We start from the raw sequence: 55,683 nt of genomic DNA on the forward strand, positions 1-55,683 counted from the left end.
ATTGCCTGGGCCTGTGCGCCTGCGCGCCGGCCGCCCTGGTGGACGGGCAACTGATGGGCCGGCTCGACCGCGACGCCATCGACGAGATCGCCGATTGCATCGCCAGCGGCAAGAGCATGGGAGACGCCTGATGAAATCCCCCCGCATCTTCGTCCCCAACGACGCCACCGCCATCGCCTGCGGCGCCGACCGCGTCGCCCGCAAGCTGGAGGCCGGGCTGCTGGCCCGCGGCATCACCGCCGACATCACCCGCAACGGCTCGCGCGGCCTGTTCTGGCTGGAGCCGCTGATCGAGGTGGAGACCGACAAGGGCCGCGTGGGCTACGGCCCGGTGAAGCCCTCCGACGTGGAAGACCTGCTGCGCAGCGGCTTCCTCCATGGTGCCGACCATCCCCTGTGCAGGGGCGTGGTGGACCAGATCCCCTATCTCAAGAAGCAGACGCGCCTCACCTTCGCCCGCATCGGCATCATCGATCCCCTCTCGCTCACCGACTACAAGGCCCATGGCGGCTACCGCGGCCTTGAGCGCGCCATCACCCTCGGCCCGTCGGCGACGGTGGAGGAGGTGGTGGAAAGCGGCCTGCGCGGGCGCGGCGGCGCGGGCTTTCCCACCGGCATCAAGTGGCGCACGGTCGCCGCTGCGCCGGCCGACCAGCGCTACATCGTCTGCAATGCGGACGAGGGCGACAGCGGCACCTTCGCCGACCGCCTGATCATGGAGGCGGACCCCTTCTGCCTCATCGAGGGCATGACCATTGCCGGCCTCGCGGTGGGCGCCACCCGGGGCTATGTCTACTGCCGCTCGGAATATCCCCTCGCCTTCGTGGTGATGGAGAAGGCCATCGAGAAGGCCCGCATGGCGGGCCTGCTGGGCGACGACATCCTCGGCTCCGGCCTCGCCTTCGACATGGAAATGCGCATGGGCGCCGGCGCCTATGTGTGCGGCGAGGAAACCGCCCTGCTGGAGAGCCTGGAGGGCAAGCGCGGCCTGGTGCGCGCCAAGCCCCCGCTGCCGGCGCACAAGGGCCTGTTCGGCAAGCCCACCGTCATCAACAACCTGGTGTCGCTCGCCACCGTGCCGATCATCCTGGACAAGGGCGGCAAGTATTACCGGGACTTCGGCATGGGCCGCTCGCGCGGCACCATGCCCATCCAGATCGCCGGCAACGTGCGCTACGGCGGCCTGTTCGAGACCGCCTTCGGCATCCCCCTGGGGGAGCTGGTCAACGACATCGGCGGCGGCACGGCATCCGGCCGGCCGGTGAAGGCGGTGCAGGCGGGCGGACCGCTGGGCGCCTACCTGCCGGTGCACCAGTTCGACACCCCGTTCGACTATGAGGCCTTCGCGGCCAAGGACGCCCTCATCGGCCACGGCGGCCTCGTGGTGTTCGACGACACCGCCGACATGGCGGACATGGCCAAGTTCGCCATGGAATTCTGCGCCCACGAGAGCTGCGGCAAGTGCACGCCCTGCCGCATCGGCTCCACCCGCGGCGTGGAGACGCTGGAAAAGGTGATCGCCGGCGAGCGGCGCGGCGAGAATCTCGCCCTGCTGGAAGACCTCTGCCACACCATGAAGCTCGGCTCCCTGTGCGCGCTGGGCGGCTTCACGCCCTATCCCGTGGTCAGCGCGCTCACCCATTTCCCGGAAGACTTCGGCGCCGCGCCGAAGCTGCCGCAGGCGGCGGAGTGACAAGAATGCCCGGCGCCTCGCCTTTTGCCCCGTCGCCCTCCGGCTTGACCGGAGGGCCCATCGGCCTTTCCGCCAGGACCTGCGGCACCGTGGATGCTCCGGTCAAGCCGGAGCATGACGGTTCACTGAGTTCCGCGCGCTGCGCACAACAATCCTGAGGAACGCCCCATGTCCCTCGTCCATGAAATCGACTACGGCACGCCGGCTTCCAAATCCGAGAAGCTCGTCACCCTCACCATCGACGGCATGAAGGTGAGCGTGCCCGAAGGCACCTCCATCATGCGCGCCGCCATGGAGATCGGGAACCAGATCCCCAAGCTCTGCGCCACCGACATGCTGGAGAGCTTCGGCTCCTGCCGCCTGTGCCTGGTGGAGATCGAGGGCCGCAACGGCACCCCGGCATCCTGCACCACGCCGGTGATGGACGGCATCGTGGTGAAGACCCAGACCGACCGGCTGAAGAAGATCCGCAAGGGGGTGATGGAGCTCTACATCTCCGACCACCCTTTGGACTGCCTCACCTGCTCGGCCAACGGCGACTGCGAGCTGCAGGACATGGCCGGCGTCGTCGGCCTGCGCGAGGTGCGCTACGGCTATGAGGGCGAGAACCACATCGAGATGGGGAAGGACACGTCCAACCCCTATTTCACCTATGAAAAGTCCAAGTGCATCGTCTGCAATCGCTGCGTGCGCGCCTGCGAGGAAGTGCAGGGCACGTTTGCGCTCACCATCTCCGGCCGCGGTTTCGACAGCCGCGTGTCGCCGGGCATGGACGAGCCGTTCCTCACCTCGGAATGCGTCTCGTGCGGCGCCTGCGTGCAGGCCTGCCCCACCGCGACCCTGAACGAGAAGGCCATGTTCGACATCGGCACCCCCGAGCATTCGGTGGTGACCACCTGCGCCTATTGCGGCGTAGGCTGCACCTTCAAGGCCGAGATGCGCGGCGACGAGCTGGTGCGTATGGTGCCCTACAAGGACGGCAAGGCGAACCGCGGCCACAGCTGCGTGAAAGGCCGCTTCGCCTATGGCTACGCCACCCACAAGGACCGCATCCTCAAGCCCATGATCCGCGCCTCCATCCACGAGCCGTGGAAGGAAGTGAGCTATGAGGAGGCGATCCAGTACGCCGCCTCCGAGTTCAAGCGCATCCAGGAGAAGTACGGCCGCCGCTCGGTCGGCGGCATCACCTCCTCGCGCTGCACCAACGAGGAGACCTACCTCGTCCAGAAGCTGATCCGCGGCGCCTTCGGCAACAACAATGTGGACACCTGCGCCCGCGTCTGCCACTCGCCCACCGGCTATGGCCTGTCGCAGACCTACGGCACGTCCGCCGGCACCCAGGATTTCGATTCCGTCGAGGAATCCGACGTGATCCTCGTCATCGGCGCCAACCCCACGGACGGCCACCCGGTGTTCGGCTCGCGCATGAAGAAGCGCCTGCGCCAGGGTGCCCGGCTGATCGTGGTGGACCCCCGCCGCACCGACATCGTGCGCTCGCCCCATATCGAGGCCGACTTCCACCTGCCGCTGCGCCCCGGCACCAATGTGGCCATCGTCACCGCGCTGGCGCATGTGATCGTCACCGAGGGCCTGGTGAACGAAGCCTTCGTGCGCGAGCGCTGCGACTGGGACGAGTTCCAGGACTGGGCGGCCTTCGTCGCCGACGAGCGCCATTCCCCGGAAGCGGTGGCCAAGTATACCGGCGTCGATCCGGCCCAGGTGCGCGGCGCCGCCCGGCTCTATGCCACCGGCGGCAATGCGGCCATCTATTACGGCCTCGGCGTCACCGAGCATTCGCAGGGCTCCACCACGGTGATGGCCATCGCCAACCTCGCCATGGCCACCGGCAATGTGGGCCGCAACGGCGTGGGCGTGAACCCGCTGCGCGGCCAGAACAACGTGCAGGGCTCCTGCGACATGGGCTCGTTCCCGCACGAGCTGCCGGGTTACCGCCACATCTCCGACGACGCCACGAGAGCCGCCTTCGAGGCCATGTGGGGCGTGTCGCTGGACGACGAGCCGGGCCTGCGCATCCCCAACATGTTCGATGCGGCGGTGGATGGCACCTTCAAGGGCATGTACGTGCAGGGCGAGGACATCCTGCAGTCCGATCCCGACACCAGGCATGTCTCGGCCGGCCTTGCGGCGCTGGAATGCCTCGTGGTGCAGGACCTGTTCCTGAACGAGACCGCCAACTACGCCCATGTCTTCCTGCCGGGCTGCTCCTTCCTGGAGAAGGACGGCACCTTCACCAACGCTGAGCGCCGCATCCAGCGCGTGCGCAAGGTGATGGCGCCCAAGAACGGCTATGCGGACTGGGAGGTCACCCAGCTTCTGGCGCAGGCCCTGGGCTTCCCCATGGACTATGCCCACCCCTCGCAGATCATGGACGAGATCGCCGCCCTCACCCCCACCTTCACGGGCGTGAGCTATGCCAAGCTCGAAGAGATGGGCTCGGTGCAGTGGCCCTGCAACGAGAAGGCGCCGGAAGGTACCCCCATCATGCACATCGGCGGCTTCGTGCGCGGCAAGGGCAAGTTCGTCCTCACCGAATACGTGCCCACCGACGAGCGCACCGGTCCGCGCTTCCCGCTGCTGCTCACCACCGGGCGCATCCTTTCCCAGTACAATGTGGGGGCGCAGACCCGGCGCACCGCCAATGTGGCCTGGCATCCCGAGGACGTGCTGGAGATCCACGCCCACGACGCCGAGAACCGCGGCATCCGCGACGGCGACTTCGTGAAGCTGGAGAGCCGCGCCGGCTCCACCTCGCTGAAGGCGGTGATTTCCGATCGCGTCTCGCCCGGCGTGGTCTACACCACCTTCCACCACCCGGTGACGCAGGCCAACGTGGTGACCACCGATTATTCCGACTGGGCCACCAACTGCCCGGAATACAAGGTGACGGCGGTGCAGATCTCCCCCTCCAACGGCCCCACCCGCTGGCAGGAGGATTACGAGGACCTCTCCAAGAAGAGCCGCCGCATCGCCGAGGCGGCGGAGTAAGGGAAGGTCCCTGCCCCTCCCGCTTGCGGGGGAGAGAGTTGCGCCGGTGTCCGGGTGAACCCGGTACCACCCCAAAGCCCTCTCCCGCTTGCGGGGGAGGGGTTGGGAGGGGGCAGACCTTGCGGCTCCCCCGTAAGCGGGAGAGAGGGTTCACGGCGCTATCACTTGCGACGCTTGCGATCCCGCATGATCCTGAGACACGAGGCCAAGGTTCCGAAACGTATGCCCGACACGCCCGACCACCCCGCTTCCTGCGCCCTGCCGCAGGATCTGCCCGCGCCCCCGCCGGCGCGGCGGGTGGAGCGCGTGCAGCTGCGCGACGGCGACGTCTGCGCCGGCAGCCGGGCGGTGCCGGAGGAGGTGCCCGTCGCCCTCACCTTCAACGGCACCACCCATGCCGTGATGATGGCGAGCCCTACCGACATCGCCGATTTCGCCCTCGGCTTCTCGCTCACCGAGGGCATCGTGGCGTCCGCGGCCGAGATCCTGAGCCTCGACGTGATCGTGGTGGAGGAAGGCATCGAGGCGCGCATGTGGATCGCCGAGGAGAAGATGACCCACCTCTCCGCACGGCGCCGGGCACTGGCGGGGCCCACCGGCTGCGGCCTGTGCGGGGTGGAGAGCCTGGCCGAGGCGGTGAAGCCGGCGGCGCTGGTGGCGGCCGGCACCCGCTTTTCGGCCGCCACCGTGCTGGAGGCCATGGCCGCCCTCGGCCCGCTCCAGGGCCTCAACCACGAGACCCGCGCGGTGCATGCCGCCGCCTATTTCGAGCCCGGCCGCGGCATCCTCGCCGTGATGGAGGACGTGGGCCGCCACAATGCCCTCGACAAGCTGGTGGGCCGCGCGGCCGATGCCGGCTTCGAAACCGGGCGCGGCATTCTCCTGCTCACCAGCCGGGTGTCCATCGAGATGGTGCAGAAGGCCAGCGTGCTCGGCACGGGGGTCATCGCCGCCGTCTCGGCCCCCACCTCCCTCGCCATCCGCACGGCGCAGGCGGCGGGCCTCACCCTGTGCGCCGTCGTGCGCGCGGACGGATTCGAGATCTTCACCCACCCCGGGCGGATCGACCTTCACTCATCGGAACGGCACACCCATGTCGCATAGCACCGCTGAAAAGCTCGTCTACATGGCGAACCAGATCGCCACCGCCTTCTCCCAGGAGACGCACGAGGCCGCCGTGGCGGACACGCGGACCCACATCAAGAAGTTCTGGGACCCGCGCATGCGCACCATGATCGCCGAGCATCTGGCCCATGGCGGCGAGGGCCTCTCGCCCATCGCCCGGGAAGCCCTGGAAGGGCTCCAGGCGCCCAAGGCGGCCTGACACGGCGGCCTGAGCCGGCGCAGCGCGCCGCCCCGGGCCGTGCTCTATCCTTAAGTTCGAGGGCGATTCACCGATCAGATTGATTCCGTTTGATCGGATCGCCCGTTAGATCACGTCCCGCGGGGCGAGGGCGCATTCCATCCGCCCTTCCTCGATCTGCAGCACCGGGTGGTGGATGCCGAAGCGCGCCTTCAGCTCGGCGCAGGTGTGCGACAGGAAATCGTCGTCCAGCATCGCCCCCGGCCGCACCAGATGGGCGGAGAGCGCCACCGAGGTGGTGGAGAGCCCCCAGATGTGCAGGTCGTGCACCTCCCGCACCCCCGGCTGCGCCGCCAGGAAGGCCTCCACCGCGTCGGGATCGACTCCGGCGGGCACCATGTCCATGGCCAGGTTCACGCTGTCGCGCAGCAGCCCCCAGGTGCCGGCGATGATGGCGACGGCAATCGCCAACGACACCGCCGGATCGAGCCACAGCCAGCCGGTGAGCGCGATCACCCCGGCCGCCACCACCACGCCGAGGGAGACCGCGCCGTCCGCCACCATGTGGATGAAGGCGCCGCGCACGTTGAGGTCGCCCTTGCGCCCGGCCATGAACATCATGGCCGTGCCCATGTTCACCGCGATGCCGGCCAGCGCCACCGCCATGACGATGCCGGTCTGGACCGGCTCGGGGTGGGACAGGCGCGTGAACGCCTCCATGATGATGCCGCCGGTGCCCACCAGCAGGAGCACCGCATTGGCCAGCGCCGCGAGGATGGAGGAACGGCCGTAGCCGAAGGTGCGCTGGCGCGTGGGCGCGCGCCGCGACAGCCAGGCGGCGCCCCAGGCCAGAAGCAGGCCCAGCACGTCGGACAGGTTGTGGCCGGCATCGGCCAGCAGCGCGAGGGAGCCGGCCATGAGGCCGAAGATCACCTCGACGATGACGAAGCCGAAATTCAGCCCCGCGCCGATGGCGAAGGCGCGAAGGGAATCGGGAACGGCGTGCGAATGGCCGGAATGGGAATGGCCGGCGTGGGAATGACCCGCATGGCTGTCGGCGGCCGGCGCCCCGTGGCCATGCCCGGCATGATCATGCCCGGCATGCTCGTGGCCCGAATGCTCATGCCCGACCGGGACAGGATGCGGGGCGGGCGCGGCGCCGCCGGGAGGCGTTCCGGCCGACGCCGGGTCTGAACTGGGCTGCGACATTCATCCCTCCCGCTCCACAGCACGGCATCTTCCATACCCGGCGGCGAATGTCACCGCGGTGTCGGCGCGCATACGCCGTCGTCAGGCCAGGAAGGCGTGCACCGCCTGCGCGAAGGCCGCCGGCTGCTCGATGGCGGAAAGGTGCCCGCCCGGCAGGCGCACCAGCCGGGCGCCCGGAATGGCGGCGGCGATGGCCTCGCCCCAGGCCGGCGGGGTGGACCGGTCGCCTTCGGAAACCATCACTAGAGTGGGCGTGGCGATGCGCGGCAGGTCGGCGCGGAAATCCATGTCGCGCATGGCGCAGCTGGTGCCCATGTAGCCCGATGCCGGGGTTGCGGCCACCATGGCCCGCACCTGCGCCACCCGGGCCGGCGCCGCGGCGCGATATTCGGCGGTGAACCAGCTGTCGATCACCAAATCGGCGATGGGCTCGGTGCCGGTGCGGCGCACGGCCCTGATGCGCGCGTCCCAGAAGCGGTGGGGTCCCGCATGGGCCGTGGTGTTGGCCAGCACCAGCCGCCGCAGCCGCTGCGGCGCGTTCAGCGCCAGCCATTGGCCCACCATGCCGCCCAGCGACAGGCCGCAGACATCGGCCGCCGCAAGGCCCAGCCGGTCCATGAGGGCCAGCAGGTCGCGGCCCAGATCGCCCATGGCATACACCTGGTCCGGCGCGGCGCTCTCCCCGTGGCCCCGCGCGTCGTAGCGGATGACGCGCCGACCCTGCGCAAGTCGCGGCGCCACCTCGTCCCACAGGCCCAGGGTGGTGCCCAGCGCATGGGAAAGGAAAAGCGGCGGCGCCGCCTCCCCTCCCGTCATCTCCACCCTGAAGCGCTCCCCGGAGAGATCGACGAACGGCACGGCGCACCTCTTTTGGATTCAAAATGCCAGATGAGGTGTAACGTCTTCGATGCCCGACGCAAGTGCGCCGCCTACACCACCAGCCGCCGGTAGAGATGCCACGTGGCATGGCCCAGCACCGGCAGCACCACCGCCAGCCCGACGAAGAAGGGCAGGCTGCCGAGGGCGAGGGCGACCGCCACCACCGCCCCCCACAGCAGCATGGTCCAGAAATTGATGGCCACCGCCCGGAACGAGGTGCGCACCGCGCAGGCCAGGCTCACCGGCCGGTCCACCAGCAGCGGCAGGGAGACCACCGAGAAGCTCATGGCGAACAGGGCGAACACGAACCCCGCCCCGTTGCCGGCGAGGATGAGCCGGTACCCGCGCCGGGTGGTGAGGACATCGGCCAGGAAACCGCCGATGGAGGTGGGCACATAAGCGCCATAGGCCCAGCGATAGATGGCCATGGCCACCGCCAGCCACACCAGGAAGGTCACCAGCAGCACGAAGCCGATCATGGCGATGGCGCCGAAGGTGGGCGCGTGGCGCACCGCGAGGGCGGAGCGAAGGCCCCGCGCCATCCCCGCCTCCCGCCGCCGGCTCACCTCGAACAGCCCCACGGCGGTCAGGGGGCCGAGCAGGGCGAAGCCCGCGGCCAGCGGAAACAGCAGGGGCAGCACCTCGTAGCCCATGGCGAGGCGCGCGAGGACCAGCCCGGCGATGGGATAGATCAGCATGAGGAAGAACAGCTGGCTCGGATGGTCGAGAAAGTCCGCGGCCCCGGCCCGCAGCGCCGCCATGAGGTCGGCGGGGCCGATGCGGCGGACCCTGAGGGCGGCATCGCCGGCGGCGCGGTCCAAGGGGCGATAGGCGGCGGAAGAGGGTTCGGCGTGGGGCATGGCGTTCCTCCGTGCGTCCAGCGGAGCCGGCGCCGACGGCCGTGCCGGCCGGATCGGTCAAGCCGTCCCTGGCGTTGGGTTCAGGCAACCTTTTCCCGCCAGTCTGCGCGCAAGGCGCATCGGCGCTCTGGCATGCGCCCCGGTGGCCGGCGTGCGGTCCCGGCAGGGTCCCCCCGGCGCTCCCATGATACGGCGCGCGTGTCCCCCTGGCGCCGGGGCGGCGAACACAATTTCGGCACGGGCGGACATCCCCAATCGGCCCGCTCCTGCCCGCGGCCCGGGCGTGGTAGAAGGGGGCCTGAAACGCCATGGCCCGCATCCTCGCCTTCCTCGCGCTCTTTCTCGCCCTTGCCGGCTTCACGCCCTGGCTGATCCCGGTGGCCAAGCAGGGGGCGCGGCTGGTTGCCGCCCGCGACGACCCGGCGGCCATCGCCGATCTCGGCCTTGCGGATTTCACGGCGGACGCCGCACAGCGGGCCATCACGGCGGCGCTGGGGGAAGACGACGCGGCCCTCGCCGCCTCCTATGTGGAACTGGCGGACGCGCGCCATATCCCCCTGCCGGCGGAGATGCGCGCCAAGGTGGCCGTCGCCAACGGCGCGGCGGCGCAGACCCTGCGCTCCGCCCAGGCTTTCGGCCTCGGCTTCGTCACCGGCGCGCCGAACGACCTGGCGGGGCTCGCGGGCGCTGCGGCCAGCGACCTGATGGTGTGGGGAGATATCCGCGACGCCGGCCGCGAGGGGCTGAAGCTGGCGCGCGGCGAGGATGCGGACGAGCTGATCCTCGGCCTTTCGGCGGTGGGGCTTGCGGTCACCGCCGGCACCTATGCCACGGTGGGCGCGAGCCTGCCGGTGCGTGTGGGCATCTCGCTGGTGAAGGTGGCCAAGCGCACCGGCCGCCTCTCCGCCGCGCTTGCCCGCAGCCTCACCCGCGCGGTGCGCGAAAGCGTGGACTTTGCCGCCGTGCGCCGCCTCGCCGCCAGCCCCGGCGCGGTGGATGGCGCCGCGCTGAAGGGCGTGGTACGGCCCGATCGCCTCGCCGGCCTCACCCGCATGCTCGACGATGCCGCCCGCATCCAGGCCAAGGCCGGCACCCGCGCCGCCCTGGAAGGGCTGAAGGTGGCGGAGGGCGGCCGCGACCTCTCCCGCGTCGCCCGCCTCGCCGACGCCAAGGGCGGGCAGACCCTCGCCATCCTGAAGACCCTGGGGCGCGGGGCCATCGTCATCACCGGCGCGCTGTTCCATCTCATCTGGTGGGTGCTGGTGGCGGTGGCCTACACCTATGGCCTCGTCTCCTCGTTCAACTCCTTCTGCGTCGCCTGCGCCCGCCGCACCTGGCGCGGCAGCCGGCGCAGCCGCCGACACCGTGGGGCGGCGCGCCGCTGGTGGATGCGCCGCGAACCCGCGCCCGTCTGCGCCGCGCCCGAGCCCCCGGACGAAGACGCCGGCGAGGCTGCGGCAAAACGCTTCGCCGCCGCGGCCGAGGCTGCCCGCAGGCTGGCGCAGGCGCCACCGGCACAGGGCGCGGCGGCGGCAGGCCCGGATCGAGCGGCACCGGGGGACGGGTTGGCAGGCCGGGACGGAGCTTCTAGTTTCCCGGCCACGCTCACGGTGCCGCCCATCCAATTGCCGCGCGAAGGTCCTTCATGCCCCACTTCGATTCAGCCGGCGTCGATATCGCTTATTTCGACGCGGGCGCCGGCAACCCGGTCCTCCTGATCCACGGCTTTGCCTCCACCAAGGAGATCAACTGGGTCGGCCCCTCCTGGACCAAGACGCTGCTGGATGCCGGCTATCGCGTCATCGGCTTCGACCATCGCGGCCACGGCGTGTCCCAGAAGCTCTACGATCCCGCGCTCTACCACACCCGCCACATGGCGGAGGACGCCCGGCGCCTGATCGCCCATCTCGGCATCGAGCGGGCCGACGTGATCGGCTATTCCATGGGCGCCCGGGTGGGGGCGCAGATGGCGCTGCTGTTTCCCGATGCGGTGCGCTCCCTCATCATGGGCGGGCTCGGCATCCACCTGGTGGACGGGGTGGGCCTGCCCCAGTCCATCGCCGAGGCGCTGGAGGCGCCGAGCCTGAACGATGTGGTCGATCCCATGGGCCGCATGTTCCGGTCCTTCGCCGAATCCAACAAGGCCGACCTTGCCGCCCTCGCCGCCTGCATCCGCGGCTCGCGGCAGGTGCTGACCCGCGAGGAGGTGGCGCGCATCTTCCAGCCGGTGCTGGTGGCGGTGGGCACCCGCGACCAGGTGGCCGGCGACGCCCGCGCCCTCGTCGATCTGCTGCCCGACGGAACCCTCCTGGACATTCCCAACCGCGACCACAATCCCGCCGTGGGCGACAAGGTGTTCAAGGAAGGGGCCCTCGCCTTCCTCAAGCGCCGCCCCTGAGGCCCCCAAGGGGGCTGTGGAACCTCTCGCCTTTCCTCCGCTTGTGCTAGAAGGGAGGCAAGTTGCATCGCCCCAGGAGGCAGGAATGCCGCATTCTTCGCTGCCGGCCCACGGCCAGCCGCAGGCCAAGGCGCAAGCGCCGTCCCCGTCCCAATCCTTGGCCCCATCGCCCTCCCCCGCCCGCGACGGCCACGCCCCCAAGCTGACCCGTGCCGGCACCGAGCGCTGGCAGGATGTGGTGGACCCGGTGTGGGCGCGCCTGCGCAACGAGGCCGAAGAAGCCGCCGGGCGTGAGCCGCTGCTCGCCGCCTTCCTCACCGGCGCGGTGCTGGGCCAGCCCAGTCTCGAAGCGGTGATCGGCGAGCGCATCGCCGCCCGGCTCGACCATGCGGACCTGCCCGGCGCGGCCATCCGCGCCGCCTATCTGGAGGCCACCAGCCGCGACAAGGCCATCTGCCAGGCGCTGCGGGCCGACATCATGGCGGTGGTGGACCGCGACCCGGCGGCCGGCCGCACGCTGGAGCCGGTGATGTATTTCAAGGGCTTCCACGCCATCCAGACCCACCGCCTCGCCCACTGGCTGTGGCAGACCGGCCAGCGCGACTTCGCACTCTACCTGCAGAGCCGGGCGTCCTCGGTGTTCGCGGTGGACATCCATCCCCAGGTCCCCATGGGCCGGGGCATCTTCCTCGACCACGCCACGGGGGTGGTCATCGGCGCCACCGCGGTGATCGAGGACGACGTGTCCATCCTGCAGGGCGTGACCCTGGGCGGCACCGGCAAGGAAACCGGAGACCGCCATCCCAAGATCCGCCGCGGCGTGCTCATTGGCGCCGGGGCCAAGGTGCTGGGCAATATCGAGGTGGGCCGCTGCGCCCGCATCGCCGCCGGCTCGGTGGTGCTGAAGGCGGTGCCGCACAACACCACCGTGGCCGGCATCCCCGCCAAGGTGGTGGGGGAGGCCGGCTGCGCCGAGCCCGCCCGCTCCATGGACCAGATGTTCGACGACAACATCTTCGCAGGTGCGGATATCTGACCCCAGCGCACCCCGCCGCGCTTGAACGCGCGCGCCGGGGCCGCCATAAGGCGGGCAGACGTTTTCAGGAGGACCCCCTTGGACAAGACCGAGCTCGAGCGCGTGCAGCGCTATCTGCGGACCCTGTTCGGCAACCCGCAGATCAAGGTGACTGCCCGCCCGAAGAAGAAGGACTCGGCCGAGGTGTATCTGGGCGAGGAGTTCATCGGCGTCCTGTTCAAGGACGAGGAGGATGGCGACCTCTCCTACAATTTCCAGATGGCCATCCTCGACACCGACCTCGATTGAAACGGCGCGGCGCCAGCCGCCGCGCCGCACCTTTCCCGGCTCACGCCGCCAGCCCGCGGGTGAGCTCCAGCGCCTGGCGCTCGAACAGGCGGCGGTAGAGCCCGCCTTCGCGGCGCACCAGCGCGTCATGGTCCCCCTCCTCCACGATCCGCCCCCGGTCGAACACCAGCAGCCGGTCGAGGGACCGCACCGTGGACAGGCGATGGGCGATGACGAGGGTGGTGCGCCCCACCATCAGCCGCTCCATGGCCTCCTGGATCAGCGCCTCCGATTCCGAATCAAGGCTCGACGTCGCCTCGTCCAGGATCAGGATCGGCGCGTCCGCCAGGAAGGCGCGGGCGATGGCCACCCGCTGGCGCTCGCCGCCGGAGAGCTTCACCCCCCGCTCGCCCACCAGCGTGCCGTAGCCCCGCGGCAGCCGCTCGATGAAGCCCGCCGCATTGGCCAGTTCCGCCGCCCGCCGGACCTCCTCGAACGAGGCATCCGGCCGGGCATAGGCGATGTTCTCCATCAGCGAGCGATGGAACAGCACCGGCTCCTGCTGCACCACGGCGATGGCCTGGCGCAGCGAGCCCTGCGTCACCTCCCGCACATCCTGCCCGTCCACGCTGACCCGGCCGGCGGTGACGTCGTGCAGGCGCTGCACGAGCTTGACGAAGGTGGTCTTGCCCGAGCCGGAATGGCCCACGAGGCCCACCCGCTCGCCCCCCTCGATGGCCACCGACAGGTCCTCGTAAAGGGGCTTGGCGTGGCCGCCGTAATGGAAGGTCACATGCTCGAAGGCGATGCGCCCCGCCTCCACCCTGGCCGGCACGGCGTGCGGCGCATCGGCGATGGACACCGGCTGGCGGTGGATATCCACCAACTCCTCAAGTTCGTTCAGCGAGCGCTGGAGATTGTGCACATGCATGCCGATGTCGCGCAGGTAGGAATGCACCACAAGATAGGTGGTCAGCACATAAGCGATGTCGCCCGCGCTCGCCTCCCCGCGCCGCCACAGCAGCAGCGCCGTGCCGATGATGGCCGCCTGCAGCGCCACCAGGGCCAGAAGCTGGGCGGTGCCGGCCCAGGTGCCCGCCATCCAGGTGCGCAGGGTGCGCGTGTTCCACTTGGCAAGCACGCCGCGCAGGCGCGCCTCCTCCAGCGTCTCGGCGCCGAAGCCCTTCACCACCGCATTGCAGCCCACCGCATCCGCCAGCACGCCGCCGACGCGGGTATCCCACGCATTGGAGAGGCGGGCGGCGGGCGCCACATAGGCCAGGGACAGGCCCAGGGTGAGGGCCACGAACGCCACCGCGCCCACGGCCACCACCAGCCCCATCACCGGCCAGTGCCAGCCCAGCAGCAGCGCCGAGCCGGCGAGCGCCACCACGGAGGGGAACAGCGCCACCAGCAGGGTGTCGTGCAGCACGTCGAGGGACCACATGCCGCGCGAGATCTTGCGCACGGTGGAGCCGGCGAAGGTGTTGGCGTGCCAGTCCGAGGAGAAGCGCTGCACCCGGGCAAACGCGTCCGCCGCCACGTCCGACATCATGCGCAAGGTGAGCCGGACGATGACCACATAGGTGGCGTGGCGCGCCGCCACCATCACCGCGCCGAGGGCCGCGATGGCAAGGAAGGCGGAAACCGCCCCCGCCCAGGCAGCCTCCCGGTCGGTGCCAGACACGGCGTCGATGAGGCGCCCGGCGAACAGGGGAACGAACACTTCCGCAAGGGTGGCCACGAGCACCGCCGCGCCGGTGAGCGCGATGATGCCCCGGCGCCGGCGCCAATGGCCGAGCAGGAAGGCGAGGACGGCGCGGGCGGACACCCCGCGCTTGTGGGTCTGGAACAGCGACATGACATCTTCCGGCCGCGCGGTGCGCAAGGGCCGGTCCCTGATTCGAACGGGGAAGAAGAGCGGCACGGGCATGCGCCGCTGCTGGCGGAGGGGAAGGCCGGGCGCTGGTGCTGCGCCGCAGAGCGATGCGCTCCCGGGACGCCCTGCGGCACCGCCCGGAGCAGCGAAACGCCCCCCAAATCCAGGACAGGAGACGCGTTCTGCGACCCGCTGTGATACGGCCCAGCCGGCGCGTTCCTTAGGAATCGGCCCTGAGGACTGGCCCTAAAGGATTGAGGCGGTGCGGGGAACGCCGTCCGTGCGCAGCCTGCGCAAGGCCCGCGCACGGCGCAGGGGGTGCGGGCTGCGGATCATGATCTGACGCATGGGTTCACCCTCCCCGTCCCGAATTCGCACGACATTCGTCCGGCGCGGCGCCGGACAGGATGGCGGGCGCCCCCATGCGGCCGATCTGCCGCGGGCGGGGCCCTTCCGCCGGGGCGCATCAAACGCTAAGGTCGCGGCGCTTTTTTGAACGCGCACGGGCGGAACCATGGCGGACACCGGCATTCCCCACTTCTGCAACGACCTCGGCGTCACCATGGTGGAGGTGGGCAGCAAGGAGTTCATGTGCATCGGCGCCAAGCCGCCGTTCGACCATCCGCACATCTTCATCGACCTCGGCAGCGACAACGAGGCGGTGTGCCCTTATTGCTCCACGCTCTATCGCTACAATCCGGCCCTCGCCGCCGGTGCGGCCAAGCCGGAAGACTGCGTGTGGCACGATGATGCAACGAAGGCCCACGCCGCCTGAAGGTGAACCCACCCGGCCGGCCTCCCCTGCGGGGCCGGATGGTATGATGCCCGCTCCCACACCCTTTCGTCCGAGAGACAGCCGCGCGGCCCGCAGCGCCGTGGTGGTGGGGGGCGGCATTGGCGGCCTCGCCTGCGCCCTCGCCCTGCGCCGCGCCGGCCTCACCGTGCAGGTGCTGGAGCAGGCCAGGAAGCTGCGCGAGGTGGGCGCCGGCCTCCAGCTCACCCCCAATGCCACCCGCATCCTGCGCGACCTCGGCGTTCTGCCCCGCCTGGAGGCGGTGGCGGTGGCGCCCCGCTCCCTGGACGTGCGCGACGGGCGCAGCGGCGCCACCATCACCCGCGCCCATTACGGGCCTGCCGCCTCGCGCTATGGCGCGCCCTTCCTGGTGGTGCATCGCGCCGATCTCCAGAACCTCCTGGCCGAGGCTGCGCGCGAGGCCGGCGCCGTCATCGCCCTCGGCACCGAGCTTGCGGCGGTGGAATCCGCCTTCGGCGGGGTGCGGGCGGTGGCAAAGCAGGGCGACAAGCTGATCGCCCACGGCGCCGATATCCTGGTGGGGGCGGACGGCGTGCGCTCGGCGGTGCGTGCCCATCTCGGCCTTGCAGTGCCCCCGGTGTTCGCCCGCCGGCTCGCCTATCGGGCCACGGTGCCGGTGCCCGCGAAGCACCCGCCGGATGTCCGGCTCTATCTGGGGCGCGATGCCCATCTGGTGGTCTATCCGGTGAAGGGCGGTGCCCTGCTGAACATCGTCGCCATCGTCAAGGAGACGGTTCCGGTGGCGCGCTGGAACGCCCCCGGCGACAGCGCGGCGGTGCATCAGGCCTTCGCCGCCTGGGCGCCGGAGGTGCGCCGGCTGCTGGAAAGCGCGCCGCACTTCCTGTGCTGGGGCCTTTACGACATCGACCCCCTGCCGCGCTGGGGCTCCGGCCGCGTCACCCTGCTGGGGGATGCCGCCCACGCCATGCTGCCATTCCTCGCCCAGGGGGCGGCGCAGGCCATAGAGGATGCAGCCGCCCTTGCCACGGCGATCTGCAGCGGGGGCGATGCCGCCTCCGCCCTCAGGGCCTATGAGGGCGCCCGGCATGGGCGCACCGCCCGCATCCAGAGCGAGGCACGGCGCAACGGCATGGTCTACCACCTCTCCGGGCCGCCGCGCCTGGCGCGCGACCTGGTGCTGCGCAGTTCCGGCGCCGCTCTGCTCGATCGCTACGGCTGGATCTACGGCGCCTGACGGCGCGCGGGAAAAGCGCCGCCCCCGGCGGCACTGGACCTTGCGCGGCGGCCGTGCTATCGCCCCGCCCCACTCACCTGAGGGCATCCATGGCCACGCGGCTTCAGCGACGACGACAGGACACGGCGCGCACCGGCGCCCGCCTGCGCCTGCCCACCTGACGCCCGCAGCGCCCTTCGGCCGCGCGGGCTCCCCTGCCTTGCCCGCGAGATTGCCCCGATGACCGAGCTTCCCCTGTCCATCGCCGTCGAGACCCCTGCCGACGACGGCGCCATCGACCGGCTGCATGAGCGCACCTTCGGCCCCGGCCGGTTCGCCCGCACCGCCTTCCGCATCCGCGAGCAGACCGGGCACGAGCGCGCCCTGTCCTTCACCGCGCGGGTGGGGACCATGCTGGTGGGCTCGGTGCGGCTCACCCGGGTGCACATCGGCGCCACGCCGGCGCTGCTGCTCGGCCCGCTCACGGTGGAGCCGCCGTTCCAGTCGGTGGGCATCGGCGCGCAGCTGATGGAGGTGGCTCTTGAGGCCGCACGCACCGCCGGCCATGGGCTGGTGGTGCTGGTGGGAGACGAGCCCTATTACGCCCGCTTCGGCTTCCGCCGCGTGCCCGCCGGCCGCGTGACCCTGCCGGGACCGGTGGACCCCGCCCGGCTGCTGGTGGCGGAACTGGCGGCAGGGGCGGCGGACGGGCTGGCAGGCATGGTGAGCCCCTGACTCAAAAGTTTTCTAATGAAATCAATAATATCAACAGTTATAATGATTTTCTGATCAACCTGTTGCAACACGCCCTTCCCGTACCGGGGGCGCTTTGCAACAGATGAGGCGGAAGCTCGTCATGCCTGTTGATAACATTGAATTCATTGAATTAAATAAGGATCAACTGCGCGAGCGCGTGAACACCGCGCAACGCTATCAGGCATGGCGGGATGCGAAGGCCCGGCAGTCCGGCTTCCGTGGTTCCCTAGTCTGGCATCGCAGCGGCGAGGGTGAATACCTGCTCCGCAGCTATTACGACAGCGCCGGCATCCGCCGCCAGAAGACGGAGGGCCTGCGCAGCGCCGCGACCGAGGACCTCAAGGCACAATGGGACGCCCAGCGCAGCGCGGCCGGCGAACGGGAGAAAGCCCTCCGGGAGGTCCTGACGCGGCAGGCTGCCGTAAATCGCGCGCTGCAGCTTGGCCGTGTCCCGCTGCTCGGGGCGCGCATCATCCGGGCCATTGATGCTGCCGGCCTGCTCGGACGGGGCCTGCGCATTGTCGGAACCAACGCCATCTACGCCTACGAAGCCGCCGCAGGCATCATGGTCGATGCCAGCATGACCACGACGGAGGATATGGACCTGCTGATGGACGCGCGCCGCGCCCTGCGGCTCGCGGTGACCGCCGAGATTCCCGACGGCACGCTCATTTCCCTGCTCCGCAAGGTAGACAAGTCATTCGAGCGGACGCGGCAGAATTTCAGGGCGGCAAACGACGAGGGATATCTCGTGGACCTCATCACGCCCGAGGTGAGCCCGCCGTGGCGCACCGGCGAAGTGCGCATCGGTGCGACCGAGGACGAGTTGACGGCCGTCCCCGTCAACGGCCTCGCCTGGCTGGAAAGTGCCCCCGCATTCGACGCGATCGCCATCGACGAGCGGGGGGCCCCGGTCCGGATCCTCGCCACCGACCCGCGGGTCTTCGCCGCGCACAAGCTCTGGCTTTCGCAACAGCCGGGCCGCGATCCCCTCAAGCGGCGCCGGGACGCCGCTCAGGCTAAGGCCGCGGGGCATATGGTTCGGCGATACCTGACCCACCTGCCCTATGAGCGCGACGCGTTGCGCATGCTGCCCCGCGCCCTCTTCGAGGCGGCCGGACCCCTGTTCGCGGATGCGCCGGACATCCCATAGCGCCCCGGCGCCCCGCACAAACGAAAACGGCGGGCCGAAGCCCGCCGTCCGCTCGCTCAGGTCGGCTGGATCACTCCGCCGCCACCACCTGCGGCCGGCCGCGGGCGAGGCGCTCGCGCTTCAGCAGCTCGGCCACCAGGAAGGCGGTCTCGATGGCCTGCTCGGCGTTGAGGCGCGGGTCGCAATAGGTGTGGTAGCGGTCGCGCAGGTCCTCGTCGGAGATGGCGCGGGCGCCGCCGGTGCATTCGGTCACGTTCTTGCCCGTCATCTCCAGGTGCACGCCGCCGGCAAAGGTGCCCTCGGCTGCATGGATGTCGAAGAAGGAGCGGATTTCCGTCTGGATGCGCTCGAACGGGCGGGTCTTGTAGCCGGATGCGGCCTTGATGGTGTTGCCGTGCATGGGATCGCACGACCACGCCACCACGCGGCCTTCCTTCTCCACCGCGCGGATGAGGGCGGGCAGGTGCTCGCCCACCTTGTCGGCGCCGAAGCGGCAGATGAGGGTGATGCGGCCGGGCTCATTGTCCGGCTGGAGGATGTCCAGCAGGCGGATGAGGCCCTCGCCGGAGAGGGAGGGGCCGCACTTGATGCCGATGGGATTGCGGATGCCGCGGAAATATTCCACGTGCGCATGGTCCGGCTGGCGGGTGCGGTCGCCGATCCACAAAAGGTGGCCGGAGGTGGCGTACCAGTCGCCGGAGGTGGAATCCACCCGGGTCAGCGCCTGCTCATAACCCAGCAGCAGCGCTTCGTGGCTGGTGAAGAAGTCGGTGGTCCGCATCTCCGGGTGGCTCTGCGGGTTGATCCCGCAGGCGCGCATGAAGTCGAGCGCTTCGGTGATGCGGTTCGCCAGCTCCTGGTAGCGGGAGGACTGGGGGCTGTCCTTCACGAAGCCCAGCATCCACTGGTGGGCGTTCTCAAGGTTGGCGTAGCCGCCGTTGGCGAACGCGCGCAGCAGATTGAGGGTGGCCGCCGACTGGCGGTAGGCCTCGATCTGCCGGCGCGGATCGGGGATGCGCGCCTCGGGGGTGAAGGCGATGTCGTTGACGATGTCGCCGCGGTAGCTCGGCAGGGTCACGCCGTCCACCGTCTCCGTGTCCGAGGAGCGGGGCTTGGCGAACTGGCCGGCGATGCGACCCACCTTCACCACCGGCGTGCTGCCGGCGAACGAGAGCACCACCGCCATCTGCAGGAAGACGCGGAAGAAATCGCGGATGTTGTCGGCCGAGTGCTCGTCGAAGCTCTCGGCGCAGTCGCCGCCCTGCAGCAGGAAGGCCTCGCCCTTGGCCACCTTGGCGATCTCCGCCTTCAGGCGGCGCGCCTCGCCGGCGAACACCAGGGGCGGATAGGAGGCGAGCTTGGCTTCCACCTCGGCGAGCTGCGTCTTGTCCGGATAATCGGGCATCTGCACGCCGGGGGAAAATCGCCAGCTGTCCGGACGCCAGCCTTCGGCGCGGCGAGAAGCCTCGGCGCCAGGGACGGGAGCGGATTGCGGGCGGGTCACCATTTCACTCTCCATGCTGCGAAAGCCGGCCGGCTTGTCCGGACCGGGCCGCACCCTCGCGTTCCTCTTGTGTTCGCGGGGCCGGAACGCGGGCTTATACACGAAGGCGCGCCGCGCCGAAAGGATGCGCCGCAACACCGCGCGCCGGCCCGCCCGCCGGCCCCATGCGCGCGGAGCACTTCTCCTGGGGCACGTCATCGCCTATGTGTGACCGGCGCCGGAAGCCGCATTCCCCTTTCCCCGGGGCACGTCTGCGGCGTCCCGCCTGCCCTGCCCGCCGTCCGGCGGACCCGTCTCACCCGTGTCTGTTGCGGGACACGCCAACGCCCGAGCGTCCATGTCCCAGCCCGAACGCGCCAGCGCGCCGAAGCCGGCACGCCCGCCCTTCCCGGAATTCGTCGCCCTCATCGCTTTGCTGATGGGAATGACGGCCTTCTCCATCGACAATCTCCTGCCCGCCTTCGGCGCCATCAGCGCCGACTTCGCCCTTGCCGAGGCCAACCATGTGCAGGTGATGGTCTATGCCTATCTCGTCGGCATCGGCATTGCCCAGTTCCTGTATGGGCCCATGTCCGACGTGCTGGGCCGCCGGCCCATCCTGTTCGCCGGCCTCGCCATCTATGCGGCGGGGTGCCTGATGGCCCTGTTCACGCGGGATTTCAACGTGCTGATCGCCGCCCGCTTCATCCAGGGGGTGGGCGCGGCGGCGGGGCGCGTGCTGGCGGTGGCCATCGTGCGCGACCGCTTCGAGGGCCGCGAGATGGCGCGCATCATGTCGCTGGCCATGATGGTGTTCCTCACCGTGCCCATCATCGCCCCGGCGCTGGGCAGCCTCATCCTCGCCTTCGGCTCCTGGCACCTCATCTTCATCGCCATGCTCGCCTTGGCGGTGGCGCTGCAGGTCTGGTTCGGCGTGCGCATGCCGGAGACGCTGCGTCCCGAATTCCGTTTCCCCTTCTCCTTCCGGGCCATCGGCCACGGGGTCGCGCTCACCCTCTCCACCCGCCGCGCGGTGGGCTATGCCTGCGCCATCGGGCTGATGATGGGCGCGCTCATGGCCTATGTGGGCTCCGCCTCCCAGGTGTTCCAGACCGATGTCTACAAGCTGGGCGACCTGTTCCCCGTGGCGTTCGCGGCGGTGGCGGCGGTGATGGCGGCGGCCTCCTTCACCAATGCCGCGCTGGTGCGCAGGATCGGCATGCGCCGGCTGTCCCACGCGGGCATCTTCGGCTTCACCGCCGCCGGCGCGGGCATGGTGGCGTCCAGCCTCGCCTTCGACGGGCGCCCGCCTCTGCTGCTGTTCTGCGCGCTGGTGGCGGCGGCGCAATTCCTGTTCGCGCTCACGGTGCCGAACTTCAATTCCATGGCCATGGAGCCCCTGGGGGCGGTGGCCGGAACCGCCTCGTCCTTCATCGGCGGGTTCACCACCCTTCTGGCCTCGGTGCTGGCCTTCTTCGTCGGCCGCGCCTTCGACGGCACGGTCATGCCGCTGAGCCTGGGCTACCTGGTGCTGGGCGCCGCCGCCCTCGCCTGTGCCTTCTGGGCGGAAAAGGGCCGGCTGTTCGGGCACCCGCACTGATCCGGCGGTGGCCGGCGGGAAGCCCGCGCACTGTGTCGGGGAAGTGTCCGCAAGGCGTGCTAGAAGGGTCTTCCACGTCTTCGCGCGATCTTGCGTCTGCGCTCCGAACCAAAGGGGGTCCCATGCGTCAGCTCTCGCCCGAAGGCCAGGCGGCCATCAATGCCATCTCCCAGCGCACCGGCTTCAGCCCGGATGCGGTGACCTCCATGCTGTTCTCGGTCATCGCCGGCAACGGCTCCATGGCCCAGTTCAGCCATCCCGAGTTCGGCGGCTCCGGCCAGTGGATGCAGGGCGGCATGACCATGGTGTCGGACATGTTCAACAACGCCCTGAAGGCGCGGGTGGATGGCCTGTGCTACGAGCTCTCCGGCCTGGTGGCCAGCCAGCCCGGCCTCACCATGTCCGGCAGCTTCCAGTCCCAGAGCCAGGGCGGCATGGGACAGGGGAACATGGGACAGGGGAACATGGGACAGGACCCCATGAACGCCGGCGGCCAGTGGCAGTCGAGCGGCGGCGGCGGTCAGTGGCAGTCGGGCAGCGGCATGGGTGGCGGCATGGGCGGTGGACAGCCGAGCCTGTTCGTTCCGAACGCTTCCGGCAGCAACAATTGGTGGCCCGCCGACCTCGGCATGCCGGCAAGCACGGGCGCGCAGAATTCGGTGCGCTACGCCTATTTCCCCGGCATCCGCCGCCTCGCCATCGACCTCAATGGCCAGGTCACCGTCTATGACAGCCTCGACCACCAGATCGGCGGCTTCTCGCAGCAGCAGGGCGGCTCGGGGTCCATCACCTTCACCAGCCAATACGGCACGGTCAACGTGGCCAGCCTGCCGGTGGTGAGCGGGTTTGCCCCGATGCAGGCGCCGCAGATGGCGCCCCAGCCGATGCAGCCGCCGCAGATGCAGCCGCAGCAGATGGCGCCCGCCCCGGCCTATGGCAACGCCCTGCCGCCGCTGGCCCAGGGCGAGATCATATCGGCCATCGAGAAATTGGCCGACCTCTACGCCAAGGGCATCCTCAGCGAGCAGGAGTTCAGCACCAAGAAGGCCGAGTTGCTCAGCCGCCTGTAGCCTCGAAGCCCCCCGCGCCGGCGACCCCGGCGCGGGGGGCACGGCCCGGCCCGCCATCCGCCGGTCAGGCCGAGGGGGTAGGCGTGCGCAGGGTCACCAGTTCTTCCGCCGACGTGGGATGGACCGCGACGGTGCGGTCGAAATCCGCCTTGGTCGCCTTCAGCCCCAAGGCCACCGCCGCCAGCTGGATCATCTCGGACGCCCCGTCGCCCATGATGTGGCAGCCCAGGACCCGGTCCGTCTCCACATCCACCACCAGCTTCATGAAGGTGCGCGTCTCCCGGCCGGAGAGGGTCGCCTTCAGCGGGCGGAACGCGGTCTTGTAGATGTCCACCGGGCGGCCGAGGGCGCGGGCGGCCTCCTCGGTGAGACCCACGGTGCCGATCTCCGGCTCGGAGAACACCGCGGTGGCGATGAGGCTGTGGTCCACCGTCCAGGGCTTGTTGCCGAACACCGTGTCGGCGAAGGCGTGCCCCTCGCGGATGGCCACCGGGGTCAGGTTCACCCGGTTGGTGATGTCGCCCACCGCATAGATGGACGGCACGCTGGTGCGCCCGTGGGCGTCCACCACCACGGCGCCCACCGGGTCCAGCGCCACGCCGACCTCGCCGAGGCCGAGATTGCGCGTGTTGGGAATGCGGCCGATGGCGAGCATCACGTCGTCCACCTCCACCGCGGCGCCGTCGGAAAGCACCACGCGCTTGCCGCCGGGAATGGTCTCGATGGACGACAGGGTGCGGCCCGCCATCAGGCGGATGCCGGCGCGCTCCATCTCGGTTTCGAGGTGCGCACGGACATCCCCGTCGAAGCCGCGCAGGATGTGGTCGCCGCGGTAGACGAGGGTCACCTCCGCCCCGAGCGCGCGGAACAGGCCGGCGAACTCCACGGCAATGTAGCCGGCGCCCTGGATGAGGATGCGATCAGGGAAATGGGTGAGGCTGAACGCCTCGTTGGAGGTGATGGCGAGGTCGCAGCCGGGAATGTCCGGCCCCAGCGCCGGATGCGCGCCGGTGGCGAGCAGGATGTATTTCGCACGGATCTCCTCGCCGGTGGAAAGGATGCGCACGCTGTTCGGCCCCGTCACCACGGCCCTTGAGGACACCACCTCCACTCCCGCCGCCTCGGCGTTGCGGCGATAGATCGCCTCCAGGCGGGAGATTTCCTTGTCCTTGTTCGCCACCAGGGTCAGCCAGTCGAACTCGGCCTCGGACACCCGCCAGCCGAAGCCGGCCATGTCCTCCAGATCGTGGGCGAAGCGCCCGGCGTACACGAACAGCTTCTTGGGCACGCAGCCGCGGATGACGCAGGTGCCGCCGACGCGGTACTCCTCCGCCATCATCACCTTCGCGCCGTGCTGCGCGGCGATGCGCGCCGCGCGCACTCCGCCGGAGCCGGCGCCAACGACAAACAGATCCACCTCTTTCGCCGCCATGGCCCGCTCCCGCCTTCAGGCCGCGCGAGGCGACCGCTCTTCCGCTGGAGCGTGACTTGGAGGAGGTGGGGGCCATCGTCAAGGGAAGGAGACGTGCGCCATTCGCTTGCCGCCCCTGCGCAACGGTGCTTCAACGCGCAAGCGAAGACGAGGCGGCGGCAGGCAAGAGCGTCAGATGGCAGAGAGCGAAATTCCCCCGCTGTGGCTGCGCCCCGCGCCCGGCCCGCACGGCGAGCGCCGCTTCCGGGTGCCGGCCCTGCTGCGCCTGCGGGCCATGCGCGAGGGCCTGCCGCTGGTGGTGGAGGCGGCGGGCGCCGGCGCGCCCCTGTGCCTCGTTGCGTGCGATCGCGCCGGCCGGGAGCTGACGCGGGAGAGCCTGCCCCCCGCTGGCCCGGCCGTGCTGTTCCTGCCCCGCGGGGCGGCCCTGCTGCGGCTGGAGGGCGGCGGCGACCTCTCGGCCGCCCGGCTGGGCTATTTTCCGGTGCAGAAGGTGGCGCTGAAGCTGCACGCCTTCGCCAATGGCGTGTTCCCCGACACGCCGCCCGTGCGTCGCTGGAAGGCCGCGGGCGTGGCGGCGCGCACCCTGCGGGGGGCGCTCCATGCGCGCATCTTCGCCTCACCGGCGCGCCAAAGGGCCGATGCCGCGCGCTACCGCGCCTATCGGGCACGCCATGTGGAAGACTTCCGGGAGGTGCCGGCGGCCGCGGCGGCGCCCCGGGTGAGCTTTCTTTCCTCCGCGGAGGACCTGCCCACCGGAAACCTGCCCGCCGCAGCTCTGGCCCGCTGCGCCGCCGCTCTGGCCGCCCAGACCGACCGCAATTTCGAATGGGTGGTTGCCCTCGCCGCCGGCCGCCTCGCCGCGGACGGCCCCGCGCTGGCGGCTGCCGGGGCGCGGGTGATCGAGGCCCCGGGGCCGGGCAAGGCGGCGGCCCTTGCTGCCGCCCTCGCCGCCGCCCAGGGCGGCCTCGTCTGCGTCCTGGACCCGGCGGGGCGGCCGACGCGCGACGCGGTGGCCCTGCTGCGCGCCACCTTCGCCCGCTTTCCCGACTGCGCCCTCGCCTATGCGGACGAGGAGCGCCTCGACGCCAACGGCACGCCGCTGCGCGGGGTGTTCAAGCCGGCCTTCAACCTGCACCTGTTGCAGGCGTCCGGCTATCTGTGCGGCTTCGCCGCCTTGCCCCGCGCCGATGCCGTGCGCCTGGGGCTGCGCGCGAGTGCCGGCGAGGCGTGCATCTACGACCTCATGCTGCGGCACGCGTCGAGCCTGGCGCGCGGGCGCATCCACCATATTCCCCGCATCGCCTTCGGCATCGGCGAGCGCGCGCCGGGCTTCTCCCCGGCCGAGATCGGCCCCGCCGCGGACGCCCTCTCGCAGCTGGCAGGCGTGCCGGTGGAAGCGGTTGCAGGCGGACGGCACCTGCGGCCCCTGTTCGACGTGCCGCAGCCGGCGCCCCTGGTCTCCATCGTGGTGCCGACCCGCGACCGGGCCGGCCTGCTGGGCACCGCGCTGCGCTCCCTGATCGCTACAACCGCCTACCGCGCCTTCGAGATCGTCATCGTGGACAACGGCTCCACCGAGGCGGAGACGTTCGCCCTGTTCGACGAGATCCGGCGGCTGTGGCCGGCCATCCATGTGGTGCGCGACGACGGCGGGTTCAATTTCCCCCGCATCTGCAACCTCGGGGTGGAGGCGGCGCGCGGCGACCTCATCCTTTTGCTCAACAATGACGTGGAAGTGGTGGAACCCGGCTGGCTCGGCGAGATGGTGGCCCTCGCCAGCCTGCCCGGTGCCGGCATCGTCGGGGCCAAGCTGCTGTTCCCGGATCGCACGGTACAGCATGCGGGCGCCATCGTCGGCCTGTTCCGCTACGCCGACCACTGGTTTGCCCACAGCGCCGAGGATGCGCCGGGCTACGAGGACCGGCTGCTGGTGCGGCAGAACCTCTCCGCCGTCACCGCCGCCTGCCTGCTGGTGCGGCGGGATGTGTGGAACGCCATCGGCCCCCTGGACGCCGAGCGCTTCGCCGAGGACTGCAACGACATCGACCTGTGCCTGCGGGCCCGGCGGGCAGGCTATGACGTGGTGTTCACGCCCTTCGCCCGGCTGCTGCACTATGAATCCGCCTCGCGCGGGCGGAAGCGCTCGAAGGAGCACCGCGCCCGCCTGAAGGCGCAGCGTGCCCGCATGGAGGCCATCTGGCACAATGCCAGCCTCGTGGACCCCCACTACAATCCCAACCTCGACCGCAAGAGCCTGTTCGCCGCCCTCGCCGCCGAGCCGGACGGCCCGCGGGAGCCGCGGACCGACGCCGTGTGAGGCGGCGTGATCAGGCGCGGATCAAAGCTCCACGCCGCGCTTCTTCATCTCGGCGCGGATGCCCTCCAGGGCGAGCTGGTTCAGCTGTGCGCCCCAGGCCTGGATGCCCTGCACCGCGTCCTGGACGATGACCGGACGCTCCAGCACCAGCCGGGTTCCGGTGGCCGAGGAATAGAAGGCGATGGCCTCCTTCAGCTCGGCCTCGCTGAAGCGGCGGGCATAGGCGCCGGCGAGGATGTCGATGACCTCGCCCTTGCGCTTGTTGAAGTCCAGCACCACCACGATCGCCACCTCGCGCAGCTGCTTCACCAGATCCGGGTTGGTCTGGACGAAGGTGCGCTCGGCGCTCTCCACGATGTTCGGGATGATGCCGTCGAAGGCCCGCGCCTCGCCGTTCACCACCACGAGCTTGCGGGCCAGATCCATCTGCGCCGCGCTCGGCTGGGCGGCGGGCGCCGGCTGCGCCGCGGCAGGCGAAAGGCGGGCCGCCGGAACCGCGAGCAAAGCCAGGGCGGCGACGAGAAGAAGCCGCGAACCGGTGCGGCCGCAGGGGAAAACGCGCATTTGTCTCTCCGCAGGAAGAAAATCAGAAGCTGCCGACGTCCAGCTCAATGACGCCATCGGCGCCGGCCAGCACCGCCCGGCGCGCAAGGCCGAGGAACAGCCCGTGCTCCACCACGCCGGCAACCCCCTCCAGCGCCCGGGCGAGGGCGGCGGGATCGGGAATGCGGCCGAGATGGGCGTCGAGGATGAGATGGCCCTGATCGGTGACGAAAGGATGTCCGTCGCCGTCGCGGCGCAGGGTGACCGGCCCCTCGCAGCCGGCGGCGCGCACCGCCGCGCTCACATGGTGCTCGATGGACACCACGCCGAAGTCCACCACCTCGATGGGCAGCGGGAAGCGGCCCAGCATGTCCACCTTCTTGGTGATATCGGCGATCACCAGCATCTCCCGGGCGGCGCTGGCGACGATCTTCTCGCGCAGCAGCGCGCCGCCGCCGCCCTTCACCAGGGCGAGGCCGGGGCCGATCTCGTCCGCCCCGTCCACGCACAGGTCGAGCTCGCCCACCTCGTCGAGGGTGGCGATGGGCACGCCGAGGGAGACCGCCTGCGCCAGGGTCTGCTCGGAGGTGGGCACGCCGATGATGCTGAGGCCGCCGTATACCTTCTCCGCCAGGAGCTCCACGAAATGCCGGGCGGTGGAGCCCGTGCCGAGGCCGAGGCGCATGCCGTCGGTCACATAGGTGAGGGCGTGGGCGGCGGCGCGGCGCTTCAGGTCTTCAGCGGGCATGGTTTCCGTTCCGGCTGCCCCGCGCGGTTCCTCGGGCGGGACGGCCCGCGGACGCCGGGGGTGGCTTATCGTTGCCGCGGACAGGCGGGGCCGCCCCTCCGCCCTCCGGCTCTAGCCCCGATCCGCCCCGCCGACAAGCGGCGCAACGCCTCAGCGGGCCGGCGGCGTGCACAGCAGCGTGGATTCCACCGTTCCGTTGGTCCGGGTGGTCTCGCGCACGTAGCAGATGCTCATCTCCCCGGTGTCGCGATTGACCCGGAACACGCCCGTCTCGCCTTCATAGTGCGTGGGCATCAGGGTGTAGCTGCCGGCCTTCTGCGGCCCCGCCCCCTCGCCCTGGGTGAAGCACTGGGTGATCCCCACCGGATTCGCCTCGGGCCGCTCGAACTGGCAGACGTTCACCTCCCCGGTCTGGCGGTTGACGCCATAGACGCGGTTGGCCTGGGCCGAGGGCGGCGCGGCAAAGTCATAGCCGGCCGCCGCCTGTGCCTGCGCCGCGCCGGTGGCGGCGAGGCCCGTGATGCCAAGACCGGCCGCCAGGGCCAGGGCCGCGGCCATCCGTCCCGCCGGAAGGTGCCGCCCGTGCAACCCGTCGTCCTGCTTCGGCCGGAGAGGAAAGTCCCGCATTCATGCCTCCTTGTGGGTGCCGCATGGAAAAGGCGCGCGGACCGTGCCGGGCGCCGGGGAAGAAAGATGCGGGCGGCTGCGCCATGCCGCCGCAGTCGCCCGAACGCTGCGGACGCTCGCGCGAAAAAGCGGCAGGATTTGTGGCGAGGCGAAAATGCGCCCGCCGGCCGTCCCCGCCGCGCCGGGTGGACCAGGCGAAACGGATGGTACGCCCCGTTCCGCTTGGTCCGTCCGCTCAAGGCGTTGTGATGGCCCCGCCCGCCGCCGATGGCTTCCATCTGTCGCGGCCGAACCACGAGGAATGCGCCTGAACATGCCCCAACTCCTGACGCACCCCGTCGTCGCCTTCGATCTCGACGGCACCCTGGTGGATACCGCGCCCGACCTGCTCGACGCGCTGGATCTGGTCCTGTCCCCCCACGCCATCCCGCCGGTGGACCGCGCCGCCGCCCGCAACATGATCGGCGGCGGCGCACGCATGCTCATCGTGCGCGCCCTGGACGGCGAGGGCGTGCGCCTGCCCGAGGCGGAGGTGGAGGACATGACCCGCCGCTTCATCGCCCATTATGCCGCGCACATCGCCGACGGCTCCCGCCCCTTCCCGGGACTCATCGAGGCCCTGGACCGGCTGGAGGGCAAGGGCGTGCGCCTGGCGGTCTGCACCAACAAGCTGGAGCATCTGGCCCGGCTGCTGCTGGATGCCCTCGGCCTCACCCAGCGCTTCGCGGTGATCACCGGCGCCGACACCTATGCCCGCCCGAAGCCGGACCCGCTGCCGCTCCTGTCCACCCTTTCCGCCGCCGGCGGCGGGGCGGGGCGGGCCGTGATGGTGGGGGACAGCATCACCGACGTGCTCACCGCCCGCGCCACCGGGGTGCCGGTGGTGGCGGTGTCGTTCGGCTATACGGAAACGCCGGCGCACGATCTGGGCGCCGACCGGCTGATCCACCATTTCGACGAACTGGAACAGGCGGTGGACGAACTGCTGGCCCGCGCCGCTGCGTAAGGGGGCCGCAGCGCATTGATCGGGGGAAGATCTCAGCCTCGCTCCGACGGGCACTTGACACGACGGGGCGAGGCGCCTTAAACCGCGCTCCTCGCAATGGCGCGGGCGATTAGCTCAGCGGGAGAGCACTCCCTTCACACGGGAGGGGTCGCAGGTTCAATCCCTGCATCGCCCACCATTTCCCCCCGCATCCGATCACTTCCGTTCCAGCAGGACCACGCGGCCGCGCACATCGCCGCCGACGCCGCAGCCGGACGCACAGCCCCCGGGCGTTTCGACCCGGGAGCTGTTTCGCGCGGAGGTCACCGCCCGCGGAGGGCACCGCCCCCTGGCCGCCTTACTCCGCCGCCCGCATGTTGAGGTGCGCCTGGGCGAGGGCGGTGAGTTTGGCATCCGCCGCCTTCTCCTCTTCGAGGGTGCGCTGGAGGACGCCGGCGCAGTCGTTGCGGCCGAGCCGCTTCGCCCACGCAATGAGCGTGCCGTAGCGGGTGATTTCGTAATGCTCCACCGCCTGCGCGGCCGCGGCGAGCGCGGCGTCCATCACCTCCGCGTCGGCCACCTCGCCCGCGATCTCCTGCGCTTCCTCGATGATGCCGTCGATGGCCGGGCAGGTGACGGTCTTCGCCTGCGCCCCATGCATGCGGAAGACCTCCTCAAGCCGCGTCACGTGGCCCTCGGTCTCCTTCAGATGCGTCTCGAAGGCCTGGCGCAGGCTGTCGCTGGACGCCTTCCCGATCATGTCGGGAAGCGCCTTGAGGATGCGCTTCTCCGCATAATAGATGTCGCGCAGGGTGTGGACGAAGAGGTCGTCCATGGACTGGATGTCCTTGGAGAAAAATCCCATTCTCGTCTCCTGTCGGTGCTGTGGGGCAAGGCTCAGCGCTGGCCGCCCTTGCGGCCGGCCTCGGCGGCAAGATCGTGGTCCTTTGAGAAGGAGCGCTTCTCGTCGGGCACGCTCTGCCCGCCCTTGCGGCCCGCCTCGGCGGCGCGGGCGCGATCTTCGGCAAAATTGCCGGAGCCGCCCTGCTGCTGGCCACGGCCGTGATCCTGCTGGTTCTGCTGGCGCTGTTCCGCACCCTTGCGGCCGGCCTCTGCGGCGCGTTCGGGATCGTTGGCGAAGTTGCCGGAACCGCCCTGCTGTCGGTTGTTCATCGGCTCGTCTCCTCATGTCCATCGTCCCCCGCCTCAGAAACGGCGAGCCAGACAGGGAGTTCCAATGTGTTTTACCGGGAAACGGCCGCGCTTATCATTAGATTTTGAATAACATGCCGAGATATGACTTAAAATTCAACAAGCACAAGCCCGGCATTTGGCACCCACAGAAGCCGTTTTCCAGGCTATCCGCCACCTGATCTTGAGCGCAGCATCTTGGGCGAGACGCCGAAGGCCCGCTTGAAGGCGGTGGCGAAATTGGCCGAGGAATTGTAGCCCGCCAGATAGGCGGCCTGCGCCACGGTGAGCCCATCGGCCGCCAAGGCGTCCCGTGCGCGTTCCAGCTTGCGGTGGCGCACATATTCGAACACCGTCATGCCGAACATGGCGCGAAAGCCGCGCTGGAGCGTGTTGACGCTCATGCCCGCCTCGCGGGCGATCTCATCCAGCGTAAGGTCGCGGTGGAGCTGGGATTCCACGAAATCCTGCACCGTCCACATGCGGTTGCGCTCGCGCGGGCGCAGCGGCGCGGCGACGCCGCCGGCCGGATCGCCAAGGGCGCCGAGCGCCTCGAACACCATTTCCAGCGCGCGGCTTTCCACATAGAGGCCGGCCAGCAGCGGGCCATATTCCGGCGGGGCCAGGATCTGCTCGGCAAGGGCCACGAGGCGTGCGGAGGGCCGCCAGCGCACGCTCGCCAGATGGTCACGGCTGAAGCCGGCGACGGCCCTGTGCTGCTCCGCCTGTTCCAGCCCGCCCGCCTCCAGCCACTCGCGCGGCATGGAGATGTTGACCTTGCGCACCCGCGTGCCGCGCCGGCCGCGCCGCACGAAGAGATCCGGCTCGGCGCGCGCCATGAGCACGCCCTCCACCTCCCCCGCGCCGCCGGGACCCAGATGGAACGCCTGACCACCGAAGGAGATGTCGGCGCTGCCTTCCAGGAACAGGCTGAGGGTAAGCCCTTCGCCGTGCACCACCTGCGTGGTGGTGTCGTGCAGGTCCAGCGCATCGGTGGCGTGCAGCACCAGCCCGCTGCGCAGCGGCATCATGAGATAGCGCCCGCGCAGCACCGCGCCATCGGCCGCCAGCGAGGGTTCCACGACGGAAAACTGCGTGCCGGCGAGGTGAGACAAAGCGGCGATGTCCGCGCACCGCACCACGGACGTCCGCGTGGCGGCCGCATGTGCGCCGGAACGCGTAGTATCAGGTCGCCGCAGGCGGGTGGCAGCCCCTTCATGGTCGTTCATGCGCGAACAAGAAGTCGTCCACCAACGCCTGTCAATATTTGGTTTGCGGATTTAATTTAGTATCATTCCAAACTGCTGCAGATACGACAGGTGTTCCCGCGCGCCGAGCGCAACTACCTCGTTCCAATTCAAAGTTCGTGGCGATAGCTCAAACGAATTATAGGGTTCAGCAAAGGCCTTATTGCTGGAAGCCTGGGGAAACTCTCGCTTAAGAAAGTGTGATGCGCCGCACCGTCTCGCGGCCGGGCAGCGGAGATTTCCATGATGGGTTTTGCAGCGACCAGCAGCAGCCGGCAGCGGCGCCATCGCCTGCTTTCGGGAACCGCCCTTGCCGGCGCAACCCTCGCCCTGGCCGCCCTTCTGCCCGCCCCTGCCGCCCATGCCCAGCAGGCGGGCACCGAGACTGTCGCGCTCGACACGGTGCAGGTACAGGCGGAAAAGCAGCTGCAGCAGGAGGTCATCACCGAGGGCGTGGACAGCTACACTGCGGACGTCACCACCATCGGCGTCGGCAGCCCCACGCCGGTGCGCGAGATTCCGCAGTCCATCTCCACGGTCACCAACCAGCGCATCCAGGACCAGAACTTCACCCAGCTCGAAGACGCCATGCGCCGCACCACCGGCCTTGTGATCCTCGCCAATGATCAGGGCCGCTCCTCCATCTTCTCCCGCGGGTTCGAGATCGACACGCTGCTGGTCAACGGCCTGCCGGCGCCGCTCTCCTCCATCCTGGGCACCCAGCCGGACCTCTTCATCTTCGACCGCCTCGACGTGCTGAAGGGTCCTGCCGGACTGTTCTATGGCGGCGCGGGCGGCAACAATGCCGGTCCCGGCGGCATCATCAACGGCACGCTGAAGCCGGCAAGCGAGAAATACTTCTTCAATACGGACGTGAGCTACGGCTCCTGGGATTTCGTGCGCGCGGAGGTAGATGCGGGCGGCAAGCTCAATGAGAAGGGCACGGTGCGCGCCCGCGTCGGCGGCGCCTACCAGGACCGGGACAGTTTCGTAAACTACAATGAAAACCAGGTGTGGGTGGGCTACGGCACCCTGGACTTCGACATCACCGAAGAGACCACCCTGTCGCTCTACGCCTGGCACCAGGAACGCGACATGCTGCCCTTCAACGGCCTGCCCGCCATCAATCTGGGCGGCGGCGAGGGCAAGCTCCTGAACGTGCCACGCTCCACCTTCGTCGGCGCCCTGTGGAACCGCTTCGACAATGAAACCACGGACTACGTGGCCGAGCTGAAGCACGATCTGAGCAATGGCGGCGAAGCCAAGGCCTCGCTGCGCTATTCGGACCGCCACATCGACTATAAATATGCTTATGGCGGCTCGGCGGTCAGCACCGCCCCGGCCACCCTGGGCAATTTTTCCATGCAATATACGGCCGCGCAGGTGTGGGAGACCTCCCTGTCCGGCGACGCCCATGTCTCCACGCCGGTCACCCTGTTCGGGCAGGAGCACAACCTTACGGTGGGCACCGATTTCCGGGCGGTGGAGCAGACGCAATACACGCCGTCCGCATCCACCAAGCTGCCCGGCACCTACAACATCTATGCCTTCAACCCTTATGCGGTGCCAGAGCCCAACACCATCTACAATCGCGAGAGCGCCAGCGACCCCACCCAATACGGCCTCTACGCCCAGGCCAAGATCAACCCCATCGACCAGATCCACCTGCTCCTTGGCGGGCGGTTCGCCTGGTATGACGCATCCACCATCGTCACCACCGCCAAGGGCGGGGGCAAAGTGGACGTGACCGATACCAATGCGGAAGTGGAGGGCCGCTTCGTGCCCTATGCCGGCCTCGTCATCGACCTGACGAAGGAGATTTCGCTCTACGGCAGCTACACGTCCACCTTCGTGCCCCAGACCGAAGTCAACGCCGCGGACCAGTTGCTGGCGCCGCGCACCGGCTATCAGTATGAAGGCGGCCTCAAGGGGTCCTTCTTCGACGGCGCGCTCAATGCATCGGCGGCCATGTACCTGATCCGCGACAACAACCGCGCCCTCGCCACCGACGTGGCCAATGTCTATGTGGCTTCCGGCGAAGTGCAGGTTTCCGGCTGGGAGGCCGAGATCAGCGGCAAGCTGGCGCCCGGCTGGGAAATCTATGCGGGCTACACCTACACCGAGACAGAATATCTCACGGCAACGGCGGGCCAGCTGAAGACGGGCTTCAGCACCTACACGCCCAAGCACAACTACAATTTGTGGACCAAATACGAATTCCAGGACGCCACACTGAAGGGCTGGCATGTGGCTGGCGGCGTCAAGATCCTCTCCAGTTTCTACACCAGGTCCAGCGGCGTGACCCTGACCGAGGACGGCTACACCGTGGTGGATGCCCAGATCGGCTACAAGTTCAACGAGAACTGGAAGGCAACCTTCACCGCCACCAATATCTTCGATGAAGTCTATTATACGCGCGTCGGCTCCACCTCCCTGTTCAATTTCTACGGAGAGCCCAGCGCCTATCTGCTGAAGGTGAGCGCTACCTATTGACCATGCTCCGCACCCTCGCCCTGGCCGCTGCCGCCCTCCTTGTCCCCCTCGCCGGCCCCGCCGCCGAGCCCGCCACCCTGCCGGGCATGGAGGAACGCGCCCTCGTGTCCCGGGAGGGGCTCGCCTACCGCATCTTCATCGCCGTGCCGCAGGCGCCACCACCGCCCAACGGCTATCCCGTGGCCTATGTGCTCGACGGCAATGCGGTGTTCGGCACCCTCGCCGATCTCGCCCGCGGCCAGACCCGCAGCCAGGGCGGGCTGATGGAACCGGCCGTGCTGGTGGCCATCGGCTATCCCGGGGATGCGCCCATCAACATGCCGCGCCGCGCCCGCGACCTCACCCCCGCCCCCGCCACGCCGGAAAAGGGGGCCTGGACCTACCTGACCCCCGAAGGCACCGGCGGGGCGAGCGCCTTCCTCGCCTTCATCGAGGACGAGCTGAAGCCCGCCATCGCCGCGCACTTCCCGGTGGACCCGGCGCGGCAGGCGCTGATGGGCCATTCGTTCGGCGGGCTGTTCACCTTGCATGTGCTGTTCACCCGGCCCTCGGCCTTCGGCACCTACGTGGCGGCGAGCCCCTCCCTCTGGTGGGCGGATGGCGCGATCGCCAGGGAGGAGGCGGCCTTTGCCGCCCATCCCCCGCGGGGCGCCCAGCGCCGCCTCCTCCTCACCGTCGGCGCCTATGAGCAGGAGCTGCACCCAGGCCTGCGCACGCGGGCCGATGCCGAAGCCGTGGCGCGCAAGCTCGCCGACCGACGCATGGTGGATGGCGCCCGCGACCTCGCCGCACGCCTTGCCGCCATTCCCGGCCAGCCGGTGGATGTCGCCTTCACCGTCCTGCCCGGCCAGACCCACGGCTCGGCCGCGCCCCACGCCCTTCTTCTCGGCCTTGAGACCTTCCTCGGCCCCGCAGCATCGCAGGCCCGCCAATGAATCTACCCCCGCGCACGCAGCGCTATCGCGGCATCCGCATTCTCGAAGTGGTCCGCGCCGAGCAGGTGACGCCGGGCATGCGTCGCCTGGTGCTGGGCGGGGCGGAGATGGAGGATTTCGGCCCCGGCCCCAACGTCAAGCTCCTCATTCCCCCGCCCGGCCTCGCCGCGCCGGAATGGCCGCTGCTGGGCGCGGACGGGCAGCCGGACTGGCCGGCGCCGGAGCGGCGCCCGGCCGTGCGCACCTATTCGGTGCGTCATGTGGACCGCGCGCGATCCCAGCTGTGGGTGGATTTTGCCCTGCACGCCGCCCCCGGGCCGGCCGCGGACTTCGCGCGCCGCGCGCAGCCGGGCGATCTCCTGGGGGTGGGCGGCCCCGGCGGGCGGGCGCTGCCGGCGGCAGGCTTCCATATTCTCGCCGGCGACCACAGCGGCCTGCCCTCCATCGCCGCCATCCTGGCTTCGCTGGCGCCGGATGCCCGCGGCTGCGCCATCCTGGAGGTGGATGACGCCGCGGAGGAACAGGCGCTTGCCGCGCCTCCCGGGTTCGCCGTGCGCTATCTGCACCGGGACGGTGCGCCGGCGGGCACGACCCGGCTTCTGGAACAGGCGGTGCGCGCGCTGCAGGTACCGCAGGGACTGACCCTCTCGGCGTGGGTTGCCGCGGAATCGGCCGCCGCCCGGGCGCTGCGCGCCCATCTGCGGGACGAGCGCGGGCTGGGGCCGCGCGCCCTGGTGTCCGTCGGCTACTGGAAGCGCGGCATGAGCGAAGGCGATTACCACGCCGCCCACGACCATGACCGGGACGCGGACTATCACCGCGCCTCCCGCGAGGAGGAGATGGCCTGACGCCGTAAGGCCTCAGTTCTCCTCGGGATGGCTCACATCGTCGAGGGCCGCATTGGTGCAGGGCAGGCTGCCCTCCGGCTCGTCAAAGCCGGCCTCGGTGACGAAATTGCAGCGCGTGGCCTCCGCCGCCGCGATCCAGGACACCATGCGCTGGACGATGGCGGCCACCTGCGCGGAATCGTCCGCCGGCTTGAACGCGCTTTCGGCCGGCGGCTGCGGCCCGGCCTTCTTCGCAGCTTTCAGGTCGCTCACCCACGGGATGAGGGAGATGGTGTCGGCCGTGTCGGCGGCGGTCACCACCGGCAGCAAAGTGAGGGTGAACTGATCCCAGCTGCCCTTGCCGAGGCGCGTCGCCTCGGCCTCGCCGGTGACGACGGCGCGGAACACCGGTGCGCCACCCTCCCCCGGCACCACTGCGGCGCCGGTGATTTTGAACTTGCGCGCGCCCGGCGTGCCCGCCTCCGGCGCCGCACCGGACAGCAGGCGCGCCAGCATCGCCTCGCCATAGGCCTTCAGGCGGGCATCGGACACCTTCCCGCCGTCCATGAGCTTGGCGCGCGGCACCACCGCCAGCGCCGATTCCCCGCAGACGGAGGGCAGCAGCACGGCACTCACCAGCGGCACGCGGCGCAGTTCCTGCGCCACCCGCGCCTCCGTGCCCACCGGCACGGCGATATCCACCGACACGTCTTCGCCGGCGCGGGCGGCAAGGCGCAGCCGGCTCCAGGCGTCCTTCATCTTCACCGTGGCAGAGCCGCCCTGCTGCGGCACCACCAGCACGTCCAGTTCGGCCAGCGCCGCAGGGGCGGCGGCGGCGTCCTTCAGGTCGGCGGCGCGCAAGACCACGTCCAGGCCGCCATAGATGAGCCCGCACCAGTCGTCGGCATCGCGCTGGAGCACGGCGGCCGGCTCGGAGAAGCCCGCGGCGGGGCGGAAGGCAGCCACCGGGTCGAGGCCGGGAATGGCCACCGCCTCCTCCCAGATGCGGTGCAGCCCGCGCTCGTTCTCGGTGAAGGTGAAGCTGTAGGCATCGGCGCCGGAACCCACGGTCAGGCGCAGCAGCCCGTTCGTGACCGTACCCGACATTGGCAGCGCCGCCCGCGGATCGCCGGCGGGCGGGGCCAGGGTTCCCGAAACCTTGTCGCCGGTCACGTCCACCGTGGCGATGGCCGCGTGATAGGGCGCAAAGAAGGGCAGCCCCGCCACCATGTACACTTCCGTTGCGGCGGCCGCGGGGCCGGCGAGGGGAAGTGAAAGGGGGATGGCGAGGAGACCGGCGTAAGCGAATCTTCCGACCCGGAACGAAATACCGCTTGCCATGGTGTGCCGCCCTCTCCTGCAACTGCCCGTGCGCCGCGCTCTATATCATTGCCGCCCCGCGCCGCAAAAGCCTCGGCGGCGGTGGCGCGCAGATGCTAGTGGATCAACCGAAACGGATGGTTCCCATCCGTTTCGAAAAGTTGATCCGCCAAATCAAGGCGTTGTGGCTCGACCTGGTCGCGACAGATGGGTCCCATCTGTCGCGGTCGAACCACTAGAGCCGGGCCCGCCGCCCTCGTTAAGCTGGTGGGCGCATCCACATGGCACCGAGGCCGCAACCATGGATCACGTCTTCCCGCAGCCGCGCACCACGGCGCGCATCCTCACACCGGACGGCCTCGGCATCGCGGTTTCGGAGCATGGTGCGCCGGAGGGCCGCAGCCTGCTTTTCATCCACGGCTTCTCCCAGTCCGGCCTGTGCTGGGGCCTGCAGGCGGCGAGCCCCGCCCTCGCGGGCTACCGCATGGTCACCTATGATTTCCGCGGCCATGGCGCCTCCGACAAGCCGCTGGATGCCCAGGCCTACCGGGCGAGCGAACGGTGGGCCGACGAGGTGGCGGCGGTGATCGGCCAGTGCGGCCTGCACCGGCCGGTGCTTGTGGGCTGGTCCTATGCCGGCCGCATCATCTGCGACTATATCGAGCGCTATGGCACCGGCGACATTTCGGGCGTCGTCTTCGTCGATGCCGTGACCAGCAACGAGCGGGCCTTCTACGGTAGCTGCAACCGCCTGATGCGGCAGATGTGCAGCACCGACGTGCTGGAGAACATCACCGCCACCCGCGCCTTCCTGCGCCGCTGCTTCGCCGCCCCGATGCCGCAGGAGGTGCACGAAACCCTGCTCGGCATCAATATTCTGGTACCGCCAGCCGTGCGCGCCGCTTTGTTCAACCGCCCGGCGGACTATGACGGACTGTTGCGCGGGCTCGACCGGCCGGTGCTGGTGGTGCAGGGCGCAAGGGACGATGTGGTGGCCCCCGCCATGGCCGCGCACATCGCCGCCCTCGTGCCCGGGGCGCAGCTCGACCTTTATGCGGAAGCCGGGCACGCGCCCTTCATGGAGGATGCCCCGCGCTTCAACGCGGCCCTCGCCGCCTTCGCGGCGGCGGCCGAAGCCTGAGCGTGGCAGGCACGCCGCAGCTGCGCGAAAAGAACATCACACTCCCGTGCGGGTGGAACTGCCCCGCCACAAAGCGGTTGCAGTCATGTCCGTTTTGTGGCGACAACAAAGCTCCGCCGTGGAGCGTGCCCCGCTCAGACCGTGTGCTCACCTTCGTTCCTCACCCGAGACGCAGAACCATGACGCACCTGAAATCCCTCGCCATCGCCGCGACCGCCGCGCTCCTGCTGGCTTCTCCCGTCCGCGCCGACGACCGCTACGAGATCTTCAATTTCGGCAAGCTGTTCGGCGGCAGCGGCAACATGAGCACGGCCGGAAGCTCCTCCTTCGGCCGGCACACGGTGTCCATCGACCCGCGCTATGCGCCGGGCACCATCGTCATCCGCACCTCGGAGCGCCGGCTCTATTACGTGACCGCACGCGGCCAGGCGATCCAGTATGGCATCGGCGTGGGGCGCCAGGGGTTCCAGTGGTCGGGTGTGAAGACCGTGAGCGCGAAGAAGGAATGGCCGTCCTGGACGCCGCCGTCCCAGATGCTGCGCCGCCGCCCGGACCTGCCGCGCTACATGCCCGGCGGCATCGACAATCCGCTGGGCGCCCGCGCCATGTATCTCGGCTCCAGCCTCTACCGCATCCACGGCTCCAACGAGCCGGAAACCATCGGCCAGGCCGTCTCCTCGGGCTGCTTCCGCATGACCAACGAGGACGTGGTGGACCTCTACAACCGCGTGCGCGTGGGCGCCACGGTCTACGTGCTGCGCTGAACGGCACGCATCAGGCGCGGACATGAAAAAGGCCCGGGCACCTTGCGGTGCCCGGGCCTTTCTCGTCTCGAGCGGTGACGCTCAGAGGGTGGCGATGTTCGCCGCCTTGCTCTTGCCGCGGTTGTCCGGGACGACGTCGAAGGAAACCTTCTGCCCGTCGGTCAGGCCATAGAGGCCGGAGCGCTCCACGTCGGAGATGTGGACAAACACGTCGGGGCCGCCCTCATCCTGCTGGATGAAGCCGAAACCCTTCTGGGAATTGAAAAACTTGACTGTGCCCGTGGCCATTGAGGCCTCCTGTTCAGGCGCGGTCGCGGGCTTTCGCCCAGGCGATGCGCCGATCGCCCCGCCAGCGCGCGATTCATTGATCGCGGCGCCACGGGGCGCGGTTCAGGACGAGTTCGATATGGGAGGCTTTTGCGTCGCGGCCCGAAGGAAACGAAGAAGAAGGCCGATGACGAACTGTCCGATCAGCTCGCCCCTCTGCCCATCCATGACGATGGAAGCAGAGGAACGAACACCCTTGCCGCGGCGGGATCGGAGTACATCCGTCCGTCTCCCGAAAGCGCTCGCGCTTGACGCGCGCCGCATCCGGCGGCTGGGTTGAGCATGAGATAAGGGCGGACTGCGGCGTTTCAAGGGCAGCGCGAAAAATAGGCGCGCGCCGCCCGCTCCTTTGTCCGCCGGCCATGGCCGCCCGGCTGCCTCGCAAACGGGCAGCCGTCACTTTCCGGCCGGAACCGCCTTCACGAACCGGTCGTCGAAGGTGCGGGGCAGGTCGATGGCGGCCGCCTTCAGCTCCGGATCGAACTCCACCAGCATCTTCAGCGCATTCTTCATGCCCTGCTCGGGAATGAGGCCGGTGCGCGAATACACCGGCAGGGAGTTCTTCACCGCCGCCATATAGAGCGCCCGGTCGCCCAGCAGATATTCCTCCGGCACCACCGCCGCCACGTCCTCGGGGGTCGCGGTCTTCAGCCAGACCAGCGCCCGGTGGAAGGCGTTCACCAGCTTCTGCGTGGTCACCGGATTACGCTCGATGAAGTCGCGCTTCATGTACAGCACGGCCGCGGGATTGGCGCCGCCGAAGATCTTCTCGTTGCCGGCTTCCGTGCGGCTGTCGGCCAGCACCACCACATCGCCGTCGCTCTCCAGTTTGGTGATGACGGGATCGAGGTTGGACATGGCGTCGATCTCGCCACGCTTCATCTGCGCCACTGCCGATGCGCCGCCGCCGACGCCGACGAAGGCCACATCCTCCGGCTTCAGCCCCTCCCGCGCGAGAAGGAAGCTGACGAAGAAATTGGTGGACGAGCCCGGCGCCGTCACACCGATCTTGGCGCCCTTGAGATCCTTGACCGAGGTGATGGGGCGGTCCTTGCGCGCCACCAGCACGATGCCGGGGAAGCGGCCGAGCTCGATGACCGAAACGATGTCCTGCCCCTTCGCCTGCATGCGGATGGTGTGCTCGTAGGCGCCCGTCACCACGTCCACCGAGCCGCCCACCAGCGCCTGGAGCGACTTCGCCCCGCCGCCGAAATCGTTGATGCTGACGTCCAGTCCCTCATCCTTGAAGAAGCCCTTCCGCTCGGCGACGGTCAGCGGCAGGTAATAGAGCAGCGGCTTGCCGCCCACGCCCAGGGCGAGCCGCGGCTTCTCCGCCGGCTGCGCCTTAACCGGAACGCCGGCAAACGCCAGCATGAGAGCCGCCGCGAGGAGCAGCGCCCGCTTCGTGATCTGCATGTTCTTCCTCCCTCGTCCGGTCGTTTCCCGACCTATCCCTGCCCCGCCGCCGACGCCGGGCGCCAGACCAGCAGGCGCTTTTCCACCGCGCTCACCAGGGTGTCGATGATGATCACGAAAATCGCCAGCACCAGCATCCCCGAGAATACGCCGGTGACATCGAACACCCCTTCCGCCTGGTGGATGCGGTAGCCCAGGCCCGCGGCCGAGCCGAGATATTCCCCCACCACCGCCCCCACCAGCGCGAAGCCCACCGCCGTATGGAGCGAGGAGAACATCCAGGTGAGCGCGGAAGGCCAGAACACGTGCCGCAAAAGCTGGCGCTCGCTCATGCCCAGCATCCGGGCGTTGGCCAGAAGGGTCGGGCTCACCTCCTTCACGCCCTGGTAGACGTTGAAGAAGACGATGAAGAACACCAGCGTGACCCCCAGCGCCACCTTGGACCAGATGCCAAGGCCCAGCCACAGCGCGAAGATGGGCGCCAGCACCACGCGGGGCAGCGCATTCGCCATCTTCACATAAGGGTCGAACACGGCGGCCAGCAGCGCCTTGCGGGCGAACCAGAAGCCCACCAGCACCCCGCCGGCGGCGCCGATGACAAAGGCCAGCGCCGTCTCCAGAAGGGTGATGCCGAGATGATACCAGATGACCCCGGTGGCAAAATCCCGCCATGTGCGCCCGAACACGGCGCCGGGCGTGGAGAAGAAGAAGGGATCGAGGGGATAGAAGGGCTTCGGCGACAGGGCCGGCACATCCAGCTTCACGGTCGCGCCGAAATGCCAGGCGGCGATCAGCACCACCGCCACCAGCAGCTGGAGGAAGAGAAGGGAAAGGCGTCGGTGCAACATGGCGCTCACCCCACCGCCTCGGACTGGCGATAGCCTTTCACCACCTCGTCCTTCAGCGCCGCCCAGATCTCGCGATGAATCTGGTGGAAGGCAGGATCGAGCCGCACATCGTCGCCGCGCGGCCGGGCGAGCGGCACCCGCCATTCGCCGATGATGCGGGAGGCCGGCCCGGCCCCCATGATCACCACCCGGTCGGCCAGCGCGATGGCTTCCTCAAGGTCGTGGGTCACGAACATCACCGCCTTGCGGTCGGCGCTCCACAGGTCCAGCAGCAGGCCGCCCATGATCTGCCGGGTCTGGGCATCCAGCGGGCCGAAGGGTTCGTCCATCAGCAGGATCTTCGGATCACGGATCAGCACCTGGGCGAGGCCCACGCGCTTCCTCTGCCCGCCGGACAGCATGTGGGGATAGCGGTCGGCGAAGGCCGAAAGCCCCACCCGGGCAAGCCAGTCCCGCGCCCGCACCCGCGCTTCGCCCGACGGCGTGCCGCTGATGTCGAGGCCGATGGCCACGTTGTCCAGGGCGCTCTTCCAGGGGAACAGGGCCTCGGCCTGGAACAGGTAGCCGGCCTGGCGGTTGAGGCCCGAAAGCGGCGCCCCGAAGATGGAGACGGCGCCGGCGGCAGGCGCCAGCAGGCCCGCAGTCGCATTGAGCAAGGTGGACTTGCCGCAGCCGGTGGGGCCGACGATGGCCACGAACTCCCCGTCGGCCACGTCCAGCTGCACACCCTCCACCGCCACGAAAGGCGCCTTGTCGTGCGCGGTGGCGGGAAAGGCGATGCGCAGCTCCCGCAGCGCGACGGCCGCAGCTGCGGCCGCGCGGCCCCCACGGACCACGGTGAACGGTGGCGACACGCACTCCTCCCATCCTCGTCACGCCCGAAGCGCGCGTCCGGTTGCCCCGGCTTGCGGCAGGGTAGCTGCAGGGTCGAAAGAGGCAAGGGCAGGAAATCGAGCCCTGCCGGGCCGGGCGGGGTCAGACGCTCCCGGGCTGCGGCGCCGTCTCGCGCCGGGCCGGGCGGCCGGACGTGGTGCCGGAGAAGATCAGCATGACCGCGGCACTCGCCACCAGCCACACCATGCGCCCCTGATAGCGGTGGTTGGGATTGGAGAGGGCGCCGCAGATGAAGGCATTGCCCAGCACGGCCGCAAGGATGGCCCCCGCGAACAGGGCCTGCCGCGGCGCCCGCCGCGCCGCCAGCATGAAGACGAGCAGGACGGCAAGGGAGCTGCCCATCACCGCCCGGGTCGGCCAGTTGAGGAGGGAGAAATCGATGCCGCGCTGCTGCCGCGAATTCTGGAACGCCCGCGCATCATGGGGATACCAGGCGCCAATGTGCTGGAGATAATAAGGGGAGCGAGGTTCGAGGCCGTCGCCGGGGTCGAGCATGAACAATTGCGCGAGGGTGAGGTCCAGCGCCTGGCGCGCCACGGCACCGGGCATGGTTTCCAGCGCCCCGTCCACCACCGCCTCCGCCTCGCCGCGAACCGCATTCCACCCGCCGAGGGCATAGAGGGGCGAGGTGATGCGGTTCCAGAGGAATTCGTTGGCCGTGCGCGGCAGGGCATTGCGATAGGCGCAGAGCCGGAACGGGGCCTGCTCGCCATATTCGGATGCGTCGGCGCAATGATGGTCGAGATAGGCCTTGGCGACGCCCCCTTCCACGAACATGCCCAGCGACTGCACCGTGGCCGGCTGGGTCAGGAAGGGACGGCCGGTGACATAGGCATTGCCCGCCACGGCAAAGGCGATGGCCGCGCACACGCACAACAGCGCCTCGCGCAGCCGCACCGGCGGCACGGCGGGCCAGCGACGGTGGACCAGCCGCGCCGCGAGGCCGAGGCCGAGCAGCCCCACAGCGGTGCCCACATGGCTGGTGTGCACGGCCACCGCCACCGCACAAGCGAGCGCAAGGATGTAGCGGCGCCAGGGGGAAAGCCCATCGGCAAACAGCATGAGGCTGCAAAGGCCGAGGACCGCCGCGCCGGCGAACACGTCCGCCATGATCTGGCTGGCGAAAAGCGAAATGCCGCCGCACAGCGCGGCCATCATGGTCACGGCGAAGGCGGCGGGAAAGCGCGCCTGGGGAAACTGCGCGCGCACGCACAGGGCGATGATCGCCACCACCAGCGCGGACTGGGCCAGCACGATGGCTGTCGGGTTGCCCGCCAGATGCCCGATGCCCGCGAACAGGCCATAGGCGGCGGTGCGGAACTCGGGCATCTGCCAGGTGAAGGTCAGGCCCAGATAGTCGATGCTGTCATGGTAGATGAAGGCGAAGCCGTTCCATGCCACCGGTGCGGCCAGCAGCCCCACGGCAAGGACCATGAGCGCCCCGGCGGCGAGCGCGCTGGCGCGCTCCCTCTCGCGGGCAGCGGGCGCGGCCTCCGGCAGCTCAGTGTAACGCGAAGACGACATCTGGCTGCCAACCCGAGGATGTTCTCAGCGGCGACGGAAATTCTGCTGGCGACGGGCGCCGGGCGGGGGGGCATTGCCCTCGGCCTTGTGGCGGAAATTGATGCGGCCGCGATCGAGATCGTAAGGCGACATCTCCACCACGACACGGTCGCCTTCGATGGTGCGGATGCGGTTCTTTTTCATCTTCCCGGCCGCGTAAGCCAGAATCTGATGATCATTGTCGAGGCGCACGCGAAAATTGCCGTCCGGGAGCACCTCTGTCACCGTTCCCTCGAACTCCAGCAGTTCTTCCTTCGCCATATAGTCGTCTCCAATTGCTCCGGTGGACGGAGCGGAATTGCCTAGCTTATCTCACGAAATGGGCGTGACGCCCATAGGCGACAAGCGCGCGGGGCGCATTTTGCGCACCCGCGCGCCGGTCCTCATATCAGCGGACGGGACGCTTGGCTTCGCTGGGGCGCTGGCCCGAGCGGTTCGGCACCGCCTTCATGAAGCCGAGGCCGCCGATGTCGCCGGCCGGCCGCTGCGGGCCGCGCTCGGCACGGGCGGGGCGCCCTTCGGTGCGGCCGGCTGAGCCATTGGGCTTGGCGTATCCATCGGGACGCGCAGCCTCGTGCCGGCCCTCGTGACGGGCCCCGGCCCGGCTGTCGGCACGACCCTCGGGACGGCCTTCGCCGCGCGGCTGCTGGGGACGCGCCTGCCGCCCTTCGGCGGAACGGCCTTCCTCGCTGCCGGAACGGGTGTTGCGCCCGCGCCCTTCGCCGGAGCGCCCCTCGGGCCGCCCCTCGCCGCTGCGCTGGCGCTGCGACCGCTGGTTGCGCCCGCCGGGGCCGCGGCCCACATAATCATTGCGCTCGGCGGTTTCGTCGCGCTCATCGAGCAGGATCGGCTCGGCATCCGGCACCGCGAACCGGGCGCCCGCGCCGCGGCGGTCGCTGGCGGGAAGCTGCATCTTGATCAGCTTCTCGATGGACCGCAGGAAGGCGCGCTCCTCGTGATCGCAGAAGGAGATGGCGATGCCCTCGCGACCGGCGCGCGCGGTGCGGCCGATGCGGTGCACATAGCTTTCCGGGACGTTGGGCAGGTCGAAATTGATGACGTGGCTCACGCCGGTCACGTCGATGCCGCGCGCGGCGATATCGGTCGCCACCAGGGTGCGGATGGTGCCTTCGCGGAAGGAGGCGAGCACCCGGTCGCGCTGGTTCTGCGACTTGTTGCCGTGGATGGCGTCCGACGCGATGCCGCACTTGGCCAGCACGCGCACCACCTTGTCGGCGCCGTGCTTGGTGCGGGCGAAGACGAGGGCGCGGTCGATCTGCTCTGTGGAGAGCAGCTCGGCGAGGAGCTGGCCCTTGTTGGGCTTGTCCACGAAGATCACGCGCTGCTCCACCCGGTCGGCGGTCTTGGCCACCGGGGTCACGGAAACCCGCGCCGGATCATGCAGCATGGAGCCGGCCAATTCCGAGATGGCCTGCGGCATGGTGGCGGAGAAGAACAGGGAGTGCCGCTTGTGCGGCAGCCGGCGAACGATGGCGCGGATGGCATGGACGAAGCCCATGTCCAGCATCTGGTCCGCCTCGTCGAGGACGAACACTTCCACCTGGTCGAGACGCACGGCGTGATTCTCGGCAAGGTCGATCAGCCGGCCGGGGGTCGCCACCAGCACATCGACACCGCGCGAGAGCGCACGGATCTGCCGGCCCATGGGCACGCCGCCGATGGCGAGGGTGACCGAGATGTTCGCATGGCGGCCGAACTTCTCGAAATTCTCCACGATCTGGCCGGACAATTCACGGGTCGGGGAAAGCACCAGGGCGCGCACCGACTTCGGCTCCGGCCGGCGCGGGTGACGCACCAGGCGGTCGAGGATGGGCAGGGCGAAGGCGGCGGTCTTGCCGGTGCCCGTCTGGGCGATGCCGATGAGATCGCGGCCCGCGAGAACCTGCGGGATGGCCTGGGACTGGATGGGGGTGGGAGTGATGTGCTGCGCTTCGGTGAGCGCGCGGACGATGGGCTCGGCGAGGCCGAGGCTCGAAAAAGAGGTCAAGCTCTGACTTTCATGTGGCGAACGGCACCGGCGCATGCTTGCGGCACAGCGCGGCTCGCGGGGATTTCGACATCCCGCGTGGCCTGGGGTGTCCAAAGGCAATGTGAAAATCGGGCAAAGCCGCTTGCGATGCTTCTAGGGAAGGGAAGCTCCAGCGGTCTCCGCTACGCGGCCCGAAAGCGCGGTCACACGGGATTGCAAACTCCCGTTGCGGCGCTACGACATGGCATATGACCTATTCACGTGACCTTTTCAAGGCGCGTGGCACGTTTTTCGCCAAAGAGCTGAGGCAGAAGGTGGCTGCCGCCCGGCTCCGGGATGCCCCTTGCACGAGGGGCAGAGCAGGCCGACATTGCGGACGGAGGACAGATGATCGACGTTCAGTCCATTGTTGCCGCGACCACCGCGTTTGTGAAGCAGAATCAAGGACTTGCTCCGGCGGTGGTGTTCGGCCTCGCGTTCGGGGAATCCTTGGCGCTGGTCTCCTTCTTCATCCCGGCCACGGTGCTGCTGCTCGCCATCGGCGCGCTGATCGAGGCGAGCGGGCTGCATTTCTTTCCCATCTGGCTGGCAGCGGCAGCCGGCGCGGCGCTGGGCGACGCCTTGTCCTACTGGCTCGGCTTTCACTACAAGGAGCGGGCGAAGAGCCTGTGGCCTCTCTCGCTTCGCCCCGATCTCGTGGCGCGGGCGGAGGACCTGTTCCAGCGCTTCGGCGTATGGGGGGTGGCGATTGGACGGTTCTTCGGGCCGATCCGCGCGGTGGTGCCCCTGGTGGCGGGGATGTTCGCCATGCGGCAGAGCCACTTCCAGATCGCCAACGTGGCGAGCGCCGCCCTCTGGGCCTTTGTCATGCTGGCGCCCGGAGCCGCCCTGTTCAAGCTGATGGGATGGTGAGCCGGCAAGCCGCCTGCCCCCGATACCGCCATGCGACGCGATGCCGCGCCGCAGCATGAAAGACGGTTTTCCCCTTCATCTGGCCGCTCTACCGGTGGGCACGCCCCGGAGGGAAGGCTGTTGTCTCACTGCGCCATCCTGTATATGAACGAACATATCACGGGAGAAGCATTGCCATGTCGATGTTCGTTCTGCGCCGCGGCCTTCTGGTCGGCCTCCTCCTCACTGCGGCCGGTTTCGCCCCTGCCCGCGCGGAGGAGCCGGCAAAGGCCTCCACCGCCACGGCCGAAACGACCGTAACCACCTTCGCCGCCGCCAGCCTCACCAATGCGTTCGAGGACATCGCCAAGGCCTATGCCGCCACCGGCGAGAAGACGGCCGTGAAATTCTCCTTCGCCGCCTCCTCGGCCCTGGCCAAGCAGCTTGAAGCGGGCGCGCCCGCCAACATCTTCGCCTCCGCCGACCTGAAGTGGATGGACTATACGGACAAGAAGGACCTCACCCTTCCCGCCACGCGCGCCACCGTCATCGGCAACGCCCTGGTGCTGGTGGCGCCGGCCGACCGGGCAAAGCCGGTGACCCTTGCCAAGGGAATGGACATCGACGCCCTGCTGGGCGCCAACGGCCGCATCGCCACCGGCCTCGTGGACAGCGTGCCGGTGGGTGTCTACGCCAAGACCGCCTTCACCAATCTCGGCGTGTGGGACAAGGTGGCGCCCCGCATCGTCGGCGCCGAGAGCGTGCGCGCGGCGCTGGCCCTGGTGGAACGCGGCGAGGTGCCCTACGGCGTGGTCTACGCCACCGATGCAGCCATCGCCAAGAATGTGAAGATCGTGGCGGTCTTCCCCGCCGACAGCCACCCGCCGGTGGAATATCCCTTCGCCCTGGTGAAGGGCCAGGACACCCCGGCCGCCAAGGCGTTCTTCGCCTTCCTGCAAGGCCCCCAAGCCAAGGAAATCTACAAGAAGTACGGCTTCACGGTGAAGTGAGGCAGGCAGCCGCCGGCCGGCCCCACCCGGGGCCGGCGCGGAATCCTTTCGCCGCACCCGCGGGTTGGGCTTAAGCTCACCACCGTGACCATCTGGAATTTGACGTCATGCTCACCCCCGAGGAATGGACGGCCGTCAGGCTCAGCCTTGAGGTCGCCTTCTGGGCCACCATCTGCAGCCTGCCACCGGCCATCCTCGTGGGCTGGGTGCTTGCGCGCTTCAACTTTCCCGGCAAGGGCATCTTCGATGGCATCGTCCATCTGCCCCTGGTGCTGCCGAAGGTCGTCGTCGGCTATCTTCTGCTGATCACCCTCGGCACCCGCGGCTATCTTGGCCAATATCTCTACGAGTGGTTCGGCATCTCGCTCATCTTCTCCACTGCCGGCGCCACGGTGGCTGCGGCAGTGGTGAGCTTTCCCCTGACGGTGAATGCCATCCGCCTCGCCATCGGCGGCATCGACAAGGGCATCGAGACGGCGGCCCGGACGCTGGGCGCGAGCCGGCTGGATGCCTTCTTCACCGTCACCTTTCCATTGATGATGCCCGGCGTGCTTTCCGGCTGCCTCATCTCGCTGGCCTCCGCCCTGGGCGAGTTCGGCGCCACCATCACCTTCGTTTCCAACGTGGAGGGGCAGACGCGGACGATCCCGCTCGCCATCTACAGCGCCACCCACATGCCCGACGGCGACGCCATGGCCCTGCGGCTGACGGTGGTTTCGGTGATCCTGGCGCTGGGCTCCCTCATCCTCGCCGAAATGGCGGACCGCCGCATCAAGTTCGCCCTGGGACAGATATGATCGAGATCGACGTCTGCCTCGCCCGCAGCACGGGCTTTCGGCTGGAAGCCCATTTCATGGTGCCGGAAACCGGCGTCACCGCCCTGTTCGGCCGCTCCGGCTCCGGCAAGACCACCATCATCCAGCTGGTGGCCGGCTCGGTGCGCCCGGACAAGGGCCGCATCGTGGTGGGCGGCGAGGTGTATGTGGACACGAGCCGGGGCATCTCCCTGCCCATGGAGCAGCGGGGCGTCGGCTACGTCTTCCAGGATGCGCGCCTCTTCCCCCACATGACCGTGGAAAGCAACCTGCGCTATGGCGAGCGCCGGTCCCGGCGGGCGCGCACCATCTCGTTCGATTCCGTGGTCGAGATGCTCGGCATCGCCCATCTGCTGCGGCGGCGCCCGCACACCCTTTCCGGCGGGGAGCGGCAGCGCGTCGCCATCGGCCGCGCGCTGCTGTCCCAGCCGCGCCTGCTCCTGATGGACGAGCCCCTCGCCTCCCTCGACGAAATGCGCAAGGGGGAGATCCTGCCCTATCTCGAACGCCTGCGCGACGAGCTGCGGCTGCCCATCCTCTATGTGAGCCATTCGATGGAGGAGGTGATGCGCCTGTCCGACGCGGTTGCGGCCGTGACGGACGGCCGGGTCATCGCCTGCGGCCCCCTTGCCGAAGTGTTGTCCCGGCCCGAACTGCTGCCGGTGCTCGGTCGCTTCGACGTCGGCACCATCTTCGATTGCGTCGTCACCGCCCATGACGAGGAGTTCGGCCTCTCCACCGTTTCGTTCCCCGATGGCGAGTTGCGCGTTCCCCTGGTGGGCCGTCCGGTGGGTGCGCCGGCGCGGGCGCGCATCCGCTCACGCGATGTCTCGCTCTCCCTCTCGCGTCCCATCGACGTCTCGGTCACCAACCGCCTCGCCGGCAAGGTCGCGCGGATCCAACGGGCCGAGGGGCCTTTCTCCGATGTGGAGGTGGCGCTGTCGCACGGCTCGATCCACGCTCTGGTGACGCAGGAGAGCGTCATGCGCCTGGCGCTGGAGCCCGGCATGCCGGTGTGGGCCATGATCAAGGCGGTGACGGTGGACAGCCGCCCGGCTGGCTTCGCCTCGCCGGGTGCGGAAATTCTCAGCCCGCCTTCGCCGCCGGTGCCTCGGGCTCCCCCGGCTCTGCGCGTGATTGCGGGAGGAACTCTGCCGCAAGAGACTGGGTGAGCTCGCCGACGGCGGCCTGCGTGGCCTTCGCCGCCTGGCGTTCCATGGCGCGGTAGAGGGCGATGATGCGCTCGCCAAAGGCCGTCACCTCGGTGCCGGCACCGCGCCGGCCGGGATGGGTGACGATGACCTTCTGCTCGAACATGCGGTCGAGTTCGTCCACCAGCAGCCACGCGCGGCGATAGCTCATGCCGATGGACTTGGCTGCGGCAAGGATGGAGCGCTGCTCGCGGATCGCTTCCAGCAGCATGATCTTGCCGGGGCCGAGCCTGCGCCCGTCGGGGAAGTCCACGCGCAGAAACAGGCGGGTGCCATCCTTCTTGGTCACTGCGTTCCCTTCCTCGCCGTCCGGCGCCACGCTGCCTGCGGAGCAGGGAGCATAGCGGTTTCCAGCGCCTGCGGGAACGCCTTCCCGCCGACGGAAGGCCGGGGTGGAGGCCTCAGGCGCGCGCCCGGCGCGACATGCCGGCGTGGGGGGCGTGACGCCCGTTCACCACGGCCGATAGCGCAAGGATGAGCGCCACGGTGCCCAGATAGGCGAGGACCTGGAGGCCGGTGGGCTCGGCCCGGTAGCCCACCAGGGTGCGCAGCACGCGGCCGACGGCGCTATCGTCCGCAAGCAGCCAGCTCGTGTTCCACACCGGATCGGACAGGGACTGGATGAAGCCCGCATCCTGCAGGATGCCCACCGCCTGCGCGGCCAGGCCCGCCGCCAGCAGCATGATGAGGATGGACGTGACCTTGAACAGGTGCCGCACGGGAATGGCGACCAGGCCGCGATAAAGCGCCAGCGACACCAGCGCCCCGCCGGCAAGGCCCAGCGCGCCGCCCAGCGCCACGTCGCCGGCGGTTTCCGCGCCGGTGGCCGTGATGCCATAGAGGAAAAGCACGATCTCCACGCCCTCGCGCAGAACCGCCATGCCGACGACGATGGCAAGGGCCGCGAGCGGCTTGCGCCCTTCCTTCACGTCCAGCCCCACGCCCTTCATCTCGGCGACCATCTGCTTGCCGTGGCTCGCCATCCACACCACGGTCCAAACCAGCATCACCACCGCCACGCTGAGGATGGCGGCGTTGAGGATGTCCTGGCCGGAGCCTTCGAAGGTGCCGGCGATCTGGTCGGCGAAGAATGCGAGCACCGCCGAACCGGCGATACCGCCGACGACGCCGAGGAAGATCCATGCAAGCCGGTGGCGAATCCCTTCGGATGCCGCAAGAACGACACCGATGACGATGCCCGCTTCAAGCACTTCGCGAAAGACGATCAGCAGCGCGGCAATCATGAACCTTGCTCCTCACCGGCCCGCTCCTGAGAACTTCTGCGTGGACCGGACACATGCAAAGAAACTGCGAATGGCGAACTTGGGAATACAGCGTTGCAAATCGATTCGAAGGGCACGAACAATCGCGAGACTCAACCGCCGCGTCGGAAGAAGGCCGCGCCGATGGATCGCAGGCTAGCACCAGCGTCGCGGGAATGTCATCCGCGCACCAACAGTTTTGAATTATTCAAATTTGAAAGAGAGCAGCCGTGCTGTGATCTGGAACAAGCTGTGGCCGGCCATGGATGCATAAAGATGCATCACGACACAAGTATCCGTGCACATTTGTGGTGGATTGCACAACTTTTTCGGCATTGGATATCCCGCAACGTCAGTTACTATACGGGATGTGGCGTTTTGTCTTGATCTCGCCGCCGCGCCGCGGGGCGCGACAACAATGGAACAATTCCATAATACCGCACGACCCTTGTCGGCGGAAGGCGCCCTCCCTAAGCTCCGCGCGACTGAGGGGTAGCTGCCCGCCCCTTTTGCCGGACCGTCCCGTTTTCAAGGAGAAGAGGTCGATGCGCGCGCAAATTTTCGGCGCAATGGTTGCAATTGCAACGCTCGCGAGCCCGGCTTTCGCCGATGCTCCGAAGCCACGGGACGTGGTGGTGCATTATGCCGACCTCGCCCAGGTGATGTATGAATCGTCGGCCACCGCGGCCAAGGACATGCAGAAGTCCGTCCTTGCCTTCATCGACGCCCCCAGCGCCGACACGCTGGCCAAGGCGCGGGACGCCTGGAAGGCCGCCCGGGCGCCCTACCAGCAGACCGAGGCGTTCCGCTTCGGCAACAAGATCGTCGATGACTGGGAGGGTAATGTGAATGCCTGGCCCCTCGACGAGGGCCTCATCGACTATGTGGACAAGAAGAGCTACGGCGAGAAGTCCGACGAGAACCCGCTCTACTCCGCCAACGTCATCGCCTCCAAGACGATCCGCATCGGCAAGAAGACCATCGACGTGACCAAGATCACGCCGCAGCTGCTGCACGACCTCAACACCGCAGGCGGGGTCGAGGCCAATGTGGGCAGCGGCTGGCACGCCATCGAATTCCTGCTCTGGGGCCAGGACCTCAACGGCACCGGAAAGGGCGCCGGCGACCGGCCCTATACCGATTACGACCTGAAGAACTGCACCCACGGCAATTGCGACCGCCGGGCCCAGTATCTGAAGGTGGCCACCGAGACGCTGGTGGCGGACCTCGACGAGATGGCCGCCGCCTGGGGCCAGAAGGGCAAGGCCCGCGCCGCGCTCTTGAAGAAGAAGGACAAGCCGGCACTGGCGGTCATCTTCACCGGCATCGGCTCGCTCTCCTATGGCGAGCTGGCGGGCGAGCGCATGAAGCTCGGCCTCATCCTGCACGACCCGGAGGAAGAGCACGACTGCTTCTCCGACAACACCCACAACTCGCATTATTTCGACGAGGTGGGCATCCGCGACGTCTATTACGGCCGCTACACCAAGCTCGACGGCACCGTCTTTTCCGGTCCTTCCGTCGCCGACCTGGTGCGCGCCGCCGACCCCAAGGTCGCCGACGAGATCGACCAGAAGTCCGACGCCGCCCTCGCCGCCCTGAAGAAGATCAAGGACACCGCCGATTCGGGCGAGATGGCCTATGACATGATGCTGGCCGAGGGCAACGAGAAGGGCGCCAAGCTGATCCAGGACGGCGTGGACGCCCTGGTCGCCCAGGCCCATGCCATCGAGCGCGGCGTGGCTGTCCTCAAGCTGCAGATCAAGATGGAAGGCTCCGACAGCCTCGACAACCCCAAGGCCGTCGGCAAGTGACGGCCGCGGGCTGAGGCAAACGGCATGATCTCGCGGCGGACGTTGCTGCTCGCGGGCGCGGCGGCGGGGGCCTCGGCCTTCGCCCCCACGGCCCTGAGCCGTGAGCCGGTTTCCCGCGATACCCTGCCGCCCGACGCCCCCGTGCGCCGCCTCACCCTCTCCGCCGGAGAGATGGAGGCGGCGCTGCTGGGTCCCGGCAAGCCGCAGACCCACGGCTTCTGCGCCTATAACGGCACCCCTTTCCTCACCGTGCGCGCCCCCCGGGGCACCCGCCTGCTGGTGGATTTCGAGAACCGCCTGCCGGACCTCACCACGGTGCATTGGCACGGCATCCGCGTGCCCAATTTCTCCGACGGCGTCTCGCCCCTGACGCAGGCGGCGATCCCCCCGGGCGGCCGCTTCGCCTACAATGTGCCGCTGCCCGATCCGGGCCTCTATTTCTTCCATCCCCATTGCGACGAGACCGGGCAGGTGGGCCGCGGCCTCGCCGGCCTGCTCATCGTGGACGATCCGGCCGAGGCGCGGCTCGGCTTCGACCTCGAGCACATCATCGTGGTGAAGGACTGGCGGCTCGATGCGGCGGGGCGCTGGCTGCCCATGACCTCGGACGAGGGCGCCTCCACCGCCGGCACCTTCGGCACCGTGCGGGCCACCAACGGGCAGCCCGTGCCCCCCCGGGTGGAAGCCCCCGCCCATGGCGACGTGCGCCTGCGCGTGCTGGTGGCGGATTCCACCCGCGTCATCGACCTCGGCTGCGACACGGACGACGCCGCCCTCATCGCCGTCGACGGCCAGGCCTGCACCCCCATGGCTCTCTCCGCTTTGCCGGACGAGATCTGGCGCATGGGCCCGGCCATGCGGGCCGACCTGCATGTGCGCATGCCGGGCCCGGGGCAGGAGCTCAAGATCTACGATTATCGCACCAGCGAGCCCTATCTCCTCACCACCCTGGTGGCGGTGGACAGGGGCCGGCGCAGCACCGCCTTCAAGCCGAAGGCCCTGCCGCCGGCCAAGGTGCCGCTGCCGGACATGAAGCGCCCGACCCGGTTCGACTTCCTGGTGCAGACCGCCGCCGGCGCCACCGCCATCGCCCCGCCCCTCCCCGCCGACGACCCGCTGGCGCAGGCCCTCATTGAATCCGCCTGCGTGGGCAGCAAGACGTTCTGGGCCGTCAACCGCAATTCCTGGGGCGCGGGGGCGGACCTGCGCCTGCCGCCGCCGCTGCAACGGCTGGAGGACGGGCGGAGCTATGTGCTCTCCATCTCCAACGTCACCAAGCACCCCCATCCCATGCACCTGCACGGGCACGTGTTCCGCGTGCTGTCCTCCTCACGCAAGACCGGCATCCCCCCCTACCTCGCCGATACGGTGATGACCGAGCCCAACGAGACGGTGGAGATCGCCTTCCGCGCCACCAGCGGCAACTGGGTGTTCCATTGTCATATCCTGGAACATATGGACACCGGCCTCATGGGCTGGTTCCGGGTGACATGATGCCCCCCCCGCGCTGGCGGGCCCGCTCCGGCCGGATGGCCCGGCTCGCCCTCATCCTCGCCCTCTCCATCGCGCCGCCGGCCATGGCGGCGGAAGGGCTCACCGGCATCGACCTGCACATCGGCAAGGCCCTGTTCAAGCGCCCCTGGGTGCCCGCGCCCGCCTCCACCCGCGGCGACGACGGGCTCGGCCCGCTGTTCGACGCCCGCTCCTGCGCCTCCTGCCACCCCCGCGACGGCCGCGCCTCCGGTGCCGTGGAGAACGGCACGGCCGGACGAGGCTTCGTGCTGATGATCGCCCGGCCGGACGGCACCGCAGACCCGGTATATGGCCGCCGCTTCCAGATCGACGCCGCGCCGGGCATCGCGCCGGAGGGCGTGATCGCGATCCGCGACACGCAATTGCCGGACGGGAGGCGCGCCCGGCAGGGCGTCCCGCAGGAGCTTGCCTACGGCCCCCTTGAAGCCGCAAGCGGGATCTCCCTGCGCGTCGCGCCGGACCTGCATGGCCGCGGGCGCCTCGCCGATGTGCCGGATTCAGCGCTCCTCGCGGTCGAGGCGGAGCAGGCGCGGGGCGCCGATGGCGTCTCCGGCCGCCTCCGCCGCATCCCCCGGCCGGACGGCTCGGTCGCGCTCGGACGGTTCGGCTGGAAGGCGGCCCACGCCACCCTCGCCAGCCAGTCGGCGGAAGCCTTCTTCCTGGATCTCGGCCTGTCGAACCCGCTGCATCCCGAGCCATGGGGCGATTGCACGCCGGCCCAATCGGCCTGCCGCGACGCCCCCCATGGCGATGCCAACCGCACGGCGGGCAGCCCCGACGACGCCCTGGAGATCGGCGGCCCGCTGCTCGACCGGGTGGTGGCCTATGTGGCGAGCCTCCCCGCGCCCGATGCCGCGCCGCTGACGCCGCAGCTGCGCCGCGCGGGCGAGCGGTTGTTCGCCGCCACCGGCTGCGCCGCCTGCCATCGGCCGGCCCTGCCGACGCGGGACGGCGGTCAG

At 69.3% G+C, this 55,683-nt stretch carries 51 protein-coding genes and 1 tRNA gene (2 of these 52 running past the window's edge); 30 read left to right on the plus strand and 22 right to left on the minus strand.

Annotation, left to right across the window (positions count from 1 at the left end):
• From ACI7BZ_RS19615 to ACI7BZ_RS19635, 5 genes are all read left to right on the plus strand, one after another.
• Positions 1-131, plus strand: the 3' portion of a protein-coding gene (locus ACI7BZ_RS19615) for a formate dehydrogenase subunit gamma (RefSeq protein WP_414118811.1). The gene continues 364 nt to the left of window position 1, outside the view; 131 of the gene's 495 nt are visible here — the last part of the coding sequence; its start codon lies beyond the left edge, outside the window; its stop codon occupies positions 129-131.
• Complete coding sequence (locus ACI7BZ_RS19620) at positions 131-1,693, plus strand: formate dehydrogenase beta subunit (RefSeq protein WP_414118812.1); 1,563 nt, start codon at positions 131-133, stop codon at positions 1,691-1,693. The genes ACI7BZ_RS19615 and ACI7BZ_RS19620 overlap by 1 nt, the downstream gene beginning before the upstream one ends.
• 168 nt (positions 1,694-1,861) lie before the next feature.
• Positions 1,862-4,699 (plus strand): formate dehydrogenase subunit alpha, encoded by a 2,838-nt coding sequence (gene fdhF / locus ACI7BZ_RS19625; RefSeq protein ID WP_414118813.1) that lies wholly within the window; start codon positions 1,862-1,864, stop codon positions 4,697-4,699.
• 186 nt (positions 4,700-4,885) lie between these two features.
• On the plus strand, positions 4,886-5,803 hold the full coding sequence (gene fdhD, locus ACI7BZ_RS19630) for a formate dehydrogenase accessory sulfurtransferase FdhD (protein WP_414118814.1): 918 nt from the start codon (positions 4,886-4,888) through the stop codon (positions 5,801-5,803).
• Complete coding sequence (locus ACI7BZ_RS19635; RefSeq protein WP_414118815.1) at positions 5,793-6,023, plus strand: formate dehydrogenase subunit delta; 231 nt, start codon at positions 5,793-5,795, stop codon at positions 6,021-6,023. The genes fdhD and ACI7BZ_RS19635 overlap by 11 nt, the downstream gene beginning before the upstream one ends.
• 105 nt (positions 6,024-6,128) lie before the next feature.
• On the opposite strand, the gene ACI7BZ_RS19640 is transcribed toward ACI7BZ_RS19635, so the two are convergent.
• The 3 genes from ACI7BZ_RS19640 to ACI7BZ_RS19650 all read right to left on the minus strand — a co-directional run bounded on the left by ACI7BZ_RS19640 (position 6,129) and on the right by ACI7BZ_RS19650 (position 8,950).
• Entirely contained in the window at positions 6,129-7,211 is a 1,083-nt protein-coding gene (locus tag ACI7BZ_RS19640) for a cation diffusion facilitator family transporter (RefSeq protein ID WP_414118816.1), read from the minus strand.
• Positions 7,212-7,292: 81 nt separating this feature from the next.
• Positions 7,293-8,069 (minus strand): 3-oxoadipate enol-lactonase, encoded by a 777-nt coding sequence (gene pcaD / locus ACI7BZ_RS19645; protein ID WP_414118817.1) that lies wholly within the window; start codon positions 8,067-8,069, stop codon positions 7,293-7,295.
• 71 nt (positions 8,070-8,140) lie between these two features.
• Positions 8,141-8,950 carry a DUF2189 domain-containing protein gene (locus tag ACI7BZ_RS19650; protein WP_414118818.1) on the minus strand — a complete coding sequence of 270 codons (810 nt, stop codon included), beginning with the start codon at positions 8,948-8,950 and terminating at the stop codon, positions 8,141-8,143.
• 308 nt (positions 8,951-9,258) lie between these two features.
• Here ACI7BZ_RS19650 and ACI7BZ_RS19655 point away from each other — a divergent pair, with 308 nt between their 5' ends.
• The 4 genes from ACI7BZ_RS19655 (at position 9,259) to ACI7BZ_RS19670 (ending at position 12,672) form a co-directional block, all read left to right on the plus strand.
• A complete protein-coding gene (locus tag ACI7BZ_RS19655) occupies positions 9,259-10,668 on the plus strand; it encodes a hypothetical protein (protein WP_414118819.1) in 1,410 nt (469 codons plus the stop codon).
• Positions 10,596-11,348: an alpha/beta fold hydrolase gene (locus ACI7BZ_RS19660; protein ID WP_414118820.1), complete on the plus strand. Its 753-nt coding sequence runs from the start codon at positions 10,596-10,598 to the stop codon at positions 11,346-11,348. The genes ACI7BZ_RS19655 and ACI7BZ_RS19660 overlap by 73 nt, the downstream gene beginning before the upstream one ends.
• A gap of 85 nt (positions 11,349-11,433) precedes the next feature.
• Positions 11,434-12,384, plus strand: a complete 951-nt coding sequence (cysE, locus tag ACI7BZ_RS19665; protein ID WP_414118821.1) for a serine O-acetyltransferase — start codon at positions 11,434-11,436, stop codon at positions 12,382-12,384.
• 78 nt (positions 12,385-12,462) lie between these two features.
• The gene (locus ACI7BZ_RS19670; RefSeq protein ID WP_414118822.1) at positions 12,463-12,672 is read left to right on the plus strand and encodes a DUF3126 family protein; all 210 of its coding nucleotides are present in this window, start codon (positions 12,463-12,465) and stop codon (positions 12,670-12,672) included.
• Positions 12,673-12,712: 40 nt separating this feature from the next.
• Here the strand turns inward: ACI7BZ_RS19670 and ACI7BZ_RS19675 are convergent, their stop codons facing one another.
• Positions 12,713-14,512, minus strand: coding sequence for an ABC transporter ATP-binding protein (locus ACI7BZ_RS19675; RefSeq protein WP_414118823.1), 1,800 nt, complete (start codon positions 14,510-14,512; stop codon positions 12,713-12,715).
• A 532-nt stretch (positions 14,513-15,044) separates the two neighbouring features.
• On the opposite strand from ACI7BZ_RS19675, the gene ACI7BZ_RS19680 reads away from it, so the two are divergent.
• From ACI7BZ_RS19680 to ACI7BZ_RS19695, 4 genes are all read left to right on the plus strand, one after another.
• Positions 15,045-15,305: a zinc-finger domain-containing protein gene (locus tag ACI7BZ_RS19680; protein ID WP_414118824.1), complete on the plus strand. Its 261-nt coding sequence runs from the start codon at positions 15,045-15,047 to the stop codon at positions 15,303-15,305.
• A 46-nt stretch (positions 15,306-15,351) separates the two neighbouring features.
• Positions 15,352-16,539, plus strand: a complete 1,188-nt coding sequence (locus tag ACI7BZ_RS19685) for an FAD-dependent monooxygenase (RefSeq protein WP_414118825.1) — start codon at positions 15,352-15,354, stop codon at positions 16,537-16,539.
• A 219-nt stretch (positions 16,540-16,758) separates the two neighbouring features.
• Entirely contained in the window at positions 16,759-17,253 is a 495-nt protein-coding gene (locus tag ACI7BZ_RS19690) for a GNAT family N-acetyltransferase (RefSeq protein WP_414118826.1), read from the plus strand.
• A gap of 121 nt (positions 17,254-17,374) precedes the next feature.
• Positions 17,375-18,427, plus strand: coding sequence for a GSU2403 family nucleotidyltransferase fold protein (locus ACI7BZ_RS19695; protein WP_414118827.1), 1,053 nt, complete (start codon positions 17,375-17,377; stop codon positions 18,425-18,427).
• Between the two features lie 70 nt (positions 18,428-18,497).
• Here ACI7BZ_RS19695 and ACI7BZ_RS19700 read toward each other — a convergent pair whose 3' ends face one another.
• Complete coding sequence (locus tag ACI7BZ_RS19700; protein WP_414118828.1) at positions 18,498-19,934, minus strand: class II 3-deoxy-7-phosphoheptulonate synthase; 1,437 nt, start codon at positions 19,932-19,934, stop codon at positions 18,498-18,500.
• Positions 19,935-20,268: 334 nt separating this feature from the next.
• Here ACI7BZ_RS19700 and ACI7BZ_RS19705 point away from each other — a divergent pair, with 334 nt between their 5' ends.
• Together ACI7BZ_RS19705 and ACI7BZ_RS19710 are read left to right on the plus strand one after the other, a co-directional pair.
• Positions 20,269-21,510, plus strand: a complete 1,242-nt coding sequence (locus tag ACI7BZ_RS19705; RefSeq protein ID WP_414118829.1) for a multidrug effflux MFS transporter — start codon at positions 20,269-20,271, stop codon at positions 21,508-21,510.
• 122 nt (positions 21,511-21,632) lie between these two features.
• Positions 21,633-22,580 (plus strand): SHOCT domain-containing protein, encoded by a 948-nt coding sequence (locus tag ACI7BZ_RS19710; RefSeq protein WP_414118830.1) that lies wholly within the window; start codon positions 21,633-21,635, stop codon positions 22,578-22,580.
• Positions 22,581-22,644: 64 nt separating this feature from the next.
• Here ACI7BZ_RS19710 and gor read toward each other — a convergent pair whose 3' ends face one another.
• Entirely contained in the window at positions 22,645-24,012 is a 1,368-nt protein-coding gene (gor, locus tag ACI7BZ_RS19715; protein WP_414118831.1) for a glutathione-disulfide reductase, read from the minus strand.
• A 175-nt stretch (positions 24,013-24,187) separates the two neighbouring features.
• On the opposite strand from gor, the gene ACI7BZ_RS19720 reads away from it, so the two are divergent.
• Positions 24,188-26,329, plus strand: coding sequence for a glycosyltransferase family 2 protein (locus tag ACI7BZ_RS19720; protein ID WP_414118832.1), 2,142 nt, complete (start codon positions 24,188-24,190; stop codon positions 26,327-26,329).
• A gap of 21 nt (positions 26,330-26,350) precedes the next feature.
• On the opposite strand, the gene ACI7BZ_RS19725 is transcribed toward ACI7BZ_RS19720, so the two are convergent.
• The 3 genes from ACI7BZ_RS19725 to ACI7BZ_RS19735 all read right to left on the minus strand — a co-directional run bounded on the left by ACI7BZ_RS19725 (position 26,351) and on the right by ACI7BZ_RS19735 (position 28,247).
• On the minus strand, positions 26,351-26,893 hold the full coding sequence (locus ACI7BZ_RS19725; protein WP_414118833.1) for a DUF2059 domain-containing protein: 543 nt from the start codon (positions 26,891-26,893) through the stop codon (positions 26,351-26,353).
• Positions 26,894-26,915: 22 nt separating this feature from the next.
• A complete protein-coding gene (gene rpiA / locus ACI7BZ_RS19730) occupies positions 26,916-27,620 on the minus strand; it encodes a ribose-5-phosphate isomerase RpiA (RefSeq protein ID WP_414118834.1) in 705 nt (234 codons plus the stop codon).
• Between the two features lie 150 nt (positions 27,621-27,770).
• Positions 27,771-28,247, minus strand: coding sequence for a hypothetical protein (locus tag ACI7BZ_RS19735; protein ID WP_414118835.1), 477 nt, complete (start codon positions 28,245-28,247; stop codon positions 27,771-27,773).
• Between the two features lie 313 nt (positions 28,248-28,560).
• Between ACI7BZ_RS19735 and gph the strand changes: the two genes are divergently transcribed.
• Both gph and ACI7BZ_RS19745 read left to right on the plus strand, forming a co-directional pair.
• The gene (gph, locus tag ACI7BZ_RS19740) at positions 28,561-29,253 is read left to right on the plus strand and encodes a phosphoglycolate phosphatase (protein ID WP_414118836.1); all 693 of its coding nucleotides are present in this window, start codon (positions 28,561-28,563) and stop codon (positions 29,251-29,253) included.
• Between the two features lie 103 nt (positions 29,254-29,356).
• Positions 29,357-29,431: transfer RNA gene (locus ACI7BZ_RS19745), tRNA-Val, on the plus strand.
• 159 nt (positions 29,432-29,590) lie between these two features.
• Here the strand turns inward: ACI7BZ_RS19745 and ACI7BZ_RS19750 are convergent.
• From ACI7BZ_RS19750 to ACI7BZ_RS19760, 3 genes are all read right to left on the minus strand, one after another.
• On the minus strand, positions 29,591-30,097 hold the full coding sequence (locus ACI7BZ_RS19750; RefSeq protein ID WP_414118837.1) for a YciE/YciF ferroxidase family protein: 507 nt from the start codon (positions 30,095-30,097) through the stop codon (positions 29,591-29,593).
• A 32-nt stretch (positions 30,098-30,129) separates the two neighbouring features.
• A complete protein-coding gene (locus ACI7BZ_RS19755) occupies positions 30,130-30,405 on the minus strand; it encodes a KGG domain-containing protein (RefSeq protein WP_414118838.1) in 276 nt (91 codons plus the stop codon).
• A gap of 185 nt (positions 30,406-30,590) precedes the next feature.
• The gene (locus ACI7BZ_RS19760; RefSeq protein WP_414118839.1) at positions 30,591-31,562 is read right to left on the minus strand and encodes a helix-turn-helix transcriptional regulator; all 972 of its coding nucleotides are present in this window, start codon (positions 31,560-31,562) and stop codon (positions 30,591-30,593) included.
• 351 nt (positions 31,563-31,913) lie between these two features.
• Between ACI7BZ_RS19760 and ACI7BZ_RS19765 the strand changes: the two genes are divergently transcribed.
• From ACI7BZ_RS19765 to ACI7BZ_RS19775, 3 genes are read left to right on the plus strand one after another with little or no spacing between them, the layout of a single operon-like run.
• The gene (locus ACI7BZ_RS19765) at positions 31,914-34,163 is read left to right on the plus strand and encodes a TonB-dependent siderophore receptor (protein WP_414118840.1); all 2,250 of its coding nucleotides are present in this window, start codon (positions 31,914-31,916) and stop codon (positions 34,161-34,163) included.
• 2 nt (positions 34,164-34,165) lie between these two features.
• The gene (locus ACI7BZ_RS19770) at positions 34,166-35,098 is read left to right on the plus strand and encodes an alpha/beta hydrolase (RefSeq protein ID WP_414119220.1); all 933 of its coding nucleotides are present in this window, start codon (positions 34,166-34,168) and stop codon (positions 35,096-35,098) included.
• Positions 35,095-35,946, plus strand: coding sequence for a siderophore-interacting protein (locus tag ACI7BZ_RS19775; RefSeq protein WP_414118841.1), 852 nt, complete (start codon positions 35,095-35,097; stop codon positions 35,944-35,946). Before ACI7BZ_RS19770 ends, ACI7BZ_RS19775 begins: the two co-directional genes overlap by 4 nt.
• Positions 35,947-35,958: 12 nt before the next feature.
• On the opposite strand, the gene ACI7BZ_RS19780 is transcribed toward ACI7BZ_RS19775, so the two are convergent.
• Positions 35,959-37,266 carry a hypothetical protein gene (locus ACI7BZ_RS19780; protein ID WP_414118842.1) on the minus strand — a complete coding sequence of 436 codons (1,308 nt, stop codon included), beginning with the start codon at positions 37,264-37,266 and terminating at the stop codon, positions 35,959-35,961.
• Between the two features lie 280 nt (positions 37,267-37,546).
• Here ACI7BZ_RS19780 and ACI7BZ_RS19785 point away from each other — a divergent pair, with 280 nt between their 5' ends.
• Entirely contained in the window at positions 37,547-38,386 is an 840-nt protein-coding gene (locus tag ACI7BZ_RS19785) for an alpha/beta fold hydrolase (RefSeq protein ID WP_414118843.1), read from the plus strand.
• A gap of 179 nt (positions 38,387-38,565) precedes the next feature.
• Positions 38,566-39,150 (plus strand): L,D-transpeptidase, encoded by a 585-nt coding sequence (locus ACI7BZ_RS19790; RefSeq protein ID WP_414118844.1) that lies wholly within the window; start codon positions 38,566-38,568, stop codon positions 39,148-39,150.
• 81 nt (positions 39,151-39,231) lie between these two features.
• Here ACI7BZ_RS19790 and ACI7BZ_RS19795 read toward each other — a convergent pair whose 3' ends face one another.
• The 7 genes from ACI7BZ_RS19795 to ACI7BZ_RS19825 all read right to left on the minus strand — a co-directional run bounded on the left by ACI7BZ_RS19795 (position 39,232) and on the right by ACI7BZ_RS19825 (position 46,206).
• Complete coding sequence (locus tag ACI7BZ_RS19795; protein ID WP_414118845.1) at positions 39,232-39,438, minus strand: cold-shock protein; 207 nt, start codon at positions 39,436-39,438, stop codon at positions 39,232-39,234.
• A 435-nt stretch (positions 39,439-39,873) separates the two neighbouring features.
• Positions 39,874-40,893: an ABC transporter substrate-binding protein gene (locus tag ACI7BZ_RS19800; RefSeq protein ID WP_414118846.1), complete on the minus strand. Its 1,020-nt coding sequence runs from the start codon at positions 40,891-40,893 to the stop codon at positions 39,874-39,876.
• Between the two features lie 32 nt (positions 40,894-40,925).
• Positions 40,926-41,741: an ABC transporter permease gene (locus tag ACI7BZ_RS19805; RefSeq protein ID WP_414118847.1), complete on the minus strand. Its 816-nt coding sequence runs from the start codon at positions 41,739-41,741 to the stop codon at positions 40,926-40,928.
• 5 nt (positions 41,742-41,746) lie between these two features.
• Positions 41,747-42,595 (minus strand): ABC transporter ATP-binding protein, encoded by an 849-nt coding sequence (locus ACI7BZ_RS19810; RefSeq protein WP_414118848.1) that lies wholly within the window; start codon positions 42,593-42,595, stop codon positions 41,747-41,749.
• Between the two features lie 121 nt (positions 42,596-42,716).
• Positions 42,717-44,159: a hypothetical protein gene (locus ACI7BZ_RS19815; protein ID WP_414118849.1), complete on the minus strand. Its 1,443-nt coding sequence runs from the start codon at positions 44,157-44,159 to the stop codon at positions 42,717-42,719.
• A gap of 24 nt (positions 44,160-44,183) precedes the next feature.
• Positions 44,184-44,459, minus strand: a complete 276-nt coding sequence (gene infA, locus ACI7BZ_RS19820; protein ID WP_012115181.1) for a translation initiation factor IF-1 — start codon at positions 44,457-44,459, stop codon at positions 44,184-44,186.
• 127 nt (positions 44,460-44,586) lie between these two features.
• Entirely contained in the window at positions 44,587-46,206 is a 1,620-nt protein-coding gene (locus ACI7BZ_RS19825) for a DEAD/DEAH box helicase (protein WP_414118850.1), read from the minus strand.
• A 369-nt stretch (positions 46,207-46,575) separates the two neighbouring features.
• Between ACI7BZ_RS19825 and ACI7BZ_RS19830 the strand changes: the two genes are divergently transcribed.
• The 4 genes from ACI7BZ_RS19830 (at position 46,576) to modC (ending at position 50,076) form a co-directional block, all read left to right on the plus strand.
• The gene (locus ACI7BZ_RS19830; RefSeq protein ID WP_414118851.1) at positions 46,576-47,100 is read left to right on the plus strand and encodes a DedA family protein; all 525 of its coding nucleotides are present in this window, start codon (positions 46,576-46,578) and stop codon (positions 47,098-47,100) included.
• A 176-nt stretch (positions 47,101-47,276) separates the two neighbouring features.
• Positions 47,277-48,089 carry a molybdate ABC transporter substrate-binding protein gene (gene modA, locus ACI7BZ_RS19835; protein ID WP_414118852.1) on the plus strand — a complete coding sequence of 271 codons (813 nt, stop codon included), beginning with the start codon at positions 47,277-47,279 and terminating at the stop codon, positions 48,087-48,089.
• Positions 48,090-48,196: 107 nt separating this feature from the next.
• Positions 48,197-48,886 carry a molybdate ABC transporter permease subunit gene (gene modB / locus ACI7BZ_RS19840; RefSeq protein ID WP_414118853.1) on the plus strand — a complete coding sequence of 230 codons (690 nt, stop codon included), beginning with the start codon at positions 48,197-48,199 and terminating at the stop codon, positions 48,884-48,886.
• On the plus strand, positions 48,883-50,076 hold the full coding sequence (gene modC, locus ACI7BZ_RS19845; protein WP_414118854.1) for a molybdenum ABC transporter ATP-binding protein: 1,194 nt from the start codon (positions 48,883-48,885) through the stop codon (positions 50,074-50,076). Before modB ends, modC begins: the two co-directional genes overlap by 4 nt.
• On the opposite strand, the gene ACI7BZ_RS19850 is transcribed toward modC, so the two are convergent.
• Both ACI7BZ_RS19850 and ACI7BZ_RS19855 read right to left on the minus strand, forming a co-directional pair.
• Entirely contained in the window at positions 49,991-50,404 is a 414-nt protein-coding gene (locus ACI7BZ_RS19850) for a winged helix-turn-helix domain-containing protein (RefSeq protein ID WP_414118855.1), read from the minus strand. The two genes, modC and ACI7BZ_RS19850, sit on opposite strands and share 86 nt — an antisense overlap.
• A gap of 112 nt (positions 50,405-50,516) precedes the next feature.
• Positions 50,517-51,359: an FTR1 family iron permease gene (locus tag ACI7BZ_RS19855; RefSeq protein ID WP_414118856.1), complete on the minus strand. Its 843-nt coding sequence runs from the start codon at positions 51,357-51,359 to the stop codon at positions 50,517-50,519.
• Positions 51,360-51,922: 563 nt separating this feature from the next.
• Here ACI7BZ_RS19855 and ACI7BZ_RS19860 point away from each other — a divergent pair.
• The 3 genes in view from ACI7BZ_RS19860 to ACI7BZ_RS19870 are tightly spaced (at most 24 nt apart) and all read left to right on the plus strand, a layout consistent with a single transcriptional unit that may run on beyond the window.
• The gene (locus ACI7BZ_RS19860) at positions 51,923-53,191 is read left to right on the plus strand and encodes an imelysin family protein (protein WP_414118857.1); all 1,269 of its coding nucleotides are present in this window, start codon (positions 51,923-51,925) and stop codon (positions 53,189-53,191) included.
• Between the two features lie 24 nt (positions 53,192-53,215).
• Positions 53,216-54,685 (plus strand): multicopper oxidase family protein, encoded by a 1,470-nt coding sequence (locus ACI7BZ_RS19865; protein WP_414118858.1) that lies wholly within the window; start codon positions 53,216-53,218, stop codon positions 54,683-54,685.
• On the plus strand, positions 54,682-55,683 hold the 5' portion of the coding sequence (locus ACI7BZ_RS19870) for a di-heme oxidoredictase family protein (protein WP_414118859.1). 282 nt of this gene lie beyond the right edge of the window; only the first 1,002 of its 1,284 coding nucleotides appear in the window; its start codon is at positions 54,682-54,684; the stop codon falls past the right edge of the window. Before ACI7BZ_RS19865 ends, ACI7BZ_RS19870 begins: the two co-directional genes overlap by 4 nt.

Origin of the sequence: Xanthobacter sp. AM11 (genome assembly GCF_047444035.1) — a bacterium.
In the GTDB taxonomy this organism is placed as follows: Bacteria; Pseudomonadota; Alphaproteobacteria; order Rhizobiales; family Xanthobacteraceae; genus Xanthobacter.

Coding starts and splice junctions, on each gene's coding strand:
- ACI7BZ_RS19780 (WP_414118842.1), bottom strand. CDS start 37,266: ATGGCAAGCGGTATTTCGTTCCGGGTCGGAAGATTCGCTTACGCCGGT.
- ACI7BZ_RS19660 (WP_414118820.1), top strand. CDS start 10,596: ATGCCCCACTTCGATTCAGCCGGCGTCGATATCGCTTATTTCGACGCG.
- ACI7BZ_RS19775 (WP_414118841.1), top strand. CDS start 35,095: ATGAATCTACCCCCGCGCACGCAGCGCTATCGCGGCATCCGCATTCTC.
- gph (WP_414118836.1), top strand. CDS start 28,561: ATGCCCCAACTCCTGACGCACCCCGTCGTCGCCTTCGATCTCGACGGC.
- ACI7BZ_RS19770 (WP_414119220.1), top strand. CDS start 34,166: ATGCTCCGCACCCTCGCCCTGGCCGCTGCCGCCCTCCTTGTCCCCCTC.
- ACI7BZ_RS19865 (WP_414118858.1), top strand. CDS start 53,216: ATGATCTCGCGGCGGACGTTGCTGCTCGCGGGCGCGGCGGCGGGGGCC.
- ACI7BZ_RS19655 (WP_414118819.1), top strand. CDS start 9,259: ATGGCCCGCATCCTCGCCTTCCTCGCGCTCTTTCTCGCCCTTGCCGGC.
- ACI7BZ_RS19705 (WP_414118829.1), top strand. CDS start 20,269: ATGTCCCAGCCCGAACGCGCCAGCGCGCCGAAGCCGGCACGCCCGCCC.
- ACI7BZ_RS19650 (WP_414118818.1), bottom strand. CDS start 8,950: ATGCCCCACGCCGAACCCTCTTCCGCCGCCTATCGCCCCTTGGACCGC.
- ACI7BZ_RS19725 (WP_414118833.1), bottom strand. CDS start 26,893: ATGCGCGTTTTCCCCTGCGGCCGCACCGGTTCGCGGCTTCTTCTCGTC.
- modB (WP_414118853.1), top strand. CDS start 48,197: ATGCTCACCCCCGAGGAATGGACGGCCGTCAGGCTCAGCCTTGAGGTC.
- infA (WP_012115181.1), bottom strand. CDS start 44,459: ATGGCGAAGGAAGAACTGCTGGAGTTCGAGGGAACGGTGACAGAGGTG.
- ACI7BZ_RS19765 (WP_414118840.1), top strand. CDS start 31,914: ATGATGGGTTTTGCAGCGACCAGCAGCAGCCGGCAGCGGCGCCATCGC.
- ACI7BZ_RS19720 (WP_414118832.1), top strand. CDS start 24,188: ATGGCAGAGAGCGAAATTCCCCCGCTGTGGCTGCGCCCCGCGCCCGGC.
- ACI7BZ_RS19785 (WP_414118843.1), top strand. CDS start 37,547: ATGGATCACGTCTTCCCGCAGCCGCGCACCACGGCGCGCATCCTCACA.
- ACI7BZ_RS19620 (WP_414118812.1), top strand. CDS start 131: ATGAAATCCCCCCGCATCTTCGTCCCCAACGACGCCACCGCCATCGCC.
- fdhF (WP_414118813.1), top strand. CDS start 1,862: ATGTCCCTCGTCCATGAAATCGACTACGGCACGCCGGCTTCCAAATCC.
- ACI7BZ_RS19795 (WP_414118845.1), bottom strand. CDS start 39,438: ATGGCCACGGGCACAGTCAAGTTTTTCAATTCCCAGAAGGGTTTCGGC.
- ACI7BZ_RS19830 (WP_414118851.1), top strand. CDS start 46,576: ATGATCGACGTTCAGTCCATTGTTGCCGCGACCACCGCGTTTGTGAAG.
- cysE (WP_414118821.1), top strand. CDS start 11,434: ATGCCGCATTCTTCGCTGCCGGCCCACGGCCAGCCGCAGGCCAAGGCG.
- modA (WP_414118852.1), top strand. CDS start 47,277: ATGTCGATGTTCGTTCTGCGCCGCGGCCTTCTGGTCGGCCTCCTCCTC.
- fdhD (WP_414118814.1), top strand. CDS start 4,886: ATGATCCTGAGACACGAGGCCAAGGTTCCGAAACGTATGCCCGACACG.
- rpiA (WP_414118834.1), bottom strand. CDS start 27,620: ATGCCCGCTGAAGACCTGAAGCGCCGCGCCGCCGCCCACGCCCTCACC.
- ACI7BZ_RS19805 (WP_414118847.1), bottom strand. CDS start 41,741: ATGTTGCACCGACGCCTTTCCCTTCTCTTCCTCCAGCTGCTGGTGGCG.
- ACI7BZ_RS19800 (WP_414118846.1), bottom strand. CDS start 40,893: ATGCAGATCACGAAGCGGGCGCTGCTCCTCGCGGCGGCTCTCATGCTG.
- modC (WP_414118854.1), top strand. CDS start 48,883: ATGATCGAGATCGACGTCTGCCTCGCCCGCAGCACGGGCTTTCGGCTG.
- ACI7BZ_RS19635 (WP_414118815.1), top strand. CDS start 5,793: ATGTCGCATAGCACCGCTGAAAAGCTCGTCTACATGGCGAACCAGATC.
- ACI7BZ_RS19755 (WP_414118838.1), bottom strand. CDS start 30,405: ATGAACAACCGACAGCAGGGCGGTTCCGGCAACTTCGCCAACGATCCC.
- ACI7BZ_RS19680 (WP_414118824.1), top strand. CDS start 15,045: ATGGCGGACACCGGCATTCCCCACTTCTGCAACGACCTCGGCGTCACC.
- ACI7BZ_RS19710 (WP_414118830.1), top strand. CDS start 21,633: ATGCGTCAGCTCTCGCCCGAAGGCCAGGCGGCCATCAATGCCATCTCC.
- ACI7BZ_RS19640 (WP_414118816.1), bottom strand. CDS start 7,211: ATGTCGCAGCCCAGTTCAGACCCGGCGTCGGCCGGAACGCCTCCCGGC.
- ACI7BZ_RS19690 (WP_414118826.1), top strand. CDS start 16,759: ATGACCGAGCTTCCCCTGTCCATCGCCGTCGAGACCCCTGCCGACGAC.
- ACI7BZ_RS19815 (WP_414118849.1), bottom strand. CDS start 44,159: ATGTCGTCTTCGCGTTACACTGAGCTGCCGGAGGCCGCGCCCGCTGCC.
- ACI7BZ_RS19860 (WP_414118857.1), top strand. CDS start 51,923: ATGCGCGCGCAAATTTTCGGCGCAATGGTTGCAATTGCAACGCTCGCG.
- ACI7BZ_RS19790 (WP_414118844.1), top strand. CDS start 38,566: ATGACGCACCTGAAATCCCTCGCCATCGCCGCGACCGCCGCGCTCCTG.
- ACI7BZ_RS19695 (WP_414118827.1), top strand. CDS start 17,375: ATGCCTGTTGATAACATTGAATTCATTGAATTAAATAAGGATCAACTG.
- ACI7BZ_RS19855 (WP_414118856.1), bottom strand. CDS start 51,359: ATGATTGCCGCGCTGCTGATCGTCTTTCGCGAAGTGCTTGAAGCGGGC.
- gor (WP_414118831.1), bottom strand. CDS start 24,012: ATGGCGGCGAAAGAGGTGGATCTGTTTGTCGTTGGCGCCGGCTCCGGC.
- ACI7BZ_RS19685 (WP_414118825.1), top strand. CDS start 15,352: ATGCCCGCTCCCACACCCTTTCGTCCGAGAGACAGCCGCGCGGCCCGC.
- ACI7BZ_RS19735 (WP_414118835.1), bottom strand. CDS start 28,247: ATGCGGGACTTTCCTCTCCGGCCGAAGCAGGACGACGGGTTGCACGGG.
- ACI7BZ_RS19750 (WP_414118837.1), bottom strand. CDS start 30,097: ATGGGATTTTTCTCCAAGGACATCCAGTCCATGGACGACCTCTTCGTC.
- ACI7BZ_RS19675 (WP_414118823.1), bottom strand. CDS start 14,512: ATGTCGCTGTTCCAGACCCACAAGCGCGGGGTGTCCGCCCGCGCCGTC.
- ACI7BZ_RS19700 (WP_414118828.1), bottom strand. CDS start 19,934: ATGGTGACCCGCCCGCAATCCGCTCCCGTCCCTGGCGCCGAGGCTTCT.